59 protein-coding genes (2 of these 59 running past the window's edge) are annotated in these 54576 nt (G+C 71.0%); 32 read left to right on the plus strand and 27 right to left on the minus strand.

Annotated elements, in window-relative coordinates; all coding sequences use genetic code 11:
• Both ABZS61_RS24780 and ABZS61_RS24785 read left to right on the plus strand, forming a co-directional pair.
• Positions 1–10, plus strand: partial view of a LysR family transcriptional regulator gene (locus tag ABZS61_RS24780; RefSeq protein ID WP_356425200.1) — the end only. Its footprint begins 887 nt before the window's first position; 10 of the gene's 897 nt are visible here — the last part of the coding sequence; its start codon lies off the left edge, out of view; it ends in the stop codon at positions 8–10.
• A 66-nt stretch (positions 11–76) separates the two neighbouring features.
• Positions 77–1252: a serine hydrolase domain-containing protein gene (locus ABZS61_RS24785; RefSeq protein WP_356425203.1), complete on the plus strand. Its 1176-nt coding sequence runs from the start codon at positions 77–79 to the stop codon at positions 1250–1252.
• 145 nt (positions 1253–1397) lie between these two features.
• On the opposite strand, the gene ABZS61_RS24790 is transcribed toward ABZS61_RS24785, so the two are convergent.
• Entirely contained in the window at positions 1398–3203 is a 1806-nt protein-coding gene (locus tag ABZS61_RS24790) for an LCP family protein (RefSeq protein ID WP_356425205.1), read from the minus strand.
• A 436-nt stretch (positions 3204–3639) separates the two neighbouring features.
• On the opposite strand from ABZS61_RS24790, the gene ABZS61_RS24795 reads away from it, so the two are divergent.
• The 8 genes from ABZS61_RS24795 (at position 3640) to ABZS61_RS24830 (ending at position 11021) form a co-directional block, all read left to right on the plus strand.
• On the plus strand, positions 3640–5145 hold the full coding sequence (locus tag ABZS61_RS24795) for an ATP-binding protein (protein WP_356425208.1): 1506 nt from the start codon (positions 3640–3642) through the stop codon (positions 5143–5145).
• Positions 5142–5594 (plus strand): roadblock/LC7 domain-containing protein, encoded by a 453-nt coding sequence (locus ABZS61_RS24800; RefSeq protein WP_356425211.1) that lies wholly within the window; start codon positions 5142–5144, stop codon positions 5592–5594. Before ABZS61_RS24795 ends, ABZS61_RS24800 begins: the two co-directional genes overlap by 4 nt.
• Positions 5591–5962: a DUF742 domain-containing protein gene (locus ABZS61_RS24805; protein WP_356425214.1), complete on the plus strand. Its 372-nt coding sequence runs from the start codon at positions 5591–5593 to the stop codon at positions 5960–5962. The genes ABZS61_RS24800 and ABZS61_RS24805 overlap by 4 nt, the downstream gene beginning before the upstream one ends.
• A complete protein-coding gene (locus ABZS61_RS24810; RefSeq protein ID WP_356425217.1) occupies positions 5943–6605 on the plus strand; it encodes an ATP/GTP-binding protein in 663 nt (220 codons plus the stop codon). Before ABZS61_RS24805 ends, ABZS61_RS24810 begins: the two co-directional genes overlap by 20 nt.
• Positions 6602–7837 carry a cytochrome P450 gene (locus tag ABZS61_RS24815; RefSeq protein WP_356425221.1) on the plus strand — a complete coding sequence of 412 codons (1236 nt, stop codon included), beginning with the start codon at positions 6602–6604 and terminating at the stop codon, positions 7835–7837. The genes ABZS61_RS24810 and ABZS61_RS24815 overlap by 4 nt, the downstream gene beginning before the upstream one ends.
• Positions 7834–9042, plus strand: coding sequence for a cytochrome P450 (locus ABZS61_RS24820; RefSeq protein ID WP_356425224.1), 1209 nt, complete (start codon positions 7834–7836; stop codon positions 9040–9042). The genes ABZS61_RS24815 and ABZS61_RS24820 overlap by 4 nt, the downstream gene beginning before the upstream one ends.
• Positions 9043–9140: 98 nt before the next feature.
• Positions 9141–10259 carry a phosphoserine transaminase gene (gene serC, locus ABZS61_RS24825; protein ID WP_356425227.1) on the plus strand — a complete coding sequence of 373 codons (1119 nt, stop codon included), beginning with the start codon at positions 9141–9143 and terminating at the stop codon, positions 10257–10259.
• 150 nt (positions 10260–10409) lie between these two features.
• Positions 10410–11021, plus strand: a complete 612-nt coding sequence (locus ABZS61_RS24830; RefSeq protein WP_356425230.1) for a Uma2 family endonuclease — start codon at positions 10410–10412, stop codon at positions 11019–11021.
• Positions 11022–11044: 23 nt separating this feature from the next.
• Here the strand turns inward: ABZS61_RS24830 and ABZS61_RS24835 are convergent, their stop codons facing one another.
• From ABZS61_RS24835 to ABZS61_RS24855, 5 genes are all read right to left on the minus strand, one after another.
• On the minus strand, positions 11045–11707 hold the full coding sequence (locus ABZS61_RS24835; protein ID WP_356425233.1) for a class I SAM-dependent methyltransferase: 663 nt from the start codon (positions 11705–11707) through the stop codon (positions 11045–11047).
• A gap of 33 nt (positions 11708–11740) precedes the next feature.
• Positions 11741–12364 (minus strand): methyltransferase domain-containing protein, encoded by a 624-nt coding sequence (locus tag ABZS61_RS24840; protein ID WP_356425236.1) that lies wholly within the window; start codon positions 12362–12364, stop codon positions 11741–11743.
• Between the two features lie 65 nt (positions 12365–12429).
• Positions 12430–12966, minus strand: coding sequence for a GNAT family N-acetyltransferase (locus tag ABZS61_RS24845; protein ID WP_356425239.1), 537 nt, complete (start codon positions 12964–12966; stop codon positions 12430–12432).
• 35 nt (positions 12967–13001) lie between these two features.
• Positions 13002–13832 (minus strand): ABC transporter permease, encoded by an 831-nt coding sequence (locus ABZS61_RS24850; RefSeq protein WP_356425242.1) that lies wholly within the window; start codon positions 13830–13832, stop codon positions 13002–13004.
• Positions 13829–14839 carry an ATP-binding cassette domain-containing protein gene (locus ABZS61_RS24855; RefSeq protein ID WP_356425245.1) on the minus strand — a complete coding sequence of 337 codons (1011 nt, stop codon included), beginning with the start codon at positions 14837–14839 and terminating at the stop codon, positions 13829–13831. The genes ABZS61_RS24850 and ABZS61_RS24855 overlap by 4 nt, the downstream gene beginning before the upstream one ends.
• A gap of 93 nt (positions 14840–14932) precedes the next feature.
• On the opposite strand from ABZS61_RS24855, the gene ABZS61_RS24860 reads away from it, so the two are divergent.
• A complete protein-coding gene (locus ABZS61_RS24860) occupies positions 14933–15715 on the plus strand; it encodes a TetR/AcrR family transcriptional regulator C-terminal domain-containing protein (RefSeq protein ID WP_356425248.1) in 783 nt (260 codons plus the stop codon).
• Between the two features lie 31 nt (positions 15716–15746).
• A complete protein-coding gene (locus tag ABZS61_RS24865; RefSeq protein ID WP_356425251.1) occupies positions 15747–16148 on the plus strand; it encodes a PPOX class F420-dependent oxidoreductase in 402 nt (133 codons plus the stop codon).
• 17 nt (positions 16149–16165) lie between these two features.
• Here ABZS61_RS24865 and ABZS61_RS24870 read toward each other — a convergent pair whose 3' ends face one another.
• A complete protein-coding gene (locus ABZS61_RS24870) occupies positions 16166–17164 on the minus strand; it encodes a WD40 repeat domain-containing protein (RefSeq protein ID WP_356425254.1) in 999 nt (332 codons plus the stop codon).
• Here ABZS61_RS24870 and ABZS61_RS24875 point away from each other — a divergent pair.
• The 4 genes from ABZS61_RS24875 to ABZS61_RS24890 all read left to right on the plus strand — a co-directional run bounded on the left by ABZS61_RS24875 (position 17163) and on the right by ABZS61_RS24890 (position 20467).
• The gene (locus tag ABZS61_RS24875) at positions 17163–17921 is read left to right on the plus strand and encodes a GDSL-type esterase/lipase family protein (RefSeq protein WP_356425257.1); all 759 of its coding nucleotides are present in this window, start codon (positions 17163–17165) and stop codon (positions 17919–17921) included. The genes ABZS61_RS24870 and ABZS61_RS24875 overlap by 2 nt on opposite strands.
• A gap of 113 nt (positions 17922–18034) precedes the next feature.
• Complete coding sequence (locus ABZS61_RS24880) at positions 18035–18991, plus strand: endonuclease/exonuclease/phosphatase family protein (RefSeq protein WP_356425260.1); 957 nt, start codon at positions 18035–18037, stop codon at positions 18989–18991.
• Positions 18992–19036: 45 nt separating this feature from the next.
• On the plus strand, positions 19037–19660 hold the full coding sequence (locus ABZS61_RS24885) for a hypothetical protein (protein WP_356425264.1): 624 nt from the start codon (positions 19037–19039) through the stop codon (positions 19658–19660).
• A gap of 72 nt (positions 19661–19732) precedes the next feature.
• On the plus strand, positions 19733–20467 hold the full coding sequence (locus tag ABZS61_RS24890) for a translation initiation factor IF-2 (RefSeq protein WP_356425266.1): 735 nt from the start codon (positions 19733–19735) through the stop codon (positions 20465–20467).
• Between the two features lie 13 nt (positions 20468–20480).
• Here ABZS61_RS24890 and ABZS61_RS24895 read toward each other — a convergent pair whose 3' ends face one another.
• The 3 genes from ABZS61_RS24895 to ABZS61_RS24905 form a co-directional block, all read right to left on the minus strand.
• Positions 20481–21122: a TetR/AcrR family transcriptional regulator gene (locus ABZS61_RS24895; RefSeq protein ID WP_356425269.1), complete on the minus strand. Its 642-nt coding sequence runs from the start codon at positions 21120–21122 to the stop codon at positions 20481–20483.
• Between the two features lie 186 nt (positions 21123–21308).
• Positions 21309–22286: a hypothetical protein gene (locus tag ABZS61_RS24900; protein ID WP_356425272.1), complete on the minus strand. Its 978-nt coding sequence runs from the start codon at positions 22284–22286 to the stop codon at positions 21309–21311.
• 164 nt (positions 22287–22450) lie between these two features.
• Positions 22451–22870: a hypothetical protein gene (locus ABZS61_RS24905; RefSeq protein ID WP_356425275.1), complete on the minus strand. Its 420-nt coding sequence runs from the start codon at positions 22868–22870 to the stop codon at positions 22451–22453.
• A gap of 118 nt (positions 22871–22988) precedes the next feature.
• Here ABZS61_RS24905 and ABZS61_RS24910 point away from each other — a divergent pair, with 118 nt between their 5' ends.
• The 5 genes from ABZS61_RS24910 (at position 22989) to ABZS61_RS24930 (ending at position 25892) form a co-directional block, all read left to right on the plus strand.
• Positions 22989–23765 (plus strand): helix-turn-helix transcriptional regulator, encoded by a 777-nt coding sequence (locus tag ABZS61_RS24910; protein ID WP_356425278.1) that lies wholly within the window; start codon positions 22989–22991, stop codon positions 23763–23765.
• A complete protein-coding gene (locus ABZS61_RS24915) occupies positions 23762–23953 on the plus strand; it encodes a DUF397 domain-containing protein (RefSeq protein WP_356425281.1) in 192 nt (63 codons plus the stop codon). Before ABZS61_RS24910 ends, ABZS61_RS24915 begins: the two co-directional genes overlap by 4 nt.
• A 58-nt stretch (positions 23954–24011) precedes the next feature.
• The gene (locus ABZS61_RS24920) at positions 24012–24758 is read left to right on the plus strand and encodes a class I SAM-dependent methyltransferase (protein ID WP_356425285.1); all 747 of its coding nucleotides are present in this window, start codon (positions 24012–24014) and stop codon (positions 24756–24758) included.
• A gap of 13 nt (positions 24759–24771) precedes the next feature.
• Entirely contained in the window at positions 24772–25050 is a 279-nt protein-coding gene (locus ABZS61_RS24925; RefSeq protein WP_356425289.1) for a metal-sensitive transcriptional regulator, read from the plus strand.
• 62 nt (positions 25051–25112) lie between these two features.
• Positions 25113–25892: an SDR family oxidoreductase gene (locus ABZS61_RS24930; protein ID WP_356425294.1), complete on the plus strand. Its 780-nt coding sequence runs from the start codon at positions 25113–25115 to the stop codon at positions 25890–25892.
• Between the two features lie 63 nt (positions 25893–25955).
• Here the strand turns inward: ABZS61_RS24930 and ABZS61_RS24935 are convergent, their stop codons facing one another.
• Positions 25956–27185 carry a SpoIIE family protein phosphatase gene (locus ABZS61_RS24935; protein WP_356425503.1) on the minus strand — a complete coding sequence of 410 codons (1230 nt, stop codon included), beginning with the start codon at positions 27183–27185 and terminating at the stop codon, positions 25956–25958.
• Positions 27186–27454: 269 nt separating this feature from the next.
• Between ABZS61_RS24935 and ABZS61_RS24940 the strand changes: the two genes are divergently transcribed.
• Positions 27455–29494, plus strand: coding sequence for a PA14 domain-containing protein (locus ABZS61_RS24940; protein WP_356425298.1), 2040 nt, complete (start codon positions 27455–27457; stop codon positions 29492–29494).
• Positions 29495–29766: 272 nt separating this feature from the next.
• Here ABZS61_RS24940 and ABZS61_RS24945 read toward each other — a convergent pair whose 3' ends face one another.
• The gene (locus tag ABZS61_RS24945) at positions 29767–30801 is read right to left on the minus strand and encodes a LysR substrate-binding domain-containing protein (protein WP_356425301.1); all 1035 of its coding nucleotides are present in this window, start codon (positions 30799–30801) and stop codon (positions 29767–29769) included.
• A 141-nt stretch (positions 30802–30942) separates the two neighbouring features.
• Between ABZS61_RS24945 and ABZS61_RS24950 the strand changes: the two genes are divergently transcribed.
• Together ABZS61_RS24950 and ABZS61_RS24955 are read left to right on the plus strand one after the other, a co-directional pair.
• Positions 30943–31782, plus strand: a complete 840-nt coding sequence (locus tag ABZS61_RS24950; RefSeq protein ID WP_356425304.1) for an NAD(P)H-binding protein — start codon at positions 30943–30945, stop codon at positions 31780–31782.
• A complete protein-coding gene (locus ABZS61_RS24955; protein WP_356425307.1) occupies positions 31779–32378 on the plus strand; it encodes an anthrone oxygenase family protein in 600 nt (199 codons plus the stop codon). The genes ABZS61_RS24950 and ABZS61_RS24955 overlap by 4 nt, the downstream gene beginning before the upstream one ends.
• A gap of 9 nt (positions 32379–32387) precedes the next feature.
• On the opposite strand, the gene ABZS61_RS24960 is transcribed toward ABZS61_RS24955, so the two are convergent.
• Together ABZS61_RS24960 and ABZS61_RS24965 are read right to left on the minus strand one after the other, a co-directional pair.
• Positions 32388–32882, minus strand: coding sequence for a hypothetical protein (locus ABZS61_RS24960; protein WP_356425311.1), 495 nt, complete (start codon positions 32880–32882; stop codon positions 32388–32390).
• Positions 32879–33283, minus strand: coding sequence for a helix-turn-helix domain-containing protein (locus ABZS61_RS24965; protein WP_356425314.1), 405 nt, complete (start codon positions 33281–33283; stop codon positions 32879–32881). The genes ABZS61_RS24960 and ABZS61_RS24965 overlap by 4 nt, the downstream gene beginning before the upstream one ends.
• Positions 33284–33433: 150 nt before the next feature.
• Here ABZS61_RS24965 and ABZS61_RS24970 point away from each other — a divergent pair, with 150 nt between their 5' ends.
• A complete protein-coding gene (locus ABZS61_RS24970) occupies positions 33434–34336 on the plus strand; it encodes an NADP-dependent oxidoreductase (protein ID WP_356425317.1) in 903 nt (300 codons plus the stop codon).
• A gap of 313 nt (positions 34337–34649) precedes the next feature.
• On the opposite strand, the gene ABZS61_RS24975 is transcribed toward ABZS61_RS24970, so the two are convergent.
• Both ABZS61_RS24975 and ABZS61_RS24980 read right to left on the minus strand, forming a co-directional pair.
• On the minus strand, positions 34650–35642 hold the full coding sequence (locus ABZS61_RS24975; protein ID WP_356425320.1) for an aldo/keto reductase: 993 nt from the start codon (positions 35640–35642) through the stop codon (positions 34650–34652).
• A gap of 159 nt (positions 35643–35801) precedes the next feature.
• On the minus strand, positions 35802–36056 hold the full coding sequence (locus tag ABZS61_RS24980; RefSeq protein ID WP_356425323.1) for a hypothetical protein: 255 nt from the start codon (positions 36054–36056) through the stop codon (positions 35802–35804).
• Between the two features lie 194 nt (positions 36057–36250).
• On the opposite strand from ABZS61_RS24980, the gene ABZS61_RS24985 reads away from it, so the two are divergent.
• Positions 36251–37264 carry a LuxR C-terminal-related transcriptional regulator gene (locus tag ABZS61_RS24985; RefSeq protein ID WP_356425326.1) on the plus strand — a complete coding sequence of 338 codons (1014 nt, stop codon included), beginning with the start codon at positions 36251–36253 and terminating at the stop codon, positions 37262–37264.
• Between the two features lie 87 nt (positions 37265–37351).
• Here ABZS61_RS24985 and ABZS61_RS24990 read toward each other — a convergent pair whose 3' ends face one another.
• From ABZS61_RS24990 to ABZS61_RS25040, 11 genes are all read right to left on the minus strand, one after another.
• Positions 37352–37918 (minus strand): hypothetical protein, encoded by a 567-nt coding sequence (locus tag ABZS61_RS24990; RefSeq protein ID WP_356425329.1) that lies wholly within the window; start codon positions 37916–37918, stop codon positions 37352–37354.
• On the minus strand, positions 37915–38142 hold the full coding sequence (locus ABZS61_RS24995; protein WP_356425332.1) for a chorismate mutase: 228 nt from the start codon (positions 38140–38142) through the stop codon (positions 37915–37917). Before ABZS61_RS24995 ends, ABZS61_RS24990 begins: the two co-directional genes overlap by 4 nt.
• 64 nt (positions 38143–38206) lie before the next feature.
• Positions 38207–39529: an MFS transporter gene (locus ABZS61_RS25000; RefSeq protein ID WP_356425335.1), complete on the minus strand. Its 1323-nt coding sequence runs from the start codon at positions 39527–39529 to the stop codon at positions 38207–38209.
• 23 nt (positions 39530–39552) lie between these two features.
• Positions 39553–40344, minus strand: coding sequence for a cyclase family protein (locus ABZS61_RS25005; RefSeq protein ID WP_356425338.1), 792 nt, complete (start codon positions 40342–40344; stop codon positions 39553–39555).
• 1 nt (position 40345) lies between these two features.
• A complete protein-coding gene (gene ilvE / locus ABZS61_RS25010; RefSeq protein ID WP_356425341.1) occupies positions 40346–41293 on the minus strand; it encodes a branched-chain-amino-acid transaminase in 948 nt (315 codons plus the stop codon).
• 39 nt (positions 41294–41332) lie between these two features.
• Positions 41333–42991, minus strand: a complete 1659-nt coding sequence (locus ABZS61_RS25015) for an FAD-dependent monooxygenase (protein ID WP_356425344.1) — start codon at positions 42989–42991, stop codon at positions 41333–41335.
• On the minus strand, positions 42988–44289 hold the full coding sequence (locus ABZS61_RS25020; RefSeq protein ID WP_356425347.1) for a tryptophan 2,3-dioxygenase: 1302 nt from the start codon (positions 44287–44289) through the stop codon (positions 42988–42990). Before ABZS61_RS25020 ends, ABZS61_RS25015 begins: the two co-directional genes overlap by 4 nt.
• Positions 44286–45578, minus strand: a complete 1293-nt coding sequence (locus ABZS61_RS25025) for an aminotransferase class V-fold PLP-dependent enzyme (protein WP_356425350.1) — start codon at positions 45576–45578, stop codon at positions 44286–44288. The genes ABZS61_RS25020 and ABZS61_RS25025 overlap by 4 nt, the downstream gene beginning before the upstream one ends.
• Complete coding sequence (locus tag ABZS61_RS25030) at positions 45575–46372, minus strand: tryptophan 2,3-dioxygenase family protein (RefSeq protein ID WP_356425353.1); 798 nt, start codon at positions 46370–46372, stop codon at positions 45575–45577. The genes ABZS61_RS25025 and ABZS61_RS25030 overlap by 4 nt, the downstream gene beginning before the upstream one ends.
• 10 nt (positions 46373–46382) lie before the next feature.
• Positions 46383–47642, minus strand: coding sequence for a biotin carboxylase (locus ABZS61_RS25035; RefSeq protein WP_356425356.1), 1260 nt, complete (start codon positions 47640–47642; stop codon positions 46383–46385).
• Complete coding sequence (locus ABZS61_RS25040; protein ID WP_356425359.1) at positions 47639–49003, minus strand: hypothetical protein; 1365 nt, start codon at positions 49001–49003, stop codon at positions 47639–47641. Before ABZS61_RS25040 ends, ABZS61_RS25035 begins: the two co-directional genes overlap by 4 nt.
• Positions 49004–49442: 439 nt before the next feature.
• On the opposite strand from ABZS61_RS25040, the gene ABZS61_RS25045 reads away from it, so the two are divergent.
• The 6 genes in view from ABZS61_RS25045 to trpC are tightly spaced (at most 28 nt apart) and all read left to right on the plus strand, a layout consistent with a single transcriptional unit that may run on beyond the window.
• The gene (locus ABZS61_RS25045) at positions 49443–50012 is read left to right on the plus strand and encodes an NAD(P)H-dependent oxidoreductase (protein WP_356425362.1); all 570 of its coding nucleotides are present in this window, start codon (positions 49443–49445) and stop codon (positions 50010–50012) included.
• A gap of 13 nt (positions 50013–50025) precedes the next feature.
• A complete protein-coding gene (locus ABZS61_RS25050) occupies positions 50026–51300 on the plus strand; it encodes an ATP-grasp domain-containing protein (RefSeq protein WP_356425365.1) in 1275 nt (424 codons plus the stop codon).
• Positions 51297–52805 (plus strand): anthranilate synthase component I family protein, encoded by a 1509-nt coding sequence (locus ABZS61_RS25055; RefSeq protein ID WP_356425368.1) that lies wholly within the window; start codon positions 51297–51299, stop codon positions 52803–52805. Before ABZS61_RS25050 ends, ABZS61_RS25055 begins: the two co-directional genes overlap by 4 nt.
• Complete coding sequence (locus tag ABZS61_RS25060) at positions 52802–53422, plus strand: aminodeoxychorismate/anthranilate synthase component II (protein WP_356425370.1); 621 nt, start codon at positions 52802–52804, stop codon at positions 53420–53422. The genes ABZS61_RS25055 and ABZS61_RS25060 overlap by 4 nt, the downstream gene beginning before the upstream one ends.
• Positions 53419–54444, plus strand: coding sequence for an anthranilate phosphoribosyltransferase (gene trpD / locus ABZS61_RS25065; protein ID WP_356425373.1), 1026 nt, complete (start codon positions 53419–53421; stop codon positions 54442–54444). The genes ABZS61_RS25060 and trpD overlap by 4 nt, the downstream gene beginning before the upstream one ends.
• A gap of 28 nt (positions 54445–54472) precedes the next feature.
• Positions 54473–54576 carry the 5' end (the start) of an indole-3-glycerol phosphate synthase TrpC gene (gene trpC, locus ABZS61_RS25070; protein ID WP_356425376.1) on the plus strand. 724 nt of this gene lie beyond the right edge of the window, so the window shows 104 of its 828 coding nt (coding positions 1–104); it begins with the start codon at positions 54473–54475; the stop codon falls past the right edge of the window.

Below are 54576 nucleotides of genomic sequence, written 5' to 3' on the forward strand. Positions count from 1 at the left end.
CGGGGAATGAAGCCCCGGTGGGCGGGAGTTGGCAGCTGAGCACAGTCCAACCCAACCGATCACCCGGGGGCACGTCATGTCGGACGAGGACGGGACCATCACCGTGCACGGCACGGTCGCGGACGGCTTCGAGAACGTACGGGAGGAGTTCGCCGCCGTACTCGCCGAGGACCACACCGAGCCGGGCGGCCAGCTCGCCGTCCACCACCACGGCCGCCGGGTGGTGGACCTGTGGGCCGGAGAGGGGATCGCCGGGGATTCGCTGCCTGCGGTGTACTCCTCCACCAAGGGCGCCGCGCACCTCGTGCTCGCCCTGCTCGTCCAGGACGGCGTCCTGGACCTGGAGCGGACGGTGGCGTCGTACTGGCCGGAGTTCGCCGCCGAGGGCAAGGGCGAGCTGACCCTGCGCGAGTTGGTCTCGCACCGCTCCGGGGTGGTCTGGGCGGACGGCGGACTCGGCGTCGCGGAGCTGGCCGACGACCGGATCATCGCCGAACGGCTGGCCGGCCAGCGGCCGTTCTGGGAGCCGGGGGCGGCCTACGGCTACCACGCGCTGGTGATCGGCGCCCTCACCGGTGAGGTCGTGCGCAGGGCCACCGGGCGGTCGGTCCAGGAGCTGTTCGAGGAGCGGGTACGCGCCCCGTACGGGCTGGACTTCCACCTGGGGCTGCCCGAGGCGCTCGAACCGCGGTACGTGGCCGTCCGGCCCGGCATACCCACGCCCGAGCAGGCCGCGGAGGCCGAGGCGAACCCCGTCGACCCGGAAGGTCTCATGGCGCTCGCGTTCGGCTGGACGTCGGACCCGCCGTTCGACCTGGTCGAGTTCGCCAACACCCGTGCCGTGCGCGCCCTCGGTCAGGCCTCGGCCGGCGGGGTGGCGTCGGCGCGCGGGCTGGCCGGGATGTACGCGGCGGCGATCTCCGAGGTGGACGGCCGGGCGCCTCTGCTCAAGCCGGACATGGTGGCCGAGGTCGGACGGGTGCGGTGGACGGGCGACGACATGGTGACCGGAGAGCCGAACCACTTCGCTCTCGGCTTCGAGGCGCCGCAGGTGCCCTACCCGTTCCTGGGCGAGGGGGCGTTCGGGCACTCGGGGGCCGCGGGGTCGCAGGCGTTCGCCGACCCGGTCCACGGTGTGGCCTACGGCTACACGCGTCGCCGGTTCGCGCTTCCGGGCGGGGCCGCTCCGGAGAACGTGCGGCTGGCCGCGGCGGTGATCCGGGCGGCGGACCGGGTGCGGGCAGGCGCATAGCGCGTGTGCGGTGCTGTGCGGTGCTGTGTTCCGGCCGGTCCGGTGTGGGCGGGCCCCCTGCACATACATGCGGCCCGGACCCGCGCACCCGGTCCGTCCCGGGGCTCCGGACGGGCTGGACTGCGCGGGGGCGGGCCGCTGTGGGTTACTTGGCGCAGACCGCCTTGTCCGCCTGCACCTGCTGGATGTCCTCCGGAGCCTTCTGCGGGGCCGCGAGCGGGGTGCCCGCTTCCTTGAAGTCCGGGCCCAAGGTCAGCACCATCGGATCCGTCGCGCCGGCGTCCGTCGTCGTCGGCTTCAGGGCGGAGGCCGACAGGCCCATCAGGTCGGCCAGCCGGCGTGCCTGGTCCGCCTGGTTGGGGGCGTAGACCAGCTGGGTCTTCGCCACCTTCTCGGGTGCGTTGGCCTGGTTGGCGGACTTGAGTACGCCCTCTTCGTTCTGCAGCCAGTCCAGCGCTTCCTGCGCGGATCCTGCCGGGGCTCCGCCGTTGAAGACGTCGACCCGGACGTCCGCCGGGTCGGCCATCTCGCCCTTGAGCTTGGCGGCGTCCTTGGCCTTGGCGGCGGCCTTCTCCTGCTTCTCCACCGCGGTGAAGGAGACGTCCTCGCGCATCATCGAGAACACCTGCGGAGCCTTCGACGTGTCGAGGATCACGGTGGCCTTGTCGTCCGGGTTGTCCAGCACGGGCACCGTGGTGAAGGTGATGTTCTTCGGGTCGACCGAGGCCAGCTCCATGCCCAGTTTCCGCAGCTGGTTGATGTCGTCGATCGTGTCGTCGACGGTGAGCGCCTTGGTGGCCGCGTCGGCGAGGGTCCACATCTTGCTGGGGCTGGTCAGGGTGTCGTTGGACTTCAGCTTGCGCATGAGCGAACCGAGGAACTGCTGCTGGAGCTCGATACGGCTCAGGTCGCTGCCGAAGCCGACGGAGTACCGGGTGCGCAGGAAGGACAACGCCTCCTCGCCCTGAAGGGTGTGTTCGCCCTTCGTGAGGTTCAGGTGGGACTTCTCGTCCTTGATGTCCTTGGCGAGGCAGATGTCCACGCCGTCGACGGCGGCGGTCAGCGTCTTGACCGCGTTGAAGTCGGCCACCATGAAGTGGTCGACCTTCATGCCGGTGAGCTTCGTGACCGTGCGCATGGTGCAGCTGGGCGTCCGGTCGGACTGCCCGAGGCTCGTGTTGAAGCGGGATCCGTCGACCCCGGTCCCGGGGATGTCCTTCTTCGAGCCGTCGCTCTGCTCCGTCGGACAGTCGGGGATGGTGGTTATCAGGTCGCGCGGAATGCTCAGTGCGGTGGCGTTCGTACGGTCCTTGGAGACGTGGAAGAGGATCGTCGTGTCGGCGTGGCCGACGCTCTCCTTGTCGCCGTAGCCCTCGTTGCCCGCGCCGGTCCGCTTGTCGGTCCCGATCACCAGGATGTTGATGGCCCGGTCCTTGCTGAAGCCGCCGGTCCCGGCCCCGTCGCTGGAGACGGACGAGATGTTGCCGTTGAAGTGCTGGTACACGAGGTAGCCCGCGGTGCCGACGCCGACCAGCAGGAACGCCAGCACGCCGCCCGTCCAGACCAGTGCCTTCTTCTTGGTGGACTTCTTCGGCTTCGGCCTGCGGCGCCCCGTCGACGGTCCGGCAGCCCGGCCCGCGGCGCGACCGCCCGGCTGCCTCGCGTCGTCCCGGTCCCCGCGGCCGGACCTGCGTCCGCCACGCTGCCCGGGTACGGAGGTCCGCGCCTCGTCCGGCGGTGTCGCCGGGCCGGAGCGGCGGCGCGGGGAGGGCGCGGATGCGGCGCCTCCGGATGTGCCGCTTCCGGATCTGCTGCTCCTGGGGGAAGCCGGTGCGGCTGATCGCCCTTTGGAGGGGGTCAGTCGCAGTTCGTAATCACCGGTGTCCGGGTTGAGTACCCACTGGTCTGCGGGGTCGATGCCCTCGTCCCGCCCACGGCCTTGCGCGTCCACGGTTGCCTGCGTCCTCCGTCGGGGCCCACGCGGCGCCTCCCCCTCAAGGCGCTCGGTGTGTCTTGCGGCAGTGCGCCCGACCTGGCAGGTCGGCTGCACCGGAGCGCTCACACTAGCCGCCCGTTCGCCTGCGAGCGACGATCGTGACAAATCAAGCTCCACAGGGGGGACATACCGCCACATTCGCCACCACTTCCCCACCCGTCACACCGATTCATCCGGTGCACGAGGCCGAGAGCGCTCGGGCGAGGCACCTTCCGAATCAGATTTCAAACAGAAGTGACCACAAGGAATCCCCAAACAACTCGTCAATTCTCCTATAGTTGCCGTGACTTGATCAGGAACAATCAGCTCCAGTTGTGGCTCTTTCACCACAGCCACACCGAAGCGTCCGTATTGTCCCTGCCCCCCGAACCGTCCGCCCCGAGGACTCCGATTGCGCCCTTCACTCCGGCCAACCGCACTCGCCCTGCTGATCTCGGCAGCCGTCACCGGTTCCCTGTGCCTGTGGGCGGCCGCCGCCTCACCCACCTCGGTACGGACCCCAGTCATCTGGGGGGCGAGCGCCGCTGCCGTGCTGCTGTGCGCCGCGACGACCGTCACGGTCCGTACGCTCGCCGCCGCGCGCAACCTGCGCGCCCTGCGGGCCGCCGACGCCGAACGCTTCACCGCCGAGACCTCCCGCCTCGTCTCGACCTCCGCATCGGAGGCCCAGCGCTTCACCGCGGAGACCGCCCGCATCAGAGCCGCGGCCGCCGCCGAGACCGCCCGGGTCACCCATGAGGCGCACGACCGGGTCGACCGGGTCACCGCCGACGCCTCCGACCAGAGCGCCCGCCTCACCGCCGAGGCCGAGCGGCTCACCGCCCGTGCCCGGCGCAGTGAGACCGAGCGCTCGGCGGCGATCGCCGCCTGCGCCAACGCCGCCGGCCGCATGCAGGCCCTGGCCACGAGCATGCTGGCCGACCTGCGCGAGATGGAACACCGCCACACCGCCGAGGACGTCCTCGGCGATCTGCTGCACCTGGACCACCGCACCGCCCAGGCGGGCCGCCTCGCCGACTCCATCGCCGTGCTCACCGGCGCGCGCTCCGGGCGCCGCTGGGCGAAGCCGATCGTCATGGAGTCGATCCTGCGCGGCGCGATGGGCCGGATCGGCAGCTACCAGCGCATCCGCCTGCACTCCACGAGTGACGTCGCGATCGCCGGCCACGCCGCCGAAGGCGTCATGCACGCTCTCGCGGAACTCCTCGACAACGCCACCAACTTCTCGCCGCCCACGGCGGAAGTGCACGTGTACGTCGAGGAGGTCCCGGCCGGCATCGTCGTCACCGTCGAGGACAGCGGTCTGGTGATGAGCGACGTGCAGCTGCGCCGCGCGGAGCGTGCCGTGTCCGCCGAGGACCAGGACCTGACGGGCCTGTCCGGCACCCGGCTCGGCCTCGCCGTCGTCGGCCGGCTGGCCCGCAAGCACGGCCTCACCGTCTCCTTCCGGCCGTCCGCGCGCGGCGGCACGGGCGCACTGATGATGCTGCCGCAGGAGCTCATCTCCCGTACGCCCGCGCCCGCGCCCGTACCGGCCCCCGTGCCCGCCGGCCGCCCCGAGCCGGAGCCCGACCACGCAACGGCCACGACGCCGTCCGCCGCCCCCGCGGCGGACGCGCGGGACCAGGGCTCCCCCGAGCCCGTGCCCGCGTCCTCGGTGGATTCCGAGTCCGAGTCCACCGGTGCAGTCCCCCAGTTCGGTGACAGCGGCCTGCCCAAACGCCGGCGGGGCCGCACCCTGGCCGCCGCCGAATCCCGTACCGGCAATGCCACCCCCGGCGGAGCCGATTCCCCCAGGCCCCGTACCACCGACGTGAAGGTCCAGGCAGCACGCTTCAGCACCTTCAGCCAGGCGGTACGAGCCAACTCCCCGCACCCGGAAGGCAACACCCGATGACCGCGACCACCGACGAGAAGCTCAACTGGCTGCTGGAGGGGCTGCTCGACCGCACGCCCGGCGCCCGGCACGCCCTCGTCCTGTCCCGGGACGGCCTCAAGCTGTGCCGTACCCCCGAGCTCTCCGTCGACCAGGCCGATCAGCTGGCCGCGATCTCCGCCGGTATCCAGAGCCTGTCGCACGGAGCGTCCATCGAGTTCGGTGACGGCACGGGTGGCGTGCGGTCCGCGATGGCCGAGTTCTACGGCGGTGTGCTGTTCATCGTCGAGGCGGGCGCCGGCGCCCATCTCGCGGTCGTGGCCGCCGAGGAGTCCGATGTCGGCCTCGTCGGCCACAACATGAGCGAACTCGTCGAGCAGCTCGGCGAGTACCTCGTCGCCCCGCCCCGCACTCCCGCAGAAGTGGTGGACGACGCAGCGGCCACGGCCGCGGAAACCGCGGACGTATGACGTCGGCGCCGCGCCCCCGCCCCGGACGCGACGACGACCCGGACCGGCTGTACACCCTCACCGGTGGCCGCAGCCGGTCCGACTCGGCCGCGTTCGACCTCGTGACGCTCGTGGTCGCCGAGTGCGACCCGAACCCCGGTATGCAGTCGGAGCACGTCGCGATCCTGCGGATGTGCCGGCGCCCCACCGCGGTCGTCGAAATCTCGGCAACCCTGAGCCTGCCCGTCAGCATCGTCCGCATCATGCTCTGCGACCTGCTCGACACCGGCCGGATCAGCGCCCGCCATCCCCGTACTGCCCGTGTCGAGGACCGGTTCCCCGACACCGACACCCTGGAACAGGTGCTCGTTGGACTCCGCAACCTCTGACCGTGCCGCCCTGCAGGCGACAGCCGACAACGGACTGAAGATCGTCGTTGTGGGCGGCTTCGGGGTCGGCAAGACCACCATGGTCCGTTCCGTGAGCGAGATCCGTCCGCTCAACACCGAAGAGACCATGACCCGCGCGGGCGAGGCCGTCGACCACCTCGACGGTGTGCAGTCCAAGACGTCCACCACGGTCGCTTTCGACTTCGGCCGGATCACGCTCGACGCGCGCTCGGTCCTCTACCTCTTCGGCGCACCCGGACAGGAACGCTTCTGGTTCCTGTGGGACCGCCTCTTCTCCGGGACCCTGGGTGCCGTCGTACTCGTCGACACCCGGCGGCTCGCCGACTCCTGGTACGCGATCGACCGGCTGGAGCACCACGGCACGCCGTTCATCGTCGCGTGCAACGACTTCGGCGGCCCGCTGCACACCGAGCAGCAGATCCGCGAGGCGCTGGACCTCTCCCCCGACGTTCCGCTCGTCGAGTGCGACGCCCGGGACCGTTCCTCCAGCAAGTACGTCCTGATCACGCTCGTAGAACACCTCCACGCACTCTCCGTCGCCCGTTCCCGGACCGCCGAGGCGGCCCTGGCAGGAAGCACGGCTTCGCCGGCGGCCGCAAAGACCCCGGAGCCCACGCTGTGACCCAGTGCCCCGTGTCCCATGGTTCCGTCCCGCTGTCCGGAGAGCGGTTCCAGACCGATCCCGTGCGGCTGTACCGGGACATGCGGCGCGACCACGGCGCCGTGGCGCCGGTCGTGCTCGACGGCGACGTACCCGCCTGGCTGATCCTCGGCTACCGCGAGCTGCACCAGGTCACCACCGACCCGGTGCTCTTCAGCCGGGACTCCGAACTGTGGAACCAGTGGGAGAACATCCCCGACACCTGGCCGCTGCTCCCGATGATCGGCCGCAAGCAGCCCTCGATCCTCTACACGGTCGGCGAACGGCACAGCGTCCGGGCCGCGATGATCAGCAACGCGCTGGAGGGCGTGGACCCGTTCGCGCTGAAGCGGTACGCGGAGGAGTTCTCCGACGGCCTCATCGACCGGTTCTGCTCCACCGGCCGGACCGACATCATCGCCGACTACGCCATGCTGCTCCCGTCGCTGGTCCTCACGAAGCTCTACGGCTTCAGCACCGAGGCCGGCCCCGCCCTCGTCGGCGCGCTCAACGACATGATCGACGGCCGTGAGCGGGCCCTCGCCGGCCAGCAGCTCCTCGGTGCGTCCATGTTCCAGCTCCTGGCCGACAAGCACGCCGAGCCCGGCGACGACGTCGCGACCAGGATGCTGAACGATCCCGGCGGCTTCACCGACGAGGAGGTCGCGCAGGACCTCATGGTCATGATGGCGGCGGGCCACCAGGCGACCGCCGACTGGATGGGCAACTCGCTGCGGCTGATGCTGACCGACGACCGCTTCGCCGCGTCGCTGTCCGGCGGCCGGCACAGCGTCGCCGAGGCCATGAACGAGGTGCTCTGGGAGGACACCCCCACCCAGAACGTGGCGGGCCGCTGGGCCTCCCGCGACACCCACCTCGGCGGGCGTCACATCCGCTCCGGCGACCTGCTGCTCCTCGGCATCGCCGCCGCGAACGGCGACCCGCAGATACGCACCGACGGCTCCATGCTCACCGGCGGCAACAACGCCTTCCTCTCGTTCGGCCACGGCGAGCACCGCTGCCCCTTCCCCGCGCAGGAGACGGCCGAGGTCATCGCCCGTACGGGGATCGAGGTGCTCCTGGACCGGCTTCCGGACGTGGACCTCGCCGTCCCCGCGGACCAGCTCACCCGGCGCCCGTCCCCGTGGCTGCGTGGGCTGACGGACCTGCCGGTGCAGTTCACGCCCACTCCCGCCCTTGGAGGCCAGAAATGACCCGGATCGTCCTCGATCCCTTTGTCGCCGACCTCGATTCGGAGAGCTCGGCGCTGCGTGCCGCCGGCCCGCTCGCCGAGGTGGAGCTGCCCGGCGGGGTGCACTGCTACGCGGTGACGCATCACGCCGAGGCGCGCCAGCTGCTCACCGACAGCCGTGTGGTCAAGGACATCAACGTCTGGAACGCGTGGCAGCGCGGCGAGATACCGATGGACTGGCCGCTGATCGGCCTCGCCAACCCGGGCCGCTCGATGCTCACGGTGGACGGCACCGAGCACCGCAGGCTGCGTGCCCTCGTCGCGCAGGCGCTGACCGTGAAGCGGGTGGAGCGGCTGCGGGCGGGCATCGAGGCGCTGACGAACGCGAGTCTGGACCGGCTGGCCGCGCTGCCGAAGGGTGAGCCCGTCGACCTGAAGGCGGAGTTCGCCTACCCCCTTCCGATGAACGTCATCAGCGAGCTGATGGGCGTGGACGCGGCCGACCACCCCCGCCTCAAGGAGCTGTTCGAGAAGTTCTTCTCGACGCAGACGCCGCCGGAGGAGGTCCCGCAGATGATGGCGGACCTCGGCGCCCTGTTCACGAAGATCGTCGACGACAAGCGGGCGAACCCGGGCGACGATCTGACGAGCGCCCTGATCGCGGCCTCCGAGGAGGGCGACCACCTCACCAACGAGGAGATCGTCAACACCCTGCAGCTGATCATCGCGGCCGGTCACGAGACCACGATCAGCCTGGTCGTCAACGTCGTCGAGGCGCTCCAGACGCACCCCGAGCAGCGCAAGCGGGTGCTGAGCGGGGAGATCCCGTGGGAGAACGTGATCGAGGAGACCCTGCGCTGGAACACACCCACCTCGCACGTCCTGATCCGGTTCGCCACGGAGGACGTCCAGGTCGGGGACAAGGTGCTCCCCAAGGGTGAGGCGCTGATCGTGTCCTTCGGCGCGCTGGGCCGGGACGAGGAGCAGTACGGGCCGACCGCGGGTGACTTCGACGCCACCCGCTCCCCGAACCGCCACATCGCGTTCGGCCACGGCCCGCACGTCTGCCCGGGTGCGGCGCTGTCCCGGCTGGAGGCCGGGGTGGCACTCCCGGCGCTGTACGAGCGCTTCCCCGACCTGGACCTCGCGGTACCGGCCTCGGAGCTCCGCAACAAGCCGATCGTGACCCAGAACGACCTGTACGAGCTCCCGGTCGACCTGGGCTGATCTTTCCCCACCGCATCGGCCGTCCACGGGCCGGAGCGTGCGTCTCATCCGACGGACACGGTCCCTGGCCGTGTCCCCGAGGGACTACGCTCCGGATCGTGGCCGATATCAAGATTCCCGCTGACATCAAGCCCGCCGACGGACGTTTCGGCGCCGGACCCTCCAAGGTGCGGACGGAGGCGGTCGACGCGCTGGCCGCCACCGGCACCTCTCTGCTCGGTACGTCCCATCGCCAGGCCCCGGTCAAGAACCTGGTCGGCGAGGTACGCGACGGCGTACGCAGCCTCTTCTCCCTCCCCGAGGGGTACGAGGTCATCCTGGGCAACGGCGGCTCCACCGCCTTCTGGGACGTGGCGACGCACGGGCTCATCGAGAACAAGTCCCAGCACCTGAACTTCGGCGAGTTCTCGTCGAAGTTCGCGAAGGCGGCCAAGCTCGCCCCGTGGCTGGCCGACCCCACGGTCATCGCCTCCGACCCGGGCACCCACCCGGACCCGAAGGCCGAAGCGGGCGTCGACGTCTACGCGTTCACCCACAACGAGACCTCCACCGGTGTCGCAGCCCCCATCGTGCGGGTCGCGGGCGCCGACGAGGGTTCACTCGTCCTGGTGGATGCCACCTCCGGTGCGGGCGGCCTGCCGGTCGACATCACCCAGACGGACGTCTACTACTTCGCCCCGCAGAAGTCCTTCGCCTCCGACGGCGGCCTGTGGATCGGTGTGTTCTCCCCGGCGGCCCTGGAGCGCGCCGCGCGTATCCACGCCTCCGGCCGGCACGTCCCGGAGTTCTTCTCGCTGCCGACGGCGATCGACAACTCCCTGAAGAACCAGACGTACAACACCCCGGCGCTCGCCACCCTCTTCCTGCTGAACGAGCAGCTGAAGTGGATGAACACGCAGGGCGGCCTTGACTTCACCACCGGCCGCACGGCCGCGTCCTCGCAGAACCTGTACGGCTGGGCCGAGGAGTCCAAGTACGCGACGCCGTTCGTCACCGACCCCGCGAAGCGCTCGCAGGTCATCGGCACGATCGACTTCGCGGACGAGATCGACGCGTCCGCGGTCGCCAAGGTGCTGCGCGCCAACGGGATCGTCGACACGGAGCCGTACCGCAAGCTGGGCCGCAACCAGCTGCGCGTGGCGATGTTCCCGGCGATCGACCCGGCGGACGTCCAGGCGCTGACGGCCTGCATCGACTACGTGATCGAGAAGCTGTAGCGGTTACGCGTACGAGACGGCCCTGCACCCCTCACGGGTGCAGGGCCGTTTCTGCTTCACTCGACCGGGTGGCGCACCGCCTGCGGGACGAACCGGGGCGCACCGCCCTACGATGATGGTCTCGACACCAGCCATCCCAGGAGGCCCGCAATGTCTGCATCAGCAGTCGAGCACCCCTGTGACGATGAGCCGGAACCCATGCTCGTGACGGCGAACCACCTCATGGGGCAGCTTCCGGGTTATCGCGTCGAGATCATCGGAGGCGTCATCACCGTGGCCCCACCCCCGGACGGCCCGCACGCCCGTGCTCTGACCAAGCTCATGCGGCCCTTTATCGCGGCCGGACTCGACGACGGGGAGACAGAGGTCCTCCAGGCCATCGGCCTGTGGCTTCCCGGCGGCCCCGAGGACTACGCCATTCCGGACCTGGCCGTCGTCGACTCCGATTTCGACGAGCACCTGATCGAGAACAACTGTTACGACCCTGCGGTGTTCCGCCTCGTACTGGAGGTGACCTCCAGCAATTACAACAACGACCTGCGCAACAAGGTCACCTCCTACGCCGAGGCGAAGGTCCCGGTGTATGTGATCGTCGACCGCAGGCACGGCCGGGTCCACGTCCTGACCGAGCCGGTCGCCGGCGGGTACGACCAGCACCGGGTCTACGCCCCCGGCCAGACGGTCACGCTGCCGGAGTCGATCGGCGCCGAGGTGACGCTCGAAGTGGCCGCTCTGGTGAAGGCCGGAAGCCCTCGCGCATAACACCTACACGTTCCGGGTTCCTGTCACGACCTGGGCTTGCGGGCCAGCAGGAACGCCTGCGGTGTCGGCTCGGGGAAGTCGCTCTCCTCGTCGATCTCCCGCACCGTCCGGGCCTTCATCGTCAGTCCCGCCCGCGTCAGCAGCCCGGCCATCCGCTCGGGTTCGCGGCGGATGAAGTCGAGCTGGATGTCGCGCCCCCACGCGTCCGTCCTGCGCACCACCTCCTCGCCCACCTGGAACCCCAGCAGGAGGTGACCGCCCGGGGCGAGGACCCGGTGGAACTCCGCGAAGGCCTGCGGCAGTTGCTCATCCGGTACGTGGATCGTGGAGTACCAGGCCAGCAGCCCGCCCAGACCGCCGTCCGGCAGGTCCAGGCCGAGCATCGATCCCTCCTCGAACCGCAGGCCCGGGTAGAACCGCCGAGCCACCGCCAGCATGCCCGGGGACAGGTCGATGCCGAACGCGTCGACGCCCAGGGCGTGCAGATGCTCCGTCACCCGCCCTGTACCGCAGCCCACGTCGGCGACGGGCCCACCGCCCCCGGCGATGACGAGTTCGGCGAAGCCCGCCAGTACGCCCCGGTCGATGGGCTTGTCGGCGAGCTCGTCCTGGAAGTGCGCGGCGTAGTCATCGGCGAAGGCGTCGTACGACGCGCGGGTGGTCTGCACGAAGGCCGGTTCGGTCATGGCCGGACACCCTACTCCGCGGGGCGAACGGCGTCAGGGGGACAGTGCGACGCCCAGGGAGTCGGCGCCCATCACCTTCGGGGCGCCCTTCTCGTAGAAGACGTCGAGTTCCGTCACCTTGAATCCGCCGGTCGTCAGCAGGTCGACGATCGGCCGGGTGAGGTGGCATCCGCCGAAGAGCCGTTGCTCCATCGGGTCGAGACGCCGTTGCCAGCGGCGGACGTTCTCGTCCTCCTCCGGGGCGAGTCCGTGCTCCACGAAGTGCAGTGTCCCGCCGGGTCGGAGGACGCGCCGCACCTCGCGCAGGGCGGCAGCGGCGTCGGGGATGGTGCACAGCGTCCAGGTGGAGAGAGCGGTGTCGAAACTGTCGTCCCCGAACGGCAGCGCCTGACCGTCCAGCCCGGCGCGCCGCACGGGGACACCTGCCGCCCTGCGGCGTTTTGCGGCGAGCCGCCATCCGACTCCGGAGGGCTCGATCGCGGCCACGCCTGCGACGGCCGCCGGGTAGAAGGGGATGTTGTGGCCCGAGCCGAAGCCGATCTCGACGACGCTGCCCCGCAGGCCCTCACAGACGCGATGCCGCAGGGGTGCGGCTGTCTTCATCCCACAGGCGACGTTGACGATCCGCGGCACGACCTGCTCCACGTAGAAGCCCATCGTGACCTCCGTGTCTCTTCTCCAGGATGGCACCGGGGCAGCCCGGACGCACCGACACGGGCGGCTCACTCCGCCTGTTCGCCCCGCCGGGCAGCCTCGTCGGAGAGTTCCAGGCGCCACCGCACCTCGCCGTCCTCCCACTCCTCGGTGGGCGCCAGGCCCGCCCCCGCCGCCACAGCGGCGGACGCGGCGTGGTCCGGGTGGATGTGGGCCACAACGGTGCGTGCGCCGCACCCGCCCAGGTGCTCGACCAGGCCCGTCGCGGCCTCCTTCGCGTAACCGAGGCCCTGCCACCCCGTCCCCACCACCCAGGCGATCTCGGCCCGCGAACCGCGCACCGTCGCCTGTACGTAGCCGGCCAGGCGCCCGTCGGTACGCACCCGGAGCACCCAGTTCCACCACAGCTCGGCGGGGTCCGGGGAGCCGGCGCTCTGGCGGGCGTAGCGGGCGCGCAGGGTGTCCGGGTCCTCCGGGGTGCCGCCCGTGTACGTGTGGAGGGCGGGGTCGGCGAGGACGGCCTTCATCTCGTCCGCGTACGAGACATCGAGCGGCAGCGCGTCGAGGCGGCTGGTCGAGAAGGGGTCGGGCCCGTAGTCCGGCATGGGGCCCGACCCTACGCGGGCCCCGTGCCGGCCGGTCAGCGGCTGAGCCGCTGGAACCTGCGTACCGCCAGTGGCAGGAACACCAGCGTGATCACCAGCGGCCACACCATCGCCATCAGCAGCGCGTGCTCCTCGACCCATGTGCCGCCGCTCGCCACCGGGTTGCCGAACAGTTCCCGGGAGGCGGTCACCGTCGAGGACACCGGGTTCCACGCGGCGACCGTGCCCAGCCAGCCCGGCATCAGCGAGGGGGCGACCAGGGCGCTGGAGATCATCGTGACGGGGAAGGCGATGGCGTACAGGCCGCCCGCCGACTCCGCGTCGGGCACGAGCAGCCCCAGCCAGACGCCCACCCAGATCAGGCTGAAGCGCAGCAGCAGAAGCAGTCCGAACGCGCCCACGGCCTCCCACGGGCTGCCGCCCGCACGCCAGCCGATCGCCAGTGCGGTGAGGGCCAGGATCGTCAGCTCGGCGCAGGCCACCACCAGGTCGGCGACCCCGCGTCCGGCGGAGACGGCGGACGGGGCCATCGGCATCGAGCGGAAGCGGTCGATGACGCCCTTGCCGGCGTCGGTGACGACGGCCATCGCGGTGTTCATGAAGCCCATGGTCATGGTCGTGGCGAACATGCCGGGCATCAGGAACTCACGGTAGTCGCCGCCACCGGGCACCTTCATGGCGCTGCCGAAGACATACCCGTACAGCAGGACGGAGATGATGGGGAAGCCGAGCTGCCAGATGATGGCGATGGGCTGGCGCCGGTAGTGGGTGAGGCTGCGCCGGGTGACGTTCCAGCTGTCGGCGAGCGCCCAGTAGGCCCGGTTCCGCTCGCGGCCGGGGCGGGCGTGCAGTTCGAGCGCGGTCATGCCGCGACCTCCATCGTCGTGTCGTCGCCGGTCTCCGCCGCTGCCCCGCGTCCCGTCAGGCGCAGGAACACGTCGTCCAGGCTGGGCCTGCGCAGCCCGATGTCCTCGACCACGATCCCTTCGTCCTGGAGGGCCCGCGCCACTTCGGTGAGTGCGGCCACCCGGTCCGCGACCTGGGCGTGCACCCGGCGGTCCGTCTCCTCGGTCACGACCAGCCCGCCGTCTGCCACCCGGTCCACGGCCTTGACCACGGCCGGGAGGTCGGCCGGCTCGGCGGCGACGACTTCGATCCGGTCGCCGCCGACCCGGTTCTTCAGCCCGTCCGGGCTGTCGTCGGCGATGGACCGGCCCCGGTCGATGACGGTGATGTGCGAGGCGAGCTTGTCGGCCTCGTCCAGGTACTGCGTGGTCAGCAGGACGGTCGTACCGCCGGCCACCAGCGCCCGTACCGCATCCCACACCTCGCCCCGGCTGCGCGGGTCGAGCCCGGTCGTCGGCTCGTCCAGGAACAGCACCGTGGGCGCGAGGATCATCGAGGCGGCCAGGTCGAGCCGCCGCCGCATGCCTCCGCTGTAGGCCTTGACGCCTTGGTCGGCGGCGTCCACGAGGTCGAACTGCTCCAGGAGTTCGCCGGCCCGCTGCCGCGCCCCACTGCCGCCCAGGTGGAAGAGGCGGCCGAACATCTCCAGGTTCTGCCGGCCGGTGAGCACCTCGTCGACGGCGGCGTACTGCCCGGTGAGCCCGATCCTGCTCCGTACGCGCCGGGGCTCGCGCGCCACGTCCAGGCCGGCGACCTCGGCCCGGCCCCCGTCGAACCTCAGGAGGGTGGCGAGCACCCTGACGGCGGTGGTCTTGCCGGCCCCGTTCGGCCCGAGCAGGCCGTGGACGGTGCCCGGGCGGACGGCCAGGTCGAATCCGTCGAGCGCCCTCTTCTCCGCCACCCCCTTCTTCGCCCCGTAGCGCTTCACGACCCCTTCGGCCAGCACGGCGTATCCGGACGCGGACATGGCTCACTCCCCTCACCACAAAGAACTGAGTACGGCGTACCCAGATGAGAGTACACCGTACCCAGTTCCTGTTCAGGGGATTACCCTGAGTCCATGACGAAGAGCGGACCGGCAGCGGCGGCAGACGGCACGACCACCGGAAGCGGCGACATCGGACGCAGCCTCGAGCTCCTGTGGGGCACCGGCGAACGCTCCAGCCGCGGCCCCAAGCCGGGACTCACTCTCGACCGGATCGTCGCCGCCGCCGTCGAGGTCGCCGACGCGGACGGCCTCGCGGCCCTCTCGATGCGCCGGCTCTCCACCGAGCTCGGCACCGGCACGATGTCGCTCTACCGGTACGTCCCCGGCAAGGCCGAACTGCTCGACCTCATGCTCGACCGGGTCCTCGGCGAACCGCTCTCGGCGGACGCCTCACAGGTGCCGTCCGACTGGCGGGCGGCCGTCGACTCGATGGCCCACACCTACCGGGCCAACCTCCGCACCCACCCCTGGCTCCTCAAGATCAACCAAGCCCGCACGGTCCTCGGCCCCAGCGCCCTGCGCGGCCTGGAACTCGCCCTGACCGGACTCAGGGGCATGGGCCTGCGCGACCCCGAGCTGATCGGCGTGATCATCACGGTCAACAGCTTCGTCGAGGGCCTCGCCCGGACGGAGAACCACGCGACGGAGGCGGCCCGGCAGACGGGCCTCAGCGACGCGGCCTTCTGGGAGGGCCAGCGCCCCTACCTGGAGCGGGCGATGCTCAGCGGCGAGTACCCGTACATGGCCGCACTGTCCGAGGACGCGTTCGGGGCCGACTTCGATCACTTCGCCTTCGGCCTCGGCCGCCTCATCGACGGCTTCGAAGTCCTTGTGGAGCAGCGCGCACGCGGATGACACGGCGCCCGATCCGTGGACCATGGGACATATGGACACGATCCGCGAGCTGAAGCCCTTCGTGAAGCAGTACACCGTCCTGCTGAGCAGCCGCAGGCCGGACGGATCGCCTGCCCGGACACCCGTCAGCATCGCCGTCGAGGGCGACCACGCCTACATCCGTACGTTCTCCTCGGCGTGGAAGGTCGACCGGATGCGCAACCACCCGGTGGTGGAGATCGCCCCGTGCACCGTGCGGGGAGTGCCGACGGGGTCGCCGGTCACCGCCTCCGCGCGCCTCCTCGCCCAGGGGTCGAAGGAGAACACCCACGCCGCCCGGACCCTGTCCCGCAAGTACCCTGCGCTGCACGGCGTGTTCGTCCCCCTCGCCCACCGGCTGAAGAGGGACCGGACACTGCACTACGAGCTCCGCCCACTCACGCCGGAGTACTGAACGGTCCCTCGCGCCCCCTATCCGCGCCGCCGCTTGAAGCCGAACACGGCCAGCGCGATGACCGCGAGCACCACGGCTCCCCCGGTCACGGTGCCCTTCCCGCTCCCGTCACCGGTCCCGCCGCCTCCCGCGCCGGAGGAGGACCCGCCGTCCCGGGAGGGCGCCTTGCTCCCGCCCCCGCCGTTCCCGCCGCCCTCGACGTCGACCCGCACCACTTCGCTCCGCTCCCCCTCGGAGCCGAACATCATCGCGGAGCCGTCCGCCGTGTACGTCACCGACTCGGACTGCCCCTGGAGCGGCACGCTCACCGCGTGGTCCTCACCGAGCCTGCCCCCCTCGAAGGCGTACGCCCTGGTGCTGAAGTACGAGCGCAGGACCAGCTCCCGCCCGTCCGGCGAGAACGCCCCGTCCGTCACCCACGGCACCTCGCCGACCCGCCGGAACACGTTGGCCCCGCCGGTCGACAGCTTCGCGGGCCCTTCGTAGAGCCCGCCGCCGTCCTCGTTCTTCGACGCGATGTAGACCCTGCCCGTCTTCGGGTGGACCATCAGCGCCTCGGCGTTGCGGGCCCCGTCGGCGTACTTCACGTCGAACTGGGTGGCCCGCACGGTGGCGTCCGCGAGCCGCTTCGGCTCGGGGAAGCGGTAGATCCAGACGTGGTCCCAGGACCCGTCGAGGTTGTCGCCGATGTCACCGACGTACAGGTTCCCGTCCGGCCCGAGCGAGATCGCCTCCACGTCGCGGGGCGCCCCCACCCCCTGCATGGTGATCCTCGCGACGGTCTTCCCGGTCCGGGAGTCGACGGCGTAGACGTACGGCCCGTCCTCGCTGTCGTTGTGCGTCCAGTAGATGCCCGGGTGGGCGCGGCTGGCGGCGAGGCCGCTCGACTCGGTGATCCGGGAGTCCTCGATCGTGAAGGTCCGATCGGCCCCGTCCCCGTCGTCCGCCACAGCGGGCGCCGCACCCGTGAGGAACAGGAGGGTGGCGGCGGCGGAAACAGTCAGCAGCGATCTCATGGCACAAGTGTCCACTGTCACGTCGCAGGCGGGAGCGGTGATCCGCCATGATGTCGCCATGCGTTTTCTCTTCGTCGGTGACTCGATGACCATCGGCAGCGCCGGCGACTTCACCTGGCGCTACCGCATGTGGCAGCACCTCGAAGCGACCCTCGGCGACGGCGGCTACACGATCACCGGCCCGCGCACCGAGCTGCACGACATCGGGGCGAACGCCCCGGGCTCCTCCGCGTACGGTGATCCGGCCTTCCCCGATCATGCCCGGCGGCACCTGGCAGGCTGGGGCGAGGGCTGGCTCCACATGGCCCCGGTCATCGCGGACACGGTCACGGCTGCCCGCGCCGACGTCCTGCTCGTCTCGCTGGGCCTGATAGACCTCGGCTTCTACACGGACAGCGGGCAGACGGCCCAGAACGTACGGGCGTTCATCGCCGCGGCCCGCACGGCGAACCCGCACATCAAGATGGTCCTGCTTCCCGTGATACCGAACATACGGGCCGAGTCCGACGCCCCCTTCGCCGCCGAGTGCGACCGCTTCAACCTGCTTCTCGGGAAGGCCGTCGCCGACCTCGACAACCCGTCGTCCCCGATCCTGCTGGCCTCGGCCCCGGCGGGCTACGACATCCACACGGACACGTACGACGGCACCCACCCCGGCCCCACCGGCGAGCACAGGCTGGCCGGAGCTTTCGCGGACGTGATGCACCAGGCCTGGGGCGTGGGCGGACCGTACGCGGGAGCCCTGACCCCGGCCTGAGCCGCGGGCATCGGGACGGAACCGGACCGGTGATCACTGCGTCGTCGTATCGAGTGACGCCGTGCCGTCCGGCCACAGCGTGAGGATGCCGACGAAACCGGGTGGGCGGGGCGATGTCGAAGCCGGAGAGCAGCAAGGCGCCATGGGGTCGGACCCGAGGGCGGGTCCTCGGGCTGCTCGCCGTCCTGGTCGCCCTCCTCCTGGTCTTCCACTCCGTGGTCCCCCAACTGCCCGGCCACGCGGGCAGTCTTCTCGAAACGTTCCTGCCCTGGCTGGGCCTGGCCGTCCCCGTCCTGCTCGTCCTTGCCCTCCTGCGTCGCTCGTACGTCGCCCTGGCCGCACTGCTGTTGCCGGTCGTGGCGTGGGGCGCGCTCTTCGGCGGACTGCTGTTCTCCGGCCACGAGGCCGGGGACCACGAGATCACGGTGCTCCAGCACAATGTCAGCGACGTGAACCCGGACCCTTCCGGCACCGCTCGGGCGCTGCTCGGGGCCCGGCCCGACCTCATCGCTCTGGAGGAGCTGACACCGTCCGCACTTCCGGCGTTCCAAGCGGTCCTGACGGCGGACTATCCGCACCACGCGACCCGGGGCACGGTCGGTCTCTGGTCGAAGTACCCCCTGTCCCACGTACGCCAGGTGGACATCAAGCCGAAGGCTGTCGGCGAGGGCTGGGACCGGGGGCTGCGGGCGACCGCCACGACGGCGCGGGGCAAGGCAGCGGTGTACGTCGTGCACCTGCCGTCGGTCCGGCTGGGCCTGAGCTCCGGTTTCAGTTCCGGGTGGCGGGACGAGAGCGCCGTTCTTCTCGGCAGGGCCATCGCCGCCGAACCGCTGGACCGGGTGATCCTCCTCGGAGACCTCAACAGCACGCTGGACGACAGGGGTCTGGAGCCGGTCACCTCGCAGATGAGCCGGCCGGACACGGACTTCGCGTTCAGCTGGCCCGCGAAGCTGCCCCTGGCCCGGATCGACCAGATCCTGACCCGGTCCGCGACGGTCACCCGGCTCCGGTCGCTGCCCGCTACGGGAAGCGACCACCTGCCCGTCGCCGCACACATCAGACTCTGACAGCTTTACTTGTCATTGGATCCATTCGACAGGTAAACTTGTCGCATGGATGACGCAGCGGCTATCCCTGTCCCCGACAGGAACGACGAGAATTTCTGGTCCACCATCACGACCCTGGTGGAGCCCGCCTGGAGCGAGCCCACCGACGACGACATGTTCGCCATGGACGACGAGGTGCTCGACGCGGCCCGCGCACTGGCCGAACGGATCTCGACGCGCGCACTGGCCTACCGCACCGCCGGCAAGCCCTTCGACAGCGCCCTCATGGCCGCACCCGACGTGCAACTGGCGCTGCTGCGGGCCCTGTACGAAACCAAGCGCTCCGTCGACCGTCTGGCTGAGAGCGCCGCCACCGTGGCAGGCCGCAACGGGGCCAGCTACACCCAACTGGGCACGGCCTGGGGCGGCATCAAGCGCCAGTCCGCACGCCTCAAGTGGCCTCACGCCGTGGCCAGGAGGCCCGCGGGCGAGTCCATCCCGCTCCGCTACGCAGGCGGCTCCGCCGTCATTCACCACGACCAGGACGCCGATGCCTGGTGGTACACCGCCACCGCCGCGGACCAGCAGGACGAGGAGTCCGAGGCCGTCCACACCACCTCCGCCGAGGCCATCGCGCGGGCGACCGAGTTCCTCCTGACGCACGCCCGGCCCGCTCCCCGCACCGGCTGAGTACGATCGCCTGCGCCGGTTTGAGTACACGAGCGGGTTGCCCGCCGCGCGTGACGCCGAAAGGGTGCACACATGCGCCGACTACTGCTGCTCGCCCCGCTGTTGCTGCTCACCGCCGGCTGCGGCGTGGTGCAGTCCTCCGAGGGCGAGGCGACGGACGCCGCACGGGCGGTGGCCAGGAAGGCGGGCGAGCGGCTCTACGGCCAGCGCCCGCGCACGGCCGAGGAAGTCGGGCGTTCCGCCTCCGAGTTCGACGGGGTGGAGGTACTGCGGGTGACGGGTACCTCGACACACGACGGGGACGGCATCGACGTGGTCGTCCGCACGTCCGGCTCGGCGTACAACGGATGGATCGACCCCGAGGAGGTCACCGTCCGGCGCTGCTTCGCGGTGCGGGTGTCGCCCAGGTCGGAGTGGCGTGAGGACCCTCGTGACGTGGACTGCCCGGACAACCTTCCGATGACGTTCGCCCCGCCACCCGAACCACCGCCGCTGCCGTACGAGGAGCTCCGCGCGGAACTGCCCCGGGTGCCGGAGGGTGGCCGGGTGGACGAGGCCGAGGTGCGCCGCACGCTCGCCGCCCTGGATCTGCATCCGGCGATCCGTACCGAGGTGAAGGCGGACGGCGGACGGATCGGCGTGCTCCTGTCGGTGAAGGGCAACAACTTCGACCCGCAGGAGTGCCTCCTTGCCCGCGTGGTCCCGGGCGCCACCGACGTGTGGGTGCCGTCCCGGATCCAGCGGATGCCCGGAGAGGGCGGCTGCACCATCGCCAACGCCCTGAACCCGATGGCGCCACCGCACTGAACGGGGCGCCCGTCTACCCGCCCGCCCCCTGAATCCCCAGCATCGCCAGCCCCAGCTCCGTCAGCTCCGCCGACACCTCTTCCGGCCGGGCCCTGCGGGGGCGGCGGCTGTGGTGGGCCATCAGCTCGTGGACCGTGCCCACCATCACCATCACCACCACCCGGTGGTCCCGCTCCTCCGCCTCGCCGCGAACCGCCGCCCGCTCGGCCTCGCCGGTCAGGAAGTCGGCCCACAGGTCCCGCCACCGCTTGCAGTGCTCGTCCACCGCCGGGCTCACGCCGAGGACCTCGACGAACGTCAGCCGCGCCTCGCGCAGGTCCCGGGTCACCGCGGTCACGTACGCGTCGAAGAGGATCCGGAAGCGTTGCGCCACGGGACAGTCGTCCATGCCCTCCGAGAGCAGGGCCCGTTCCGCCGCGCGCAGCCCTTTGGTCGTCACCTCGTTGTGCAGGGCGATCAACACGCCCTCCCGGGAGCCGTACTCCTCCCAGAGCACCTCCTCCGGCACCCCCGCGACCTCGCACAGCGCCTGCTCCGACGTCTCCGCGTAGCCGTAGACGCCGAAGAGCTCCCGTCCCGCATCGAGGAGCTGCCCACGGGCCCGCGTTCGCGCTCTGTCGACCACGCCGGTCAGCTGATCCACCGAGACATCCATCACGGGTCCTCCTTCGTCTGCCACATCTCCGGCTGTCGCGGCGGCGGCTGAGCGGGGTCGCGAGCGCGGGAGAGGGCTTCGTCACCTCTCCATGGCGCCTCCGCCATTCTTCTCACCCCGTCGGCCGGGCGTCCCTTTCGCCACGCTGTTGCCGACTAAATCAGCTTAAGGACAGGGCTGTTGATCCTACGTTCGGTTCGGATTCGGGGTCACAGCCGCGAAGCGTTCACGCCAGGGCTGTGGGTCCGGGATCGATTCCGCCCACACCCGCCGCGCCTCCCACTGTTTCCGCGCCTCTTCCCGTCGGCACTCCCCGCAGTACCTCTCGCCCTCCACCGACCGGAAGACATGTTCCTCGCCGGGCCCGGCGCAGGCGACCAACGCGGCGACCGGCGGTGCCGCGGCCCGCACTTCGGCCCGGGGAGGCTCCTCCGGCATCTTGTGCACGAGCCGGTACCGCAGGAACCCGACCGCCGACCGCACTCCACCCTCCGGCAGTTCGCTGGTCAGCACCTGGCGCAGCTGGGCAGCGGTGATCCCGCGCAGCAGCCACGTGGCCGCCAGGCCGGCGAGAGCCCTGGCCTCCCTGACGCCGAGGTACAGCTCCCGCCGTACGTGCCGCAGCGAGAGCAACACGCGTTCTCCCTCAGCCGCTTCGGGTGATTCCGGCTCCAGCTCCGGCTCCGGAACCGACGCCGCTTCGGTGGGTGGGTGGGGATAGTTCTTCTCTTGTTCTTCGTCTACCGGTGGTTGACGACCGACCATCCGATCCACTGGCTCACCGACCACCGGAGGCCGTACAGCCGGAGGCGCCGGAGGCTCGTCGTCGGGATCGCCGCCCGTACGGAGCCCGGACGCCTCCTCGGGAGTGAGCGGAACGTTGGACAGCAGCTGCGCCGTGGACCAGAGTCCGCGCACGCCCTGCTCCCGCTTCTCGTGCAGGAACCCGTGCGCGACCAGCAGTTCCTTGGATTTCTGGTACGCCCGGCCCGTGATCCCGAGCTGCCGCGCGAGCTCGCTCAGCGACTTCTCGGTCTGGTCGTCGGGGAGGCCCTGCACGTACAGGAGAAGGACCTTCGCGTCACTGGTGAGACGCGGATGGCGCACGACATCGTGCGAAGCCTTCGTGAAGCGCCGGGAGGGCGCGATAGCATGCCGGATCATCTCGGTGGGCCGTTCCACTCGTAGGTGAAGGCCCTCGGGCGGGTGTTCACAGCACCTCCGGGGGCCGCCCTGCGCACGCGTGCGCACAGAGCGTAATGATCACGGTCACGCTACTGCAGGGCGTGAGCACACGGTGCACATATGCCGCAGGCACAGAGTTTCGATCAACCACCCTTCAGGGCAAGGCCCGCGAGTTCGCACAGCAGCCCGGCATCCACGAAAGGCGCCTCCCGGGTGGGCAGGGACCGCCAGTCCAGCGGCCACGTCCGGCCGTCCAACGCGGGCACGCCCACGAACGCGTCGCACCGCACATCCCGGCCCATCAACCGCACCCCGACCGGCCACCCGTATGCGGCGCCACTTTGCGGCGGCAACAGGAAGTACATGCTCCGCTCACCGATTCCGGACCGCACGATCGGGCCCGCCCGGAAGTCCGTGAACTGCATCAGCTCGTAAGCCACTTGCTCGCCCAGCAACCCGGCGATGCGTACGGCGTCGAAGTGGATCCCCGTGAGCCGGAGCGCGTGCCCGCGCACGGGAACCCAGGAAGGAACCGGGCTGCCCGGTGAACTTTTCTGCTTCATGGGAAAAGCCTGACCGTCGGCACGTACCGTGACCAGCACCGCAGAACGACTGTGCACTTCTGTGCACTTGGGGGGTGGAGCTGTGCACTCCAGTGAACAAGGAAGCGGTAACGCAGAGATGTTCGGCGCGTTGCTGCGTTTCTTCCGCGAACGGCTGGGGCTGTCCCAGGAGGCGCTGGGCACGAAGATTGGTTTCTCCAAGTCGCAGGTGGCGATGGTGGAGCGGGGAGCGAGGCCGCCGAAGGGGGATTTCGTTCCGCTCGCGGATGAGGCGCTGAGTGCACAGGGTGCACTGAGCGCGGCAGCCAAGGAGTTGCGGTTCAGCCATTTGCCCACCTGGTTCCGGGCTTTCGCCGACGAGGAAGCGAAGTCATCAGCGCTCCACTGGTACGAGAACCACCTCATTCCGGGGCTCCTTCAGACAGCGTCCTACGCACGAGCAGTCTTCAACTGCCATTGCCCGCCGTTGGAGGATGACGAGATCGAAGCGCGCGTAGCCACGCGGCTGGCGCGCCAGAAGCTTCTCCAGCGCCGACCTGCCCCGGTCGTCAGCTTCGTGTTGGAGCTGATCACGGTCACGAGGCCGCTGGGAGGCAGCGCGGTCCTCAAAGAACAGCTGGAGCATGTCCTGGCGGTGGGGCGTAACCGGAACGTGGAGATCCAAGTCATGCCACCGGACCGAGAGACTCATGCCGCCCTCAATGGGCCCATGATTCTCCTGGACACTGACGAGCGCCGCCAGCTCGCCTACATCGAAGGTCAGAGCGGCAGCTACTTCGTGGATGCACAACCGGACTTGGGAGACCTGTTCGCGAGGTATGGCATTCTGCGAGCCCAGGCACTCAGCCCTGAAGAGTCGGCAAGACTGATCGAACAGGTGGCAGGGAAGCTATGAGCATCGACCTCAGCTGGTTCAAGAGCAGCTACAGCGGCGACCAAGGCGGCGCCTGCGTAGAGGTCGCCGCCAGCCCCCACGCCATCCACGTCCGGGACTCCAAGGACCTCACCGTCCCGTCCCTCGCCCTCTCCCCCGCCGCCTGGTCCGCCTTCCTGGATCGCGTGACCGGCAGTTCGATCCGATAGCCGCCGTTCAGGCGAAAAGTCGGTGGGCACGGGCCGCGCCCCGCAGTACGGTCGCGCGATGGATGACGAGGACGGCTACTTCGGCGACCAGGTCGCCGCGACCTACGACGACCCGGCGGACGAGATGTTCCTGCCGGAGGCCGTGAACCCCGCGGCCGACTTCCTGGCGGGGCTCGCACGCGGCGGGCGAGCGCTCGAACTCGGCATCGGGACGGGGCGTATCGCCCTCCCGTTGTCGGAGCGCGGGGTTCCGGTCCACGGGATCGACATGTCGCGGGCGATGGTGGCGCGCCTGCGGGAGAAGCCCGGCGGTGACGCGGACACCATCGGTGTGACGATCGGCGACTTCGCGACGACGAAGGTGGACGGGACGTTCTCCGTCGCCTACCTGGTCTTCAACACGATCATGAATCTGACGACGCAGCAGGCCCAGGTGGACTGCTTCCGCAACGTCGCCGCGCACCTCTCGCCCGGGGGCACCTTCGTCATCGAGGTCATGGTGCCCGAACTGAGGAAACTGCCTGCGGGGCAGAGCGTCGTACCGTTCCATGTGAGCCCGACGCGCTGGGCGTTCGACTCCTACGACATCGCCACCCAGACGATGAGCTCGAACTACGTCGGCGTCGAGGGCGGCCGCGGCACGTACCGTTCCATCCCGTTCCGGTACGCGTGGCCCGCGGAGCTCGACCTGATGGCGCAGCTCGCCGGGCTGCGCCTGCGTGAGCGGTGGGAGGGCTGGGCGCGGGAACCGTTCACGAGTGAGAGCGGCCGGCACGTCTCGGTGTGGGAGAAGCCCGCCGACTGACGGAGGATGAGGCATGGAACTCGAGATGGCGGCCGATGAGCTGAAGTCGGTCCTCAACCGGCTGCGCCGGGCCCAGGGCCAGATCGCCGGGATCATCAGGATGATCGAGGAGGGCCGTGACTGCGAGGACGTGATCACCCAGCTCGCCGCCGCGTCCCGGGCCCTGGACCGGGCCGGTTTCGCGATCATCGCGTCGGGTCTCGAACAGTGCCTGGCCGAGGACGGGCGGGCGGGCACCGACAGGGACCGGATGCGTGCCCGCCTCGAGAAGCTGTTCCTCTCCCTGGCCTGAAATCCGCCCGGGGCCGTAAGGCGGTTGCGCGGAGCACGGGCGGCCCCTGATCATTCCGCCCTGTGACGAACAATGACGAGAACCAGGCCGCTGCCCGTCCGCTCGCGCTCCTCACCGGCGTGGGCCGCACCGTCGGCATCGGTGCGGGCATAGCCCGGCAACTGGCCGCATCGGGCTGGGACATCGCCTTCACCTACTGGACACCGTACGACCGCCGCATGGCCTGGGGCGCCGAGCGCGGAGCCACCGAGACGATCGCCGAGGAGCTCGCCGAGCACGGGGCGGCCTCCGCGGCGATCGAGGCGGACCTCACGGATCCGGACGCCCCTCTGCGCATCTACGACGAGACGGAACGCCGGATGGGCCCCGTCACCGCCCTCGTGATGTGCCACGCCGAGTCCGTCGACTCCGGGCTGCTCGACACCACCCTCGAGAGTTTCGACCGGCACTTCGCCGTGAACGCACGCGCCACCTGGCTGCTGATCCGCGAGTACGGGCTGCGCTTCCGCGCCACGCCCGGCACGGGCCGGATCGTCGCCCTCACCAGCGACCACACGGTCGGCAACCTGCCCTACGGGGCGAGCAAGGGCGCCCTGGACCGCATCACCCTGGCCGCCGCCCATGAGCTCGCCCACCTCGGCGTGACCGCCAACGTCATCAACCCCGGGCCGGTGGACACGGGTTGGATGTCCTCCGAGGCGCGGGAGGGACTGGCCGGGGCCACCCCGCTCGGCCGCCTCGGCACACCGCGGGACACCGCGCACCTGGTGGATTTCCTGTGCTCCCCACAGGGCCAGTGGGTCAACGGGCAGCTGCTCAGGAGCAACGGGGGCCTCGACTGAAGCGGTGGTGGCAGGGCCCTTCACCGCTGCGCTGACGGGCCTGTCCGGGCGGCAACCGCACGGTCACAGACGGACGACGACCAGGGCGGTGTCGTCCGTGTTGCCGCCCGGCGGAATCATCTCCGCCAGCAGGGTGTCGGCGAGGGTGTCCGCATCGGCCTGTCCGTGACGGCTGAGGCAGTCGGCGAGCCGGTGAAGGCCGGTGTCGATGTCCTCGTGGCGGCGTTCGACGAGGCCGTCGGTGTAGAGGACGAGGGTGGCGCCCTCGGAGAAGGCCACTTCGGCCTGGATTCGCGGAATGTGCTCGAAGCGGACGCCGAGCGGCGGGTCGGTGGCCCGGTCGAGGAACTCGACGGTGCCATCGGCCTGGAGCAGCGCGGGCGGGGGGTGACCGGCGCTGCTGTAGGCGATCGTGCGGTTGTCGCAGTCGATCACCGTCTGCAGAGCGGTGGTGGACTCGGCGCCCTGCACCGAGCGGGAGTAGAGTCCGAGTGCGTCCAGGGCGGTCGCGGGGCCCTCGGCCACACGTACGGCTGCGCTGAGTGCACTGCGGAGCTGTCCCATGATGCCGGCCGCGGTCAGGCCGTGACCGACGACGTCGCCGACCGCGACCGCGAAGCGACCGTCGGACAGTTCGGCCAGGTCGTACCAGTCGCCGCACACGTTCAAGGACCCGACCGCGGGTTGGTAGCGCACAGCGCCCCGGCGGCGGCCGAGCGGTCCCGGCGCGGGGAGCATCGCGGACTGCAGACTCAGGGCGACCTCGCGTTCGCGGGCGTGGGCCCGGCGCAGCCGCTCGTTGACCTCCTGCAGTTCCCGGGCGCGGGTGTACAGCTCGGCCTCCAGGGCCCTGCTCCGGTCCCCGCCGAACCGCCCGCCGCGTGCGCGGATCAGTTCGGTGACCTCTTCGACCCGGTGCAGCACCAGCGCCACCCGCCCGTCCGGGCCGAGGACCGGGGCGTTGACCGGGCTCCAGTACCGCTCCTCCCACCGGCCGGGACGGTCGGGGTCCTCGACGTCGTAGCGCTGCAGCGCCATGGTGTCGCGCTCCCCGGTGGCCGCCACCCGCAGCAGCGACGCCTGAAGGTTGCGCACGCCGCTCGCGGCCGGATCGTTGGGGTTGTCGGGGAACACGTCGAACAGGTAGCGGCCGGCCACCTGGCCAAGGGTGCGCCCCGACACCCGCAGATACGCCTCGTTGACGTCGGCGTACACCAGGTCGGTGGTGAGCAGGGCCGCCGCAGCCGGCAAGGCCTGGAACACCGCCTCGTAGTCGATCCCGGAGTGCTTCACGACGCCCTTCGCCTCTTTGTGCAACATCGGCCCGACGGAACCTGCCGCACCGGGCACCCGCGGGATCCCGACGTGAGCGGCCGAACGACCACAGCGTGACCCAGCCCCGCAGCCCGGGGCTTCCATTGCGCCATCGGCGGCATGTCACCTCCCGGCCGGGAACACCCACACAGTTGTTCCCCCGGTCTACAACCAAGCCCGTTCCTCGGGAGTCTTGATCTTCCGGGGCAGTCGCACGCTGCCCCGCACGATCAAGACCGAAGGAACGCATGAACCGACCCAGAGGAACGACGGTCGCCACCGCGAGCGCCGTCGTACTCGCCACCGCGGGCAGCCTGCTCACCGCGGCCGCTCCCGCCTCCGCCGCCGTGACCTGTGCATCGCCCGTCTTCACGAGGACGTTCTACGCGAACACCAGCTTCACCGGAACCCCCAAGGGCACCGACTGCGACTCCGTGATCGACCAGAACTGGGGCACGGGCGCGCCCGGTTACAAGGGCATGCCCGCCAACGACTTCGGCGTCCGGTGGTCCATGACCCGCGACTTCGGCTCCGGCGGGCCCTTCGCCTTCACCGCGTCCTCCCGCGACGGCATCCGCGTGTACGTCGACGGCGTCCGCAAGGTCGACGTGTGGAAGAACGTCGCCACCACCGTCTCCAAGACCGTCAATCTGACCATCCCGGCGGGCAGGCACAGTCTCCGCGTCGACTTCGTCAACTGGACGGGTGCGGCGAACGTCAAGTTCGCGTACACGCCGCGCACCACGGCGACCGTCGACACGGTCAAGCCGCTCGTCCCGACCGGGACCACCGTCGCCTACAGCACGGCGACCACGTCCACGAAGGTCAGCTGGGCGGCGAACAAGGAGATGGACCTCGCCGGGTACCGCGTGTACCGACGGCTGAAGGGTGCCGCCTACCCCACGAAGCCCGTCGCGACCACGACGGCCACCTCGTGGACCGACACGACCCTCCCGAAGGACGGCAACGTCTACTACTACGAGGTCCGCGCCTACGACAAGGCCGGCAACACCTCGTCGGGCACCGCCGACCTCGGCGTCACCACCGTCGACCGCACAGCCCCCGCCGCCCCGAAGGGCGTCGAGGACAACTGGGCCATGGGCTCACCCACCAAGATCACCCTTTACTGGGACAGCAACTCCGAGCCCGACCTCGCCGAGTACCGGGTCTACCGCTCGACCTCCCTGCCGGTCGCCCTCACCCCGGCCAACCGGCTGGCCTCCACGGGCGGCGGCTACACCGGACCGCTGCCGCAGACCGGTCACATCTACTACTACGTCGTCACCGCCGTCGACACGCACGGCAACGAGTCACCGGCCTCCGGCTCCGCCGAGTACTACAGCGACGACCTGACCGGCCCGGTCGACACTCCGCTCGGCACCCGGGTCGCGGAGGGCGAGACCGGCGTCACCGTCACCTGGGACGCCTCCGAGGGGACCAGCTCCGACTTCGCGGGCTGGTCGGTCTTCCGGGCGCTCAAGCCGCGCGCCTCCGGAATCACGGTGTGGGAGATCGCCGAAGGGCTGAAGGGCACCACCACCTTCGTCGACAACACCGTGAAGCCCGGCACGACCTACTACTACTGGGTGGTCGCCAAGGACTGGGAGGGCAACCCGGGCACCTCGTCGACCGACCTCAAGGTCGCCGTCGCAGGCAACACGACCTCGCCCGCCGCGATCGAGGGCGTCACCACGGTCCCGAAGGCGAACGGCGTCACGGTCTCCTGGACGGCGAGCGGCGACCCGTCCCTCGACCACTACCGGGTGCTGCGCGGCACGTATGCCGACGGGCAGTGGAACTGGACCCCGGTGGGCGACCGCACCAACGAGCGCCCGTGGCTCACCGGGACGACCTGGCACGACGTCACGCCCGCCGACGGCCAGCAGGTGCGCTACAGCGTCGTCGGCGTCGACCAGTACGGCAACCAGCTCTCCCCGGACGACGGCGCGACCGTCACCGACGTCACCGAGCTGGACCTCCGCCCGACGGCCCCGCCCGCCACCGGCTCGCCCTTCACCTGGATCCACCCCAACGGGCCGAGGGACTTCAACCTGTACCTCGAAGACATCACGAACGAGAACGGCAGCGAGGCCACCGGCTTCGCCGTCCGCCGCTGGAACCCGGTGAGTGGGACGTTCGACATCCTCGGCACGAGCGAGATCTCCGACCACATGTCGTGGCACGACGCCGACCAGCCGAAGTCGACCACGCTGTTCTACCGCTTCACCGTCCTGTACGCGGACGGAACGGAGTCCGGAGCGAGCGAGATCGCCGGCGCGATCGCCTGAGCGATCGCCTGAGCCCGGGAGCCGCGCAGGACCGCGGTGTCTCGGGCGGCCATCGCCTCCAGCAGCCCGACGCCGTGCTGCTGGAGGCAGGCGCACGGTGAGCGCGGGGGGGGGCATTCCCAGGACGCCGGCGGCCGACAGGGCCGTTGGAAAGATCGTCATCTGTCTGCCCGTCACCCCCGTGACCCGCAGTCGGAAGTTCTCCGACCAGGCCGCCGTCCGGCCCTCTCGATCGCGGCTTCGGGAGCGAACCGTCGGGGCGCCTGACACCGCTACGCGGTCGCGGTCAGTGGATCGGGGTGCGCCGCCACGTAGTCGCAGGCCGCTTCGGAGAAGGCCCGGACGCGGTTGTTGTCCGCCGCGGAGAGCCAGATCAGGCGCCATTCGTACGCGGGGGCGCCCTTGATCGGGACGAACGCGACGTCGGGGCGGGCGTCGTACACACTCGCGTGGGACGGGACGGGGAAGACCCCGTGGCCTCCGCCCACCAGCGCCCACATCTCCTGGATGCTGCCGAATTCCGTGCTCCGCCCGGCGCCCCGTCCCTCGGGCGCTCTGCCGGGGGCGAACGAGGAATCCGCCTGCCCTGGAGCGAACAACCGCTCCGCGCCCTCGGGAGCGACCCATCGGGCCGCCTGCCCGGGGACGGACCGCCCGGCCGCCTGCCCCGGAGCCGACGCCCGCTCCGCCTGTCCCGAGGGCGCCCGCGGCCGCAGCACCTCGTGCCGCGCGAGCTCCGCCACATCCACCGCTTCACGCCGCGCCAGCGGATGCCGCGCCGAGACGGCAAGCATCGGCGCCTCCCGGAACAGCATGGGGCTCACGCTGTGGTCGGGTGCGAGCGTCGATACCGGTACCGCGAAGTTGTCGATGAGCAGGACGTCGATCACGTCGTCGCGCAGTGGCGCCGTCCCGTCCGGAAAGCGGCTCTCGTGCAGCCGTACCTCGCATCCCGGGTGCCGGGTCCGCAGCAGCTCCGCCGCGCGCATCACGAACTGTGCGGTGGCCGTCCCCAGGAACCCGACGCGCAGCACGCCGTCCACGCCCCGGCCCGAGGCCACCGCTCGCGCGAAGGCGTCCAGGAGGTCTTGGTACGCGGGCTTCAGGTCGTCGAAGAGGCGCCGCCCGATCGCGGTGAACGCCACCCGTCTGCTGGTCCGCTCGAAGAGGGCCGCGCCGACCGACCGTTCCAGCTTCTGGACCGTCTTGCTGACCATGGCCACCGAGACGTGCAGCCGCTCGGCACTGCGCCCGAAGTGCAGCTCCTCGCCGACCGTAAGAAAGATCTCGATCTCACGCCGCTCCACGACTCCCCCTATCGTCAACCCACAGGTCAACGATCCTTGCAGGAATGGCAGTTGATGGCGATCCCCGGGTGGTCGAGGCTTTGAGCACACCGCAGGAACGCGGTCACCGAAGCGCCATCCACGAAAGCCGAGGCGATCAGCATGACTTCTCCCGCACTCACCCTGGTCCTGGGCGGGACCGGTAAGACCGGACGCCGTGTCGTACGGCAGCTGACCGGTCGCGGCCACGTGGTCCGCATCGGCTCACGGTCCGGCGGGATCCCCTTCGACTGGAACGACTCCACGACATGGCAGCCCGCCCTGGCCGGTGTGGACGCCGTCTACGTCGCCTACCAGCCGGACCTCGCCGTCCCCGGCGCCCCCGAGGCGATCGGCGCCTTCGCCGAACTCGCGGTACGGACCGGAGCACGCCGTCTGGTGCTGCTCTCCGGGCGCGGCGAGCCGGAGGCCGAGGCCTGCGAGAAGGCACTGGCGGCCTCGGGCGCGGAGTGGACGGTCCTGCGTGCCGCGTTCTTCGCCCAGAACTTCAGCGAGGGCGACTTCCTCGGCCCGATCCTCGACGGGGAGCTCGCACTGCCGGTCGGGGACGTCGAGGAGCCGTTCATCGACGCCGACGACATCGCCGAGGTCGCCGCCACCGTCCTCGCCGAAGGCGGGCACGCAGGCCGCACCTACGACCTGACCGGCCCCCGACTGCTCACCTTCGCCCAGGCCACGGCCGCGATCGGAGCGGCGACCGGCCGCGAGATCGGCTACGCCACGGTCCCTGCGGACGCCTACGCCGCCGAACTCGCCGCGCACGGCGTGTCCGCCGATGTCACCGGCCTGCTGACCTACCTGTTCACGAGCGTCCTCGACGGCCGCAACGCGTATCTCGGCGACGGCGTCCGGCAGGTCCTCGGCCGGCCGGCCCGCGACTTCACCGACCACGCCGCCGAGGCCGCGGCCACCGGTGTCTGGACCCCCGGAGCCACCTCGTGAAGACTCTCCAGACCGGGACCCTGCTCGCCTCCGTCCTCGCCTCCGGCTTGATGGCGGGACTCTTCGCAGCCTTCGCCTACGCGGTGATGCCGGGGCTGCGCAGCACCTCCGACCACACGCTCGTGGCGACGATGCAAGGCATCAACAGGTCGATCGTCAACCCTGTGTTCATGCTTCCGTTCATGGGGTCGATCCCGCTGATCGCCCTGGCGGTGTTCCTCGCCTGGCGCGGTCACGGGCGGCCGGCGTTGCCCTGGCTCGTCGCCGCGCTCGTGCTCTACCTGGTCGCGTTCGCGGTGACCGTCGCGGTCAACGTCCCGCTCAACGACCAGTTGGAGCGGGCCGGCGACCCGAGCTCCATCGGAGACCTGGCCGCCGTCCGCGAACGGTTCGAGGCCGCCTGGGTCACCTGGAACATCGTGCGCGCGCTGCTGCACACGGCGGCCTTCGCCTGCCTGGCCTGGGCCCTGGTCCTGTACGGCGCGGACGGGTCCCCCACCGACCGGGCGGCAGCGCCCACCTCCAACGGGACCGGCGCACCGCTCCGGACAGGCCCCGGCCCCTTTGCGCACGACGGGCATGGGGCCGACCGCTGACGCGGCGCGCTATGTGGGGTACGGCTCCCCGCAGGCGCTGCAGAACGCGGGGTTCCGGTCCGCCGACAGCCGTCCGCACTCCGGGCAGACCAGGTCCAGCATGCACGGGGCCTCACCGCCCTCGTACGCCGTCTGCGGGACCCGGACGGCCGGCTTGATCGTCAGCCCCGGACGGCGGCGGTGGACCGTCAGGTACGTCAGCCCGTCCGGCCCCGCCTCCAGGGCGCGGCGGGAGGTGCGGGGCAGCCAGGTCACCGTGGTGGGGGCGAGGTCCAGGGTGTCGCCGCCCGTACGCAGGCTGCCGCCGCCCGCGAGGACGACCAACAGCACGTCCAGCACGTCCTCCTGGTGCTCGCCCACTCCGGCGTTCGGCGGCAGGTGCACGACGTTGGCGTCCAACTCCCGCCCCGGCTCGGCGAGGTGCCACAGGGCGCCGCGTTCGCCGGGGGCGGCGGAGGCGAGCAGCTCGTCCAGTACGGCCAGCACCTGCGGGGTGGCGTTCATGCCGCGGCCTCCTCGTCGTACCGCTCGCGTGCCTCGTGGACCTGGTCGAAATGGGTCTCCGCCCAGGTCTTCACCGCGGACAGCAGACCACTCAGGCTGTGCCCGAGCTCCGTCAGTTCGTAGTCGACGCGGACGGGCACGGACGGTGTCACGGTGCGCGTGACGAGGCCGTCGCGCTCCAGTGAACGCAGCGACTGGGTCAGCATCTTCTGGCTCACCCCGGCGATCCTGCGGCCGAGGTCGCTGTAGCGCATCGGGCCCTCGCGCAGGGCGCTGACGATGAGGCTGACCCACTTGTCACCGAGGCGGCCGAGCAGCTGGTTGGTCGGGCATTCCCTGAGGAAGGCGTCGTACGCGGATCGGGCTTCCTCGCGGCGCTGGGCCGCGGTGCGTGTCGCCATGGGTCTGCTGCCTCCGGTCCTACCTGTGGGTGGCCTACGCACCTCGGAGTACGTACTTACCGAAAGAGAGTAACTCTTCCTAGGTTTGTGGGGCGGGAGCAACCCGCACCGTTCGCGGGCCCTGAGGCCCAGGGAATCAGGGAGATCGACATGCGCGCAGTGGTGGTCAAGACGTTCGGCGGACCCGAGGTCGTGGAGGTCGTGGAGACCGCGCTGCCCGAGCCGGGTCCGGGCCAGGTGCGGATCAAGGTGGCGGCGGCGGCCCTCAACCCGGTGGACGCGGCGTACGGCGCGGGCTTCCTCGCCCCGCTGTCCGAGGGCGGACAACTGGGGCTCGGCTGGGATGTGGCGGGGACCGTGGACGCGGCCGGTGCGGGGACGCCGTTCGCCGCCGGGGCCGAGGTGGTGGCGCTGGCGTACGGGCCTGCGCCGGTCAAGGCACAGGCCGAGTACGTGGTGGTGGACAGCTCGGCGGTCGCGCCCGCCCCGGCCTCGGTGGACGCGGCCCGCGCGGCGGCCGTACCGCTGAACACCCTGACCGCCGCACAGGCGCTGGACCTGCTGGACCTGGTCCCTGGGTCCACGCTGCTGGTCACGGGCGCGGCGGGTGCGGTCGGCGGATACGCGGTGCAGCTCGCCCACCGGGCCGGCATCACGGTCACCGGGGTGGCCGGGGCGGGGGACGAGGAGCTCGTACGGTCCCTCGGCGCGGACCGGTTCGTGGCACGCGGAGCGGCGGCGGGCCCGTTCGACGCCGTGCTGGACGCGGCCGTGATCGGCGCCGACGCACTGGCGCACGTCCGGGACGACGGGGACTACGTGGGCGTCATCCCGCAGGCGGGCCCTCCGGGCGTGCGGGGCATCAGGGTCCAGGTCGTGGAGGTGGCCGCCGACGGCAACCGGCTCGCCGAGCTGGTGAAGCTGGTCGACGCGGGCGTCCTGACACCGCGGGTGGCGGACACCTACCCCCTGGAGCGGGCAGCCGACGCGTACCGCCGTCTCGCGGAGGGCGGCGTACGGGGGCGGCTCGTCCTGGTGCCGCGCAAGGGCTGACTACGCTGTCCCCTTCGCACGCCGTCGAGCCGAGGGGACGCCGCCGAGTTGACGGTGATCGACGCGGCGGGCCACCTGGGCGGCCCGGCGACCGGCCGCGCGGTACTGGCGGCGCTCGACCGGTTCGCGCGCCGGGGGTGAACCCGGCGCGGCAGGAAAGCATTCCGGCACCGGCGTACGAAGGCCGCCGCCCGCCGGAGCGGGTGACGGCCTCGACGGCGGGGCCCAGGGTCTCCCGTCCGCATCATGCCGGGCTCGCGGGGTGCGGCACGCACCCCGATCCGGTCCGATCCGAACGAGAGACCCTGGTCGATCACCAGGCGAAGGCCTCCGGAGACGGGCCGGGACCCGGGAAGATCTCGTCCAGAGACGCGAGGAGCTCCTCGCTCAGCTCCAGTTCGAGGGCGCGCAGTGCGGAGTCCAGCTGTTCCTGGGTGCGCGGGCCGACGATCGGGCCGGTCACGCCGGGCCGGGTCAGCAGCCACGCGAGGGCGACCTCACCGGGCTCCAGGCCGTGCTTGTCCAGGAGGTCCTCGTACGCCTTGACCTGCTCACGGACCTCGGTGCGCTCCAGCGCGCTCGCCGAGCGGCCGTCCTTGCGGCGCTTGCCCTCGGCCTCCTTCTTGAGGACACCGCCGAGCAGGCCGCCGTGCAGCGGCGACCACGGGATGACGCCGAGGCCGTACTCCTGCGCGGCAGGGACGACCTCCATCTCCGCGCGGCGCTCGGCCAGGTTGTACAGGCACTGCTCGCTGACGAGTCCGACGCGGCCGTGCGCCTTCGCCAGCTCGTTGGCCTGGGCGATCTTGTAACCGGGGAAGTTGGAGGACCCCGCGTAGAGGATCTTGCCCTGCTGGACCAGGACGTCGATCGCCTGCCAGATCTCCTCGAACGGCGTGTGCCTGTCGATGTGGTGGAACTGGTAGATGTCGATGTAGTCGGTCTGCAGGCGCTTGAGGGAGGCGTCGACGGCCCGGCGGATGTTCACCGCGCTGAGCCGGTCGTGGTTGGGCCAGACGGTGGCTCCGTCACCGGCCATGTTCCCGTACACCTTGGTGGCGAGGACCGTCTTGTCGCGACGCCCGCCACCTTCCGCGAACCAGGTGCCGACGATCTCCTCGGTACGGCCCTTGTTCTCACCCCACCCGTAGACATTTGCGGTGTCCACGAAGTTGAGACCTGCGTCGAGGGCGGCGTCCATGATGCCGTGACTGGTCGGTTCGTCTGTCTGCGGACCGAAGTTCATCGTGCCGAGGACGAGTCGGCTGACTTTGAGTCCGGTGCGTCCGAGCTGCGTGTACTTCATGGGTCACAAGCCAACTGCTTCGAGCCCACTCCAAGCAAGTACCACCGTGTACCGGCACCTCATGGGCGCGGCCCGTCCGGTGGGGACGGGCCTGCCTGCCGGTCACACACGATCTATGAATCGTCTACGACCACGGGCGGGCCTGCGCAACGAACAGGCTCAGGACCAGCCGTTGTCGTCGATCATGGCCGCCGGGCGGGGGGCGGACCAGCCGTTGTCGTCGAGCAGAACCGCCGGGGCGGGGGCGGACCAGCCGTTGTCGTCGAGCAGAACCGCCGGGCCGGGGGTGGACCAGCCGTTGTCGTCAACGGCACGAACAGGGGTGGACTCCGGGACGGACTGACCGATAATGAACGCCAGGGCCGCGGCGAAACCAGAGACGATCAGGGCGATGCGAGCAGGGAACGACTGCATGAGGAGTGTCCTTTGGTGAGAGTCCTGAGAAAGGGCCGGACGGGGCATCGCTGTGTTTCGTCGAGCGGTTGTGTCAGGTTTGGCCGAGTTCCGGCTGCCTTCGACAACTTCAGCTTGCCGCGATTGCGGCCGGCTCGGCAGGGCATCTGACCCGGGTTATTCACGCCTGTCGCAAACACGAAGGGTGGAAGGCAATGCAGCACTTCGAGGAGGGAGCTCCCGATGCGGAGCTGACTCCCGACGGCCTGAGGCTCTACGAGTACGCGACCGGGGTCCCCTCGTTCACCCCGTCCGAAGCTCAGTGCGCGCTCGGTCTGGACGAGAAGGAGCTGGTCACGGCCGTGCGGCGGCTGGAGGCCCTGCGACTGCTGCGGCGGGACGCCGACTTCGAGGACCGGCTCACCGTGGTCTCGCCCCAGTTCGCGGCGGGCCAGCTGCTGTGGCCGATGGAGCATCAGATACGGCAGCAGTCGGAAAGCGTCGAGCGGATACGGACGGCCCTCGCCGCGTTGGGCCCCTGCTACGAGAACGGGCAGCAGCGTCAGCAGGCCAAGGAAGTCGAGCTGCTGACCGATATCGCCGACGTACGACGGCTGATCGACCAGCTGACGGACAGCTGCCGGACCGAGGCGCTCCATGTGCAGCCGGGAGGCGCGAGGGACCCCGAGGCGTTGCTCAAGGCGCGGGGCAGCATGGAGCGGTTGCTGGAACGCGGAGTCAGCAGCCGTTCGATCTACCAGCACCCGGCCCGCTACAGCCAGCACACGGTGGAGTTCGCCGAGTGGATGATGGAGCGCGGGGCCGAGGTGCGGACCCTGGCGGACGGCCCTGACCGGATGCTGATCTACGACCGCAAGGCGGCCGTGGTCAGCGTGCAGGGCGACTCCGCCCACGCTCTCGTGGTGTACGAGCCCAACCTCGTGGCGTTCATGGTGTCTTCCTTCGAGACCGCCTGGCGGGCAGCCGAACCCTTCCCGGTGGGCTTCGACCGCGAATGGGCCAAACAGGTCTCCGAAGATCTGCGCCAGTCGATCGTCCGGCTGCTGACCGAAGGCCTGGACGACAAGGTCATCTCACGCCGGCTGGGCATGTCCGTGCGGACCGTGCAACGCCACGTTGCCGAGATCATGCGCTCACTCGACGCGAAGAGCCGTTTCCAGACCGGCTATCTGATCGGTCTGGACAAGGGCGGTGCTCCGCCCTCGTAGCCCGGTGCTCCGCCCTCGTGGCCCGGTGCTCCGCCCTCGTGGCCCGGTGCTCCGCCCTCGTGGCCCGGTGCGGGCACGGCGGGCGGCTCACCACGGCGCGGCGGCCCTGCTCCTGGGCCGCCCGACGCCCCGGCGGCTGTTTCCGACGGTCATCGCCCGGATCACGCTCGGGGTGATGCGCTTCTCGAGCAGCGGCTCCAGCACGGTGCCGAGCGCCGCGGCGAGATGCAGGTTCTCGTCGTCCTCGGCGTGTGCCGCGGCCCGGGCGACCGCCAGTTCCACCCAGGCCAGCCCGGCCGGCGGGTCGCCGGGCAGGGTCATCAGGTACTCGTACTCGGTCTCGTACGGGCCGCTGTCGGACGACCGGATCCACCACGGCGGAGGATCGACCGGCTCGGCCACCCCCGCCTGCCCCAGCGGCGGCACCGGCGGGGCGACCAGGCGAGGGGCCCGGCCGGTGAGCCGGGCCACGGCGTCCAGCGCCGCGTCGGCCGGGTCGGTGTCCCCGGGCCGGTCCGCGCCGGGCAGTTCGAGGCCACCGGGCAGGACGCCCAGGAGCCAGGGCCCCCGGCCGTCCGGGCCGGGGCCGTGGTCGCGGGCGTACACGAAACAGCGCAGGCCCTGCGCGGGGATGACGGCGTCGACGGGGATCACCGGTTCGGCAGCCGGTCGGAGAGGCCGAGCACCAGGAGAGCCAGGTTGACTCCGGGTCGGCCGAGTTCCTCGCTGTAGCGGCCGATGGCCGCGTTCTCCTCGGCGAGCGAGGTCCGGGAGCTGCCGGAGCTCACGCGGGCGTGGGTCTGCTTCCGGGCGGCCGCCGCGCGGCGGCCCACGAGGTGGATGATCTGCTGGTCGAGGGTGGCGATGTCGTCGGACATTGAGCGCTCCATTTCCGGTGCGTTGTCTTCCGGTACGTGGTCGTGGCGGTGTGGCCGGTCTCGGTCAGCCGGCGGGTACGAGATCCGGGTCCGTGGGGGCGGAGGTGGTGGTGCGGGTCCTGCCGCGCAGGGTGGTGAGGGCGACAAGGGCGCAGAGCGCGGCGAGCGGCAGCCAGACCCAGGCCGCGTGGTCGAAGGAGATCAGCGCGACGCCGATCGAGGGGCCGAAGAACATGCCGACGCCCATCATCGAGTTGCACAGGGCGCTGGCGCGGGTGAGCTCGCGGTCGGGGACCTTGGAGATCAGCCACGGGTGGAAGGAGCAGGAGTACGCGCACTCGCCGACGGCGAAGAGTACGGCGTACGCCAGCAGTCCGGTAAGCCGTACGGGGCCCGGGCCGAAGGCCGTGAAACCGGCCACCAGCAGGCCGGCGGCCCACAGGGCGACGGCGATGCGCAGGCCGTGTTCCTCGGGGCGCTTCTCCAGCAGCTTGGTGATCGGCCGCTGGGCGGACACGATGACCAGGACGTTGAGGGTGAGCATCACGGAGATCCAGCCGATGCCCGTGTCCATGAGGTGGTCGGCGACCAGGGGGGCGGTGGCCTCGAACTGGCTGTAGCCGATCAGGTAGGCACCGAACTGGAAGAGTGCGGCGCCGAGGGCGGCCTTGATGAGCATGCCGGTGCCGAGGGCGTGGACGGCCGCACCGGTGGGCTTTCCGGCCGGCTCCCCGTCGGCGGTCCCGGTGCTCCTGGTGGTCTCATCCGTCTCGGCGGTCTCCGTCGGCTCCGCGATCTCGGGGACCTTGCGGGCCAGACCGAGCGCGAGGGCCACCGGCAGGTAGCCGACCGCGTTCGCGATGAGCAGCCAGGTGATGGCGTCGCGGGAGAAGACGGTGAGGACGAGGCCGGCCAGCAGTGAACCGGCCGCGAGGGTGGCGTTGAGGATCTGGTAGCGGCGGGCGAAGACCTGACGGCGCTCCTCCGGCGGTACCAGGGAGTTGACGATCGGGATGATCGCGGCCATGAAGCAGCCCTGGCCGGCGCCGCCCAGGACCGCCGCGGCAGCGGCGGTGACGAGGTTGTCGCCCTGGGTCAGGAGCAGGAAGCAGCTGAGCCAGAGCAGCAGGCCGGTGATGCCGAGAGCGTGCCGGGGGAAGCGTACGGCCGCGGAGGCGAGCAGCAGGGAGACGGCCAGGTTGGCGAGGCCGGACACGCCGTAGTACACGGCGACCCCGGCGGTGCCGATGTCCGGCTGGGCCGCCAGATGGATGCCGATGAACGGGAAGACCATGCCGTAGCAGAACGACGACAGGCCGTGCAGGACCAGGATGCGGTTGACCGACCTGCGGCGCAGCGCGGCCAGACCGTCGGGCGTCCGGAGCATGGGTGTACGAACCTTCCTTGGGATCAGCGGGACACGAGGGCGAGCACCCGGGCCGGGCTGCCGGAACCGCCGACGATGGGCAGCGGCGCGGCGATCACCACGGCGCCCCGGGGAGGGAGCAGGTGCAGGTTGCGCAGCTGGGTGATGCCGTACTTGTCCGCGCCGTGGAAGTACCAGTGGCAGGGGTACGGCTGGTCCCCGAACTCGCCTGCCTGGCCGGCGTCGGTGCCGACCGTCTCCACGCCGACGCCGATGATCCCGGTCTCCTCGGCCAGCCACCGGGCGCACTCGGTGGAGATGCCGGGTGTGTGCCGGCCGTTGAGGAACTCGTCCTGGGAGCCCTGCCGGGACTCCCAGCCGGTGCGGTAGAGCAGCCAGCCGCCCGGGATGAGCGGGCCGTGCTCCTCCTGCCATGCCTCGACGTGGTGGCGCTCGAGCAGGAAGTCGGGATCGGCGGTGGCCTCGGCGGAGAAGTCCAGTACGCACGCGGGGGCGACCAGGCGCTGCGGCGGGACCTGGGAGACGTCGTCGAGGTCCTTGCCTGTGACCCAGTGGATGGGGGCGTCGAAGTGGGTGCCGGTGTGCTCGGAGAGGCGGATGTTGTTCCAGTAGACGGTGGGTCCGGCCTCGTCGTAGTGGCTGATCACCTCCCGTTCGAAGGCCCACGGCTGACCGCGCTCCGGCGGGAGCTGGATCAGCGGGGTCTCCTCGTCGAGCGGCGAAGTGAGGTCGACGACTTCCACGGAGCCGTCGAGCAGACCGGCCAGCAGGGGGGCGGTCGGGCTGGTGGGCTGGGTGTCCACGGCGGAGGTCATGTCACTTCTCCCCGGTGGTCTGGACGATGGTGGACCAGTGCCGGTATTCAGGGTGCTGGCCCCGGACCACCGAGTCGTACAGGTCCTGGAGCTTGCGGACCATCACGCCCGGGGTCCCGTCGCCGACCGGTATGCGGTCGAGGCTGGTGACGGGGGCGACCTCGGCGAGGGTGCCGGCGACGAAGATCTCGTCGGCGGTGTACAGCTCGGTGCGGTCGATCTCACGGCGCTCCATGGGGATGCCGAGTTCCTTCCGGGCGAGCTCGCCGACGGTGGCGACGGTGATGCCTTCGAGGACGCCGCTGGTGCCGGGCGGGGTGATGAGCTTGCCCTCGTGCAGCATCGCCACGCAGGAGCCCGGAGCCTCGGAGACGCTGCCGCGCTGGTTGAGCAGGAGGGTGGTGTCGTAGCCGTTGCGGATGGCCTCGTGGTGGGCGAGGCGGCTGTTGTGGTAGTTGGCGCCCGCCTTGATGCGCGGCGGCATGGAGTCGTCGCTGATGCGGCGCCAGGAGGAGACGGTGGCGGCCAGGCCGCCGTCGAAACCCCGGCCACGCGGGGCGCGGGTGGAGGTGATGTGGACGCCGGCGTCGTCGGTGTGGCTGAGCGGATCCGCGTTCGGGCCCATGTTGAAGTACGCGACGACGCAGATGTGTACGTCCTCCTCGAAGGCGTTGGCCTTGAGGACGTCGATTACACCGTCCTTGAGCTCGTCGTCGGTGTAAGGGATCTCCATCCGCAGGCTCTTCATCGAACGGCGCAGCCGGGCCAGGTGCTCGTCGATGCGGAAGACCGCGAGACCGCTCTCGCCGGGGCGGCGGTAGGCACGCAGCCCCTCGAAGACGTTGGCGCCCCAGAACGCGCCCTGGGACCGGGCGTGGACGGTGCACTTGTCCCAGTCGACGATGGCTCCGTTGAGCCAGGCGTGGGTGGGGAGTTGGGGTGTGGTCACTTCGTACTCCTGATGCGGGACACGGGAAGGGGGCAGGGGTCAGGCAGCGGCTGCGACGCGCTCGCGGGCGGGAGCGGGGGCAGGAGCGGTGGCCGCGGCGCAGTGCGCGAGTGTGGCGGCGAAGAGCTCGGGGTGGGCGGTGTCGGCCACCGCACCGATGTGTCCGTCCGGCCGGACGATCAGGCAGGTGCCCTCGGGGGCCAGGTACGCCTCGCGGAGCACGCTGTCCCGGTCGCGGAGCACGGTGACCCCGTCGGGCATGTCCGTGGCGGGGCCGGCGGTCGGGACGGCGAGTTCGCCCTCACGCAGGACGACGACCAGGTTGGTGTCGAGGCCGCGGGTGTCGGCGAGCGCACGCTCGGCGAAAGCGCGGGCGGCGGCCCGGTCCTGGGCGAAGTGGAGGACGGTGAACCCGGAGCCGTACAGCTGGCGGATACGGGCGGCGCCGGGAGCGGTGATCCGCGCGTCGGGGGCGAAGGCGCCCAGCAGGGGGTGCAGTTCGGCGGACTGGATCACGGGCGAGTCGACGTACGTGTGCGGTTCGGCCATCCTGCCGCTGTTGACCTTGTCGCGGGCGCCCTGGAACGGCTGGGAGAGGGACAGCAGCACCTTGCGCGCGAGCCTGCGCACCAGGTTCGGCGGCACCATGAACTTGATGGTCGCCTCGGTGACGGCCAGGTTCTCCTTGGCGGCCGCGTAACGCTCGTCGTGGTAGGTGTCCAGGAGCGAGTCCTCGGCCTTGCCCTGCATGACCAGGGCCAGCTTCCAGGCGAGGTTGTCGGCGTCCTGGATGCCGCTGTTCATGCCGCGGGAGCCGTACGGCGGCAGGGAGTGGGCGGAATCGCCGGCGAAGAAGATCCGGCCGATGCGGAACTTCTCGACCACGCGCTGGTGGAAGCGGTAGGTGGACAGCCAGTCGATCTCGTAGTCGACGTCGCCGATGACGGCGCGCACCCGCCGGTCGAAGCGGCCGTCCGCGCGCTCGGCCTCGATGTCGGTCTCGGGGGCGAGCTGCCAGTCGATGCGCCAGATGTCGTTCGGCTGCGGGTGCATGACCAGCTGGCGGCCCGGGTTGAAGGGCGGGTCGTAGTGGAAGTGGCGCTCCTTGGCGAGCGGCAGCTTCACCTTCAGGTCGGTGATCAGGAAGCGGTCGCGGTGGCTGTATCCGGTCCACTCGACACCGGTGAGCTTGCGCACGGGGCTGCGGACACCGTCGCAGGCGATCACGTACTGGCAGCGGTAGTCGCGCGGGCCGTCCGGGGTGTCGGCGGAGACGGTGACGGCGTCGCCGTCCTGCTCGACCCCGGTGACCTCGTGGGCCCAGCGGACCTCGCAGAGCGGGTCGGCCTCGGCCTTCTCCAGCAGGAGCTGCTCGATGCGGAACTGCGAGATGTTCACGAACGGGCCGTAGCCGATCCGGCGGGTGTACTCGGCGGCGCGTATCTCCTTGCCGCGCACGTAGGTGCGGGCCGTGGTCCAGGTGACGCCCTCGGCGCCGATGGTCTCGGCGCAGCCGAACTTGTCGAGGGTCTCCAGTACGTCGCCCTGGATGAGGCACGCCTTGGAGCCCTGCTTGCGCAGCTCGGGGTCGCGCTCGAAGAGGACGCTCGGGATGCCGAAGGAGGCGAGGCGGGCGGCCAGGGTCATGCCGACGGGACCGGCACCGACGATGCCTACGGGGATCAGGTCGCTGTTCATGCTGTCTCTTCACTCTCTGTGCGGGGCGCGGTGCCGGTACGGGCGTCGGTGCGGTCGCCCGTCTCCGTGTCGGGGGTCTCGTCGACGCTGCGGAAGACCGGGATCTTCCGCACCGAGCTGAGGTACGGGGTGCCTTCGGTCGCGCCGGTGCCGGAGCGGGTACCGAGCATCCGGACGGCGATCCGGTAGTGCGTCTGGCGCCAGCGGCGCAGTGCGCCGGCGAAGCCGAGCATCGAGGCGGTCAGCAGTTCGCGGTCGGCGGCGCTGAACCGGGCGTCGGCGAGGGCGGCGCCGCAGGCATCGTCGAGGGTGGGCTGGCCGGCCAGGACCCGCTCGTGCACCTCGGGGGTGGCGCGGTAGGCGGGAGAGTCCAGCCGGTCCTTGTCGGGCACCCGGCACAGGGACTCGACCAGCTTGTAGTTGCGGGACTGGATGGCGCTCGCGCCCTCGGTGAAGTCGCGGAAGACGCGGAAGGATTCGACCTGCATGGTGGCCAGCAGCGAGAACAGCGGTGCCGATTCGGCGAGAGCGGTCTCGGCGACCGAGAGGTGCCCGGCCGCGTCCCCGGTCCGGGCGCCGTCCAGGTCGCCGATGGCCGTACGGATGCTCAGGGCCAGCAGCGCGAAGGTGGTCTCGAAGGTCTGCAGCACCCGGATGAACATGTGCTCGTCGTGCGATATGTAGACCGGCAGCATGCTGAGCTTCAGCACCTGGCGCTCGTGCGGGTCCAGCAGCTCGCCGTCGACGAGCTCCCACAACTGGGCTGCCTGCTCCGCCGGTTCGGCGGCGGTGAGCCGCTCGCCGTACCCGAGCCTGGCGAGCGCGGGCCTGGCCACCCGGACGGCGAGCCGGCAGCGCTTCTCCACCATCCGGGCTTCGGGCCGCATCTCCGGGAGCCATTCGGTGCGCCCCTCGGCGGCGGCCAGCTCGAACCGCAGGAGGTCGGCCAGGAGCTGCACGGTCAGCCGGTCCCGGGTGACCCGGGCGGCCTCGGCGGCTGCCGGCCCGTCGTCGGCGGTCGGCAGGCCGAGCACGCTGAGGGAGGTGTACGACGGGTAGTCGTACCGGCCGTCCCACTTGTCGAGAGCGGTGTCCAGGAAGCGGTCGAGCAGCAGGCGGTCCGCCGCGTCGGCGCGCGTGGGCGCCTCGGGGGCGAGCCGCTCCCTGCCCAGGGCGAGGGACTTGAGGATCTCGTCCGGTACGAAGTGCTTGCCGACGCGGTGGAACTCGTGGGTCACCGCGGGGTACGGGAAGCGGCTGGGTACGGGGTCGGCCAGCCAGTCGGTCAGCTCTTTCACGCTGCGGGTCTCACTTTCGGGAGTGGGACGGCAAGGGCGGGGCCGGTCAGCGCACGGAACTCGCGCATGGCCTGGCAGAGGGCTTCCACGTCGTCCGTGGAGTTGTAGTAGTGGAAGGACAGGCGCACGACGGGCCCGCGTGGGCTGACGGCGATGCCCTGTCCCGCGAGCCAGCCGGCGAGGGCGCGCGGGTCGGCGTCGTACAGGCCGAGGTGGGCGCCCTGCAGTTCCGGCCTCTCCGCCTTGCGGACCCGTTCGCCCTGGGCGACGAGAGTGCGTGCGGTGCGGTCGGTCAGGGCCGCGATGTGGCGCCGTACGTCGGCCATGTCGACGCCCCGGAACAGGCCGAGCGCGGCGTTGGCGGCGTACACGGCGGGCACCGCCGGGGTGCCCGTCTCGAAGCGCCGGGCGATGGCCGGGAAGTCGAGCCTCAGCGGGTCGAACGCCATCGGTTCCACCCGCCCGAACCAGCCGGTGAGCTGAGGGTCCTGATCGCTGGTCAGGCCGGCGCGGGCGTAGAGGAAGGCCAGGCCGGGGAGTCCGGCGAGGTACTTCATGGTTCCCGCGACGAGGTAGTCGCAGCCGATGTCCGCGACGTCCACAGCCATGACACCGACGGCCTGGTAGGCGTCGACGAAGGTCAGCGCCCCGGCAGACCGGCCGGCTTCGACGATCTCCGCGACCGGCGGCCGCTCGGCGAACTGGTAGGTGGACATCGGGACCGACACCAGCGCGGTGCTGTCGCCCATGGCCGCCGTGTAGTCGGAGGCCCGGACGCGGCCGGTGCTCTGGTCGCCCGTGAAGATCACCCGGGCGCCGCGCGGCCGCTGGGCGAGCCAGACATGGGCGACGGACGGGAACTCCTCGACGGTGGTGACGATGTCGACCCGGGTCTCCAGGGAGAGCGTGGAGACGACCTGGTAGGCGCCGACGGAGGCGTTGGGCAGGATCGCGATCTGGTCCGGGCCGGCGCCGATCAGGTCCGCGAAGCGCTGCCGGGCCTCCTCGATCTCCTGCTCGAAACGGGCCCAGGGGGCGCCGTGGGCCGTGATGGCCTCCTGCATCCGCTCCAGTGCCTCGTCGACCGCGTCGGACCGGGCACCGAGACTGCAGCTGGCCAGGTGGACCGTCCGCTCCAGCATCGGGAAGCCACGGCGGAACGCCGCGGCCGTGACGTCCCCGCCGACACGGTCGGCGGTGACCGGGGCTGGTGCGGTGGCCGGGGCGGGTGCGTCGGCCGGGGCGGGTGCGTCGGCCGGGGGCGCGGTGGCCGCGCTGCCGCGGCTCATGCCGTACTCGTCCCGGCGGGCGGCGCACTGCCGCCTCCGGTCATCGGGCAGACCGGCGGTGCGGTCTCCGTGGCGTACTCGGGAGCCGGTTCGTCCTCACCCATGGGGCCGGACAAGGTCAGCTCGGTCCGCAGTTGCCACAGTTGCGGGAAGAACTTGTGGCTGATCAGCGTGGCCAGGAAGTCGCTCGGCGCACCCTTGGTGCCGACCACGGAATGGCCGATGACACGGGTGACCATCTTGTAGTGCTGGGTGCGCCACAGCGAGATCCGCTCGTCCCAGTCGATCATCGCCTCGGCCAGCCGGTACTCGGCGGTGTCGTGGCCGCTGAGGTAGACCTCCACGAGGTCGGTGCCGCGGGCCTCGATCAGCCGGCGGAAGGACTTGTCGAGGTCCTGGCTGACCATCCGGACCGCTTTCCAGCCCGGGGACTCGAAGCCCGAGCCGTGCCCGAGGACGGTGCGGATGATCTGGAAGTCCGAGGGCGCGAGGTGCCGCATCATCTCCAGCTGGTCGGCGGTCATCCGTACGCCGAGAGAAGCGCGGCCGAGCAGCCGGGCCGCGGTGTCCAGCTGCCCCGCGTCGATCTGCCGGCCTGCCTCCGCGACCTCGTAGCAGGCGAGTTTGAGCCACAGCTCGGTCGACTGGTGGACGATCTGGAAGAGCATCTCGTCCCGGTGGATCATGTCCTCCGGGCGGCGCTGGAGCGACAGCAGCGTGTCGGTCCGCATGTAGCGCGTGTAGTCGTTGTCCCCTTCTCCGTCGAGTACGGGAACCGAGTAGTCCTTGGACACGGTGCTCCTGTCAGGCGTTCGTCGTGGACAGGGCGAGCGGCTCGGCGCGTACCCGGAAGTCCGTGGCGGTGGCGGTGATGGCCGCCTCGGTGGCGGCGCCGTCGGCAGCCCGGAAGCGGAAGCGGCCGCCGACGTGCTCGTAGTAGGCGTCCGCGTCGGGCAGTACCTCGCCCGGGTGCAGGACGACTTCGGCGTACGGGCCTTCGGCGCGGCCGGTCATGGAGGTGGACTCCGTGATCCGGCAGGGCCGTTCGGCCGGGGCGGGCATGAGCATCCAGCCGGCCACCTCATCGGCGGCGTACGGCGCTGCGGCCGTCTGCGGCACCGGCGGCACCGGGCGGTCCAGCTGGAGCTGCCAGGCGGCGTGCATCAGGTCGTAGCCGTGCACCTCGCGCCACAGGAAGGGGATCTCGGCGCCGCCGACGCGGGCGCCGCACTCCAGGAAGCGGCAGACGGTGCTCCCGTCCGGGGCCCGGTCGAGGAACAGTTCGAGGTGGAAGACGGTGGCGCGGCCCGGGGAGAGCGCACCGAGGTAGGCGGTGGCGGCGCGGTCGATGGCCGCGTTGACCTCGGGGTCGTCGATCTCGACGGAGCCGAGGAACGTACCGCCGCGAAAGCCCAGGCAGGTGTTGAGGTAGCGGGAGGCCCGCCAGGCCAGCAGCCGCTGCCCGTCGAAGACGCCGTCCACATGGGAGATCGGGGCCTCCACGAAGGCCTGCACCAGCATCGGTTCGCTGTCCAGGTCCAGGCCGGTGACGTCCTCGGGGCCGTCGGCCCGGACCACGCCGGCGCTGGAACTGCCGGTGCGCGGCTTGACGATGACCGGCCAGCCGGCGGCCGCGCCGAAGGCGAGCACCGCGGCGGTGTCGGTGGCGGCGGCGAAGGCCGGCACGTCCAGGCCGGCGTCCGCGACGGCCCTGCACATCACGTACTTGTCGCGGAAGACGATCTGCGACGGCTGGCGAGGGCCCGGGACGTCCCACTCCTCGCGGAGTGCGGCGCCGACCAGCAGGTCGTCCTCCTTGAGGGCGACGATCGCGGCGGGCGCGCCGTGCCGGGTGGCGAGTGCGCGGACTTCGGTGCGGACCCGAGCAAGATCGTCGGTGGCGGGAACCAGCACGACCTCGTGGGCCTGGGGCGGTACGGAGCCGGTGCCGACCTCGGTGGTCACATAACTGACCCTGTTCTCGGCGTGGTCGATATAGCTGGTGAATTCTGCGTATCGCTCGCGCCAGCGATTGATCACGATGATGTGCGGACGGTCGGTCATATGCGGGGCTCCTCGAATTCGGCTTCCGGGTAGGTGAATACGCAGGTACCGCGGGTTCCGGGATTCGCGTACGTGATCACGGCGCCGTCCCGCGGTTGCAGGGCGCGGCAGAATGCGCCGCCGAATCCCTGGGGGGTGACGAAAATCCCCCAGTTCGCGACCCATTCCCCGGTGCTTCCGGTCTCCGGATCGACCACCGGTTCCAGGGCCGGTACGACCAGTTCCTGCGCGACGTAGTCCCGTACGGCGGTGGCCTCCAGGGCCTGATCCCACTGGGCGTCCGTGACATCGCGGCCGATCACCACGCCGTCGGCGCTGTACCCGATGCCCGGCTTGAGGACGAGCGCGGCACGGTGCGCACGGGCGTGGGCGAGTGCCTCGTCGGAGCCTTCGGTGCCGAGCACCCAGGTACGCGGCAGCACCCGGTCGACCAGCTCCCGCTCCGCGTCGGTCAGCTCGGCGCGGACGGCCGGCAGGTGCAGCAGGCCGAGCGCGGCCTTGCTGGTGAACAGGGCTCCTTCGAGCGGGGTGAACTGGGCTGTACGGCCTGCCGCGTGGGCGCGGTTGAGCCTCGTCAGGGCGGCCCGGGCGACCGGATCGCCGGCGATCTGGCCGGCGGCGAAGTAGCGCAGGACGACATCGACGGGGCGGCCGTGCAGCGCGAGCTTGCCGTCCGCCTCCTCGGTCAGCTCCTGGATCTCGCCGAGCAGCAGCTCGATGCCGTACCGGCTCATGTCCTCCTGGATGGAGAGGAAGACGCTGTTGTGGTCGCCGAGCGCGTCCGGGCCCTCGATCAGGGCCACCACCGGACTCACCGGGTCGGCGCCCTTCACCCCGGCGGCCGCCGCACGCAGTTCGGCCACGAGGTGGTCCATGGTGTCGGTGTGGCCGAGGCCGTTGGCCTCGGCGAAGGCGCGGAAGGCGGGGACGTCGAGGAAGGCGCGATTGAGCTGGGCGCTGTCCACGCCGCCGAGCTCGCTGCCGACGTTGAGCTCCAGCAGCCGGAAGCCGGTGCCGTCGTGGAAGGCGTCGGCGCGGGCGTACAGCAGAGGGTCGCCGGTCGCGCCCTCGCTCATCACCTCGACGAGTTCCTCGGGCAGCCCGATGGCCGCGCCGTAGCGGTTCAGGTCGCCGTCGAAGCAGCGGCCCGGCAGTGAGACGAGGATCCGGAAGACCGCCGCGAGGTCGTCGGCGAAGGCGCCGATCTCCCGCTCGGAGACGAAGATCGGGCGAGGCAGCAGGACATGCCCGTAGGCCTTGCCGTACTCCGCCGGGACGGAGGTCCGCGAGGTCAGGGTGCGTAGTCCGCTGTCCGGGTTCGCTGATTCCGTGAGGTAGCGGACGGTGGCTGAATTCTCCATGGGCGGTCTCCTTTTCTTCCGGATCGGGGCGTGCCGGATCGCGGCGGCGCCGGAAAGCCGGGATATTCCGGGAACGTGAGAAGGGTGGAAATTCTAAGAATCGAAAGCGGTCGAAGAGCTCGCACATTCGGAAGGAGCTCGCACGATCGACAAGGTGCGGGTACAAGGCGGTGGAGCGATCCGCGGTGACGTGATTTCACTGTGGCACCGCCGTCGGCCGCCGGCGGTGCCGGCCGGGATGCGCATTTACGGCTGTCGTGAATACGCCAGGGTGAACCCGGAGGCCATAATGGGACGGACCCGGGTGAAACGGCAGGGGCGGGGGTTGGCACGGTTGCGCACCGCTCGGCCTGCTGCTTACCTACTAGTCATTCAGGAGGCTTGCGCCCCTCCGGACGATCCGCGGTGACACCGGACCGTCCACAAGGGAGAACACGCCATGCCCCGCCTGCAGTTCATCGTCGCCAGCACCCGCCCCGGCCGGGTCGGCCCCGCCGTCGCCGCCTGGGCCACCGAAGAGGCCCGCCGGCAGGGCGGCTTCGACATCGAGACCGTCGACCTCGCCGACATCGGCCTGCCCTTCTTCGACGAGCCGGAGCACCCCTCCGAGGCCGCATACGTCCACCAGCACACCAAGGACTGGAGCGCCACGGTCTCCCGCGGCGACGCCTACGTCTTCGTGATGCCGATGTACAACGGCACGTTCACCGCGCCGCTGAAGAACGCCATCGACTTCCTCTACCAGGAGTGGCAGGACAAGCCGGTCGCCCTGCTCAGCTACACGGCAGGCCCCTCGGGCGGCGTACCCGCCATCGAGGCGATCCGCCCGATCCTCACCCGCATCGGCTTCCGCGCCGCCGAGCGCAGCATCTCCGTCCCCGGCATCGCGGAGCTGACCGGCCCGGACGGGTTCCGGGCCCCGGACGGCCTCGCCGGCGAACTGGCCGGTGTGCTCGACGAGATCGCCAAGCTGCTCGCCGACACCGACGCCGCCCCCGCGCAGGTCTGAGAGGAATGCAGCCATGACCGCACCGTCCCCGCAGTCCGCGTCCGTCCCCGCCGAGCGCCTGGTCGTCGTCGGCAGCGGCGGCCGCCCGTACCGCGAGTACTCCTTCCAGTCGCTGCGCGCGCACTACAACCTCTCCGCGGTGCTCTCCGCCGAGCCGACCTGGCAGCGTGAGTACCTGGATTCGTACCTCGTCGCCGACCTGTCCGATCCGCTCGCGATCGCCGATGCCGTCCTCTCCCTCGCCGGGCCCGGCAACTCCTCCGTCGCCGTCCTCACCTGGGACGAGACCGCGGTCGAGGCCACCGCGGAGGCCGCCGCCAAGCTCGGGCTGCCGCAGCTGTCCGCCGAGGCCGCCCGCCACTGCCGCGACAAGTACGCCACCCGCTCGCTGATGTCCGAGGCCGGCCTCGGCGCCGTCCGCCACCGGCTCGTCACCACCGCGGACCAAGCCGTCGCCGCCGCCGACGAGTTCGGCTACCCCGTCGTCCTCAAGCCCCGCGCCCTCGCCGGCAGCATCGGTGTGACCCGCGCCGACGACGCGGGTCAGGTGCGGGAAGCCTTCACGCTCGCCGACGGAGCCGCCTTCGCCACGCTCCCCACCGGCCACGGCATCCTCGTCGAGGAGTTCCTCGACGGACCCGAGATCAGCATCGACAGCGCCGTCCACGAAGGCGCCGTCCACGTCGTCCACATCGCCCGCAAGCGGCTCGGATTCACGCCGTACTTCGAGGAGGTCGGCCACCTCGTCACCGCGTCGCACGACGCACCGTGGACGGACGAGGTGCGCGCCCTGGTGACCGGTGCCCACCGGGTACTCGGTGTCACCACGGGCGTGACCCACGCCGAGGTCCGCCTCACGTCGCGAGGCCCGCGCCTCATCGAGCTCAATGCCCGGCTCGGCGGCGACCTCATTCCCTTCATCAGCTCCTTCGCCACCGGCATCGACCTGGTGCGGGCCGCCGCCGAGCTGTCCTTCGGCCGCCTTCCCGACCTCACGCCGACCCGCGATCTCACCGCCGAGATCCGGTTCGTCTACTCCGACACCGACGGCCACGCCCGCGCGCTCGACCTCACCGCGGCCGCGGCCGTACCCGGCATCGCGCACACCGCCGTCCTCGCCGAGCCCGGCGACCGGCTGCTGCTGCCGCCCCGTCAGGCGATCCCGCGGCTGGCCGCGCTGGTCGCCGTGGGACCGGACGAGGGCGCCTGCGGGCAGGCCCTGGACCGTGCCGAAGCCGTCGTGGACCGTGCGACGGACCCGCTGCAGGAGACGGAGGCCGACGCATGACCGCTCCCGTCGACGTTTCCGCGCCGGTCGTCGCGGGCGTCGTCCCCGGCCCTGACGCGGCACGTGTCCTGGCCGCCGGGCACGCCTACGTCCCGCTCTACATCGAGCTGCTCGCCGACACCCTCTCCCCGGTCACCGCGTTCGCCCGGCTGTGCGGACCCGGCCTGGAGCAGCCCGGCCTGCTGCTGGAGAGTGTCATCGGGACCGACAACAGCATCGCGGTCGGCCGCTACTCGTACATCGCGCACCGGACCCGCCCCGTCCCGCTGGGCGACGGCGACCCGCTCGTCGCGCTGCGGCCACTGGCCGACCGTGACGTCGCGCCCGTCCCAGGGCTGCCGCCGTTCCACGGCGGCGCCGTCGGCTACCTCGGCTACGAGAGCGCCCGCCACTTCGAGAGCCTCCCCACGGCCCCCGGACCTGGTCCGGGCATGCCCGAATCGGTGTTCCTGCAGGCCGACGACCTGGTCGTGTTCGACCACGCCACGCGCCGGCTGCTGATCACCACGCTCCACGACACCGCCGCCGAGACGTACGAGGACGCCGTCGGCCGGCTCACCGCCACCCGCGACCACCTGTTCGGCGAACAGCCGCACCGTCACCACGGGCCGGGCAGCGCCGGAACGCGGCCGCTCGCCCCGGCCCGTACCGCCGAACAGCAGGACCGGTCCGCCTGGCGGGCGCACACCAGCGAGGAGCGCTTCCTCGACATGGTCGACACCGCCCGCGAGTACATACGGGCCGGCGACATCTTCCAGGTCGTCCTCTCCCAGCGGTTCAGCAAGCCGCTCGCCGCCGAACCCCTCGACGTCTACCGCCACCTGCGTGCCGTCAATCCGTCGCCGTACATGTTCCATCTGGCCCTCGGCGGCGGCAGGCACGTCATCGGCGCCTCACCGGAACTGCTGGTGAAGGTCGAGGACGGCCGGGCGCAGACCCGCCCGCTCGCCGGCACCCGTTGGCGCGGCACCGACGCCGCGACCGACGCCGCGCTCGAAGCCGAACTCCTCGCCGACGAGAAGGAACGCGCCGAGCACGTCATGCTCGTGGACCTCGGCCGCAACGACATCGGCCGGGTCGCCGCCCCCGGCACCGTACGGGTGGACCGGCTGATGGAGGTCGAGCGCTACTCGCACGTCATGCACCTGTCCTCGACCGTCAGCGGAGACCTCGCCGAGGGCCGCACCCCGCTGGACGCGCTGCGCTCCACCTTCCCGGCGGGCACCGTCTCCGGCGCCCCCAAGATCCGGGCCATGGAGATCATCGCCGAGCTGGAGGACGAACGGCGCGGCGTCTACGGCGGTGCCCTCGGCTTCATCGGCGCCGGCGGCAGCCTGGACACGGCGATCGCCCTGCGCACCCTGGTCATCGCCGACGGGAAGGCCTGGGTCCAGGCCGGTGCCGGAGTCGTCGCCGATTCCGACCCGGCCTCCGAGTACCGCGAGACCCTCAACAAGGCGCAGGCGCTTTTCGCCGCCGTGGAACGGGCGGAGGCGTCCGCATGAGCCGGCACGACCGTGGCCCGGTCCGCGTCGCCGTCGTCGACAACTACGACTCCTTCACCTACAACCTCGTCCAGTACCTCGCGCAGGCCGGGGCCGAACCCGTCGTCCACCGCAACGACGGCGTCACCACCGGGCAGCTCGCCGCCCATGACGCCGTCCTGATCTCGCCCGGCCCCGGCACCCCCGGCCAGGCCGGCGTCAGTCTCGCCGCCGTCCGCGACCTCAGCGGCCGGCTCCCCCTGCTCGGCGTCTGCCTCGGACACCAGTCCGTGGCGGAGGCGTTCGGCGCCGAGGTGGTCCGGGTGGGCCCGGTGCACGGCAAGACGGAACGCGTACGGCACGACGGCACCGGCGTCCTCGCCGGGCTGCCCGACCCGTTCACCGCGACCCGCTACCACTCGCTGGCCGTCGACCTCGTGACCATGCCCGACGAGCTCCTCGCCAACGCCTGGGCCCAGGACGGCACGGTCATGGGTCTGCGCCACCGCACCCATCCCACGTACGGGGTGCAGTTCCACCCCGAGTCCGTCCTCACCGAGCAGGGCATGCGCATCGTCGTCAACTTCGTCGAGTCCGTCGAACAGTTCCATTCACACCCACTTGAGGGGGTCCGGTGAAAACCGCTCTGCGCACCCTGGCCGAAGGCGGCCGTCTGACCCGTGAACAGGCCGGCCGCGCCATGGCCGCCGTACTCGCCGGAGAAGCGACTCCCGGCCAGATTGCCGGTTTCGCCATGGCCCTGTCCGCCCGGCGCGCCGACATCGAGGAGATCGTCGGACTGGTCTCCACCGCCCGCGCATTCGGCACCCGGCTGACCGGCGACGGTCAGGTCCTGGACACCTGCGGCACCGGCGGCGACGGTCACGACACCTTCAACATCTCCACGACCGCTGCCATCGTCGCCGCGGCCTGCGGGGTCCCGGTCGCGAAGCACGGCAACCGCAGTGCCTCCTCCGCCTGCGGCAGCGCCGACGTCCTCGAAGCGCTGGGCGTCCGCATCGACCTGGGCCCGGCACAAGCCGCGGAATGCCTGGCGGAGGTCGGCATCACCTTCCTGTTCGCGCCGGTCTTCCAGCCCGCCTTCCGGTACGCGGCCGAGCCCCGCCGGGAACTGGGCGTACGGACCGTCTTCAACGTGCTCGGACCGCTCTGCAACCCGGCCGGTGCCCGCTACCAGACCCTCGGGGTGTCGGACCCGGCCCTGCTCGACGTGATGGCCGAAGTCCTGCACCGGCTCGGCACCGAGCGCGCCCTGGTGTTCTGCGCCGACGACGGCTTGGACGAGCTGAGCACCTGCTCGCCGTCGCGTGTGGTGGAACTGACCGGTGGCAGCACCACCTCCTACCGGCTCGACCCGGCCGACCTGGGCCTCGCCCCCGCCACCCTGGCGGACCTGCGGGGCGGCGACGCCGCCGCCAACGCGGACACCGTCCGCCGGATCCTGGGGGGCGAAACGGGCCCGCGCCGGGACATCGTCCTGCTCAACACGGCCGCCGCACTGCGCGCGGCCGGCCGGTGCGAGGACTGGCGGGCGGGCATCGCCCGGGCCGCCGAGGCCATCGACAGGGGCTTCGCGGCCGCTGTCCTGGACAACTGGGTGGCGGCGGGCGCCCGGCCGGCCGCCCGGGCCGCAGCATGACACCGCGACGCGAACAAGGAGCACCACGTTGACCAGCCAAACCGTCATGCCCGGCCTCCTCGGGGAGCTGATCGAGGCCGCGCACCGTCAGACGGCGGCCCGCCGCGCCGAGTTCCCCCTGGCGGAGGTGGA

The organism is Streptomyces sp. NPDC005566 (assembly GCF_040605575.1).
Classification (GTDB): Bacteria; Actinomycetota; Actinomycetes; order Streptomycetales; family Streptomycetaceae; genus Streptomyces.

What these genes read in the sequence shown, in the direction of transcription:
- ABZS61_RS24785 (WP_356425203.1), top strand. Translation starts at nt 77, where the DNA reads ATGTCGGACGAGGACGGGACCATCACCGTGCACGGCACGGTCGCGGAC.
- ABZS61_RS24800 (WP_356425211.1), top strand. Translation starts at nt 5,142, where the DNA reads ATGACCGCGACCACCGACGAGAAGCTCAACTGGCTGCTGGAGGGGCTG.
- ABZS61_RS24805 (WP_356425214.1), top strand. Translation starts at nt 5,591, where the DNA reads ATGACGTCGGCGCCGCGCCCCCGCCCCGGACGCGACGACGACCCGGAC.
- ABZS61_RS24820 (WP_356425224.1), top strand. Translation starts at nt 7,834, where the DNA reads ATGACCCGGATCGTCCTCGATCCCTTTGTCGCCGACCTCGATTCGGAG.
- ABZS61_RS24830 (WP_356425230.1), top strand. Translation starts at nt 10,410, where the DNA reads ATGTCTGCATCAGCAGTCGAGCACCCCTGTGACGATGAGCCGGAACCC.
- ABZS61_RS24835 (WP_356425233.1), bottom strand. Translation starts at nt 11,707, where the DNA reads ATGACCGAACCGGCCTTCGTGCAGACCACCCGCGCGTCGTACGACGCC.
- ABZS61_RS24840 (WP_356425236.1), bottom strand. Translation starts at nt 12,364, where the DNA reads ATGGGCTTCTACGTGGAGCAGGTCGTGCCGCGGATCGTCAACGTCGCC.
- ABZS61_RS24845 (WP_356425239.1), bottom strand. Translation starts at nt 12,966, where the DNA reads ATGCCGGACTACGGGCCCGACCCCTTCTCGACCAGCCGCCTCGACGCG.
- ABZS61_RS24850 (WP_356425242.1), bottom strand. Translation starts at nt 13,832, where the DNA reads ATGACCGCGCTCGAACTGCACGCCCGCCCCGGCCGCGAGCGGAACCGG.
- ABZS61_RS24855 (WP_356425245.1), bottom strand. Translation starts at nt 14,839, where the DNA reads ATGTCCGCGTCCGGATACGCCGTGCTGGCCGAAGGGGTCGTGAAGCGC.
- ABZS61_RS24860 (WP_356425248.1), top strand. Translation starts at nt 14,933, where the DNA reads ATGACGAAGAGCGGACCGGCAGCGGCGGCAGACGGCACGACCACCGGA.
- ABZS61_RS24865 (WP_356425251.1), top strand. Translation starts at nt 15,747, where the DNA reads ATGGACACGATCCGCGAGCTGAAGCCCTTCGTGAAGCAGTACACCGTC.
- ABZS61_RS24875 (WP_356425257.1), top strand. Translation starts at nt 17,163, where the DNA reads ATGGCACAAGTGTCCACTGTCACGTCGCAGGCGGGAGCGGTGATCCGC.
- ABZS61_RS24870 (WP_356425254.1), bottom strand. Translation starts at nt 17,164, where the DNA reads ATGAGATCGCTGCTGACTGTTTCCGCCGCCGCCACCCTCCTGTTCCTC.
- ABZS61_RS24880 (WP_356425260.1), top strand. Translation starts at nt 18,035, where the DNA reads ATGTCGAAGCCGGAGAGCAGCAAGGCGCCATGGGGTCGGACCCGAGGG.
- ABZS61_RS24885 (WP_356425264.1), top strand. Translation starts at nt 19,037, where the DNA reads ATGGATGACGCAGCGGCTATCCCTGTCCCCGACAGGAACGACGAGAAT.
- ABZS61_RS24890 (WP_356425266.1), top strand. Translation starts at nt 19,733, where the DNA reads ATGCGCCGACTACTGCTGCTCGCCCCGCTGTTGCTGCTCACCGCCGGC.
- ABZS61_RS24895 (WP_356425269.1), bottom strand. Translation starts at nt 21,122, where the DNA reads ATGGATGTCTCGGTGGATCAGCTGACCGGCGTGGTCGACAGAGCGCGA.
- ABZS61_RS24900 (WP_356425272.1), bottom strand. Translation starts at nt 22,286, where the DNA reads ATGATCCGGCATGCTATCGCGCCCTCCCGGCGCTTCACGAAGGCTTCG.
- ABZS61_RS24905 (WP_356425275.1), bottom strand. Translation starts at nt 22,870, where the DNA reads ATGAAGCAGAAAAGTTCACCGGGCAGCCCGGTTCCTTCCTGGGTTCCC.
- ABZS61_RS24910 (WP_356425278.1), top strand. Translation starts at nt 22,989, where the DNA reads ATGTTCGGCGCGTTGCTGCGTTTCTTCCGCGAACGGCTGGGGCTGTCC.
- ABZS61_RS24915 (WP_356425281.1), top strand. Translation starts at nt 23,762, where the DNA reads ATGAGCATCGACCTCAGCTGGTTCAAGAGCAGCTACAGCGGCGACCAA.
- ABZS61_RS24920 (WP_356425285.1), top strand. Translation starts at nt 24,012, where the DNA reads ATGGATGACGAGGACGGCTACTTCGGCGACCAGGTCGCCGCGACCTAC.
- ABZS61_RS24925 (WP_356425289.1), top strand. Translation starts at nt 24,772, where the DNA reads ATGGAACTCGAGATGGCGGCCGATGAGCTGAAGTCGGTCCTCAACCGG.
- ABZS61_RS24940 (WP_356425298.1), top strand. Translation starts at nt 27,455, where the DNA reads ATGAACCGACCCAGAGGAACGACGGTCGCCACCGCGAGCGCCGTCGTA.
- ABZS61_RS24950 (WP_356425304.1), top strand. Translation starts at nt 30,943, where the DNA reads ATGACTTCTCCCGCACTCACCCTGGTCCTGGGCGGGACCGGTAAGACC.
- ABZS61_RS24960 (WP_356425311.1), bottom strand. Translation starts at nt 32,882, where the DNA reads ATGAACGCCACCCCGCAGGTGCTGGCCGTACTGGACGAGCTGCTCGCC.
- ABZS61_RS24965 (WP_356425314.1), bottom strand. Translation starts at nt 33,283, where the DNA reads ATGGCGACACGCACCGCGGCCCAGCGCCGCGAGGAAGCCCGATCCGCG.
- ABZS61_RS24970 (WP_356425317.1), top strand. Translation starts at nt 33,434, where the DNA reads ATGCGCGCAGTGGTGGTCAAGACGTTCGGCGGACCCGAGGTCGTGGAG.
- ABZS61_RS24975 (WP_356425320.1), bottom strand. Translation starts at nt 35,642, where the DNA reads ATGAAGTACACGCAGCTCGGACGCACCGGACTCAAAGTCAGCCGACTC.
- ABZS61_RS24980 (WP_356425323.1), bottom strand. Translation starts at nt 36,056, where the DNA reads ATGCAGTCGTTCCCTGCTCGCATCGCCCTGATCGTCTCTGGTTTCGCC.
- ABZS61_RS24985 (WP_356425326.1), top strand. Translation starts at nt 36,251, where the DNA reads ATGCAGCACTTCGAGGAGGGAGCTCCCGATGCGGAGCTGACTCCCGAC.
- ABZS61_RS24995 (WP_356425332.1), bottom strand. Translation starts at nt 38,142, where the DNA reads ATGTCCGACGACATCGCCACCCTCGACCAGCAGATCATCCACCTCGTG.
- ABZS61_RS25000 (WP_356425335.1), bottom strand. Translation starts at nt 39,529, where the DNA reads ATGCTCCGGACGCCCGACGGTCTGGCCGCGCTGCGCCGCAGGTCGGTC.
- ABZS61_RS25005 (WP_356425338.1), bottom strand. Translation starts at nt 40,344, where the DNA reads ATGACCTCCGCCGTGGACACCCAGCCCACCAGCCCGACCGCCCCCCTG.
- ABZS61_RS25015 (WP_356425344.1), bottom strand. Translation starts at nt 42,991, where the DNA reads ATGAACAGCGACCTGATCCCCGTAGGCATCGTCGGTGCCGGTCCCGTC.
- ABZS61_RS25025 (WP_356425350.1), bottom strand. Translation starts at nt 45,578, where the DNA reads ATGAGCCGCGGCAGCGCGGCCACCGCGCCCCCGGCCGACGCACCCGCC.
- ABZS61_RS25035 (WP_356425356.1), bottom strand. Translation starts at nt 47,642, where the DNA reads ATGACCGACCGTCCGCACATCATCGTGATCAATCGCTGGCGCGAGCGA.
- ABZS61_RS25040 (WP_356425359.1), bottom strand. Translation starts at nt 49,003, where the DNA reads ATGGAGAATTCAGCCACCGTCCGCTACCTCACGGAATCAGCGAACCCG.
- ABZS61_RS25045 (WP_356425362.1), top strand. Translation starts at nt 49,443, where the DNA reads ATGCCCCGCCTGCAGTTCATCGTCGCCAGCACCCGCCCCGGCCGGGTC.
- ABZS61_RS25050 (WP_356425365.1), top strand. Translation starts at nt 50,026, where the DNA reads ATGACCGCACCGTCCCCGCAGTCCGCGTCCGTCCCCGCCGAGCGCCTG.
- ABZS61_RS25055 (WP_356425368.1), top strand. Translation starts at nt 51,297, where the DNA reads ATGACCGCTCCCGTCGACGTTTCCGCGCCGGTCGTCGCGGGCGTCGTC.
- ABZS61_RS25060 (WP_356425370.1), top strand. Translation starts at nt 52,802, where the DNA reads ATGAGCCGGCACGACCGTGGCCCGGTCCGCGTCGCCGTCGTCGACAAC.